Here is a 54,205-nt window from a genome sequence, read left to right as displayed (position 1 = left end):
CGTGATCGTCGATCACGATGTCACCGCCATCATGATGGCCGGCCAGGTGAAGTTCACCCACGCAGCCGGGCGGAATCTGCTCCAGCCAATTCAGGCAAGCGGCCAATGGGTCGGCCTCGTTGCCGGCAAGGCGAGCGTTGAGCGCATTGACATAGATATTGTTCACGTCGACCAGCAGGCCACAACCCGTGCGCGCCACCAGCTCACGAAGAAATGTGGTCTCCTCGCGATCCGAACTGTTGAAGTGCAGATAGGCCGACAGGTTTTCCACCAGCAGCGGCCGTTTCAGCCGGTCCTGCACGCGCTGCACGTTGGCGCAGATCACGTCCAGCGCCGCATTGTTGAAGGCAAGGGGCAGCAGGTCCGCGGCGTGGAGCTCGCGGCCCGCCGACGCGCCTCGCGCAAAACAGGCATGGTCGGAAACGCGGATTGGCTCGATGCGTGCCACCAGGCGGGCCAGCTGATCGAGATGCCAGGCATCGATGCCGCAGACCGAACCCAGGGCCAGCCCGACACCGTGCAGGCTGACAGGATAGTGTTCACGCGCCTGGCTCAGCACGGCCAGCGCGGCACCACCTTCCGCAAAAAAATTCTCGGAATGGACCTCGATGAAATCCACATCAGGCAAGGACTCCAGCAGCTCGCCGTAATGGGGGTGCCGCCAGCCGATCCCGCAGGTGGCAGTGCCCGTGTGATGTGAGGGGGACATGGTGAATGCTGTGCTGGTCTGGCGGAAGGGATCTAGAGGGGCTGCCGGCTACACGGCATGCCCGACTTTTTGCCTTGGCAAAGATGCGTGCTCAGCTCTTCTTTTCCATGGCCTTCATCTTGGCCTGCTCTGCGGTCATGCCCTTCATGCTGGCGCAAGTGCCCTTGGCAACATATTTCCATTCGTTGGCATCGGCGCCGACCTTGGACTGGCCGGCGCAGGAGTGCGTGCCGCTCAGGTTGGCGCAGTCGTTCTGCCCGGCGGTAGTGATGCCGTAGCACTTTTCTTTTTCCTGGGCGGCGGCGGGCGCTGCGACGAACATGGTGGACAGCAGGGAGGCTGCAGCGGCGGCAATCATGGCGCGTTGGTTCATGGTGAAAGCTCCTGTTAATTCGTGAAGTGTGAAAGTTGAATAAAACAACCACGGCAGAATTTTTTTGTTTTTCTGTGTGGTTGCGAATTAGTCTGACCCGCTCCGGTTTTCTTACGCGTGCCAAAAAATTTTTTTGCGCCGGACCGGATCGTTAGCCCACGCCTGCTTTTGCTACAGCAAATCGGCGATGCGATCCCAGGCTTCGGGAGGGATGCGGCCCACATAGCGCTCGACCACATTACCTGTCTTGTCGACGAGAAATGCGGCCGGCAGCTGCAGGGGCTTGCCGATGTTGTCTTTGTAGCCGCCGTCACCTGTCCACAGCTGCACAAACCGCTGCTTCACGGGAATGGTGCGGGAAATGATGCGTTCGTAATCGAGGAAATCCTGCATGCGCGAGTCGGTGTTGACGGCGACAAGTTCAAAAGGTTTGCCTGCCCAACCCTCGTAGTTGTTTCGCAGCTCAGGCATCTTGTCGCGGCACACAGCGCAGCCGGTTGACCAGAACATCACCAGCACCACCTTGCCCTTCAGCGAAACCAGCCTGAAGGGTGCGCCCTCAATCGTCTTGCCCTCGATCTGCGGCACGGCGGCGGGCACCATCGCGGGGGCAGGTGCGCTTGCGGCCCTGGCAGCTGCCGGGACTTGGGCGATGGCTGATGCAATTGACATCAGGGACGCAAGAGACAAGAGCAAGGCCCGCCCGTAAATTCCGTTGGGCTGGCGGCTGGCGGTTTGGGAAAACGTGTGTTCGGTCGGGCTCATGGCGATGTCCTTGGCGGTGGTGTATTGGGTAGTAGTCGCAGCCCAGCCACGGTCCTTACGCATTTCGTCCGATTTTTTCTGGCAAGGCGGCCGCGTGCGGCTAGACTTCCGGCCATGCCTACTTTTGAAGAGCAGCTGGTTGAACACCGCGTCTATCTCCTTCGTTTTGCGCGCCTGCAGCTGCGCAACGATGAATGGGCCGAGGACGCCGTGTCGGAAACGTTGCTGGCGGCTTTGTCCAAGCCGCAGTCTTTCGGCAACCGCTCCCAGCTCAAGACGTGGCTTGTCGGCATTCTCAAGCACAAGGTCATTGACCTGATCCGCAGCAATGCGCGCATGGTGGCCGTGCCGGACGCCCGCGGCGACGAAGAGGGTGACGAGCTCGACCGGCTCTCTTTCCAGGCTGACGGGCATTTCACCGAGCCGCCCAACGACTGGGGCAATCCGGACCAGACCCTGCAGCAGGTTCAGTTCTTCCAGGTACTGGACGCCTGCATGGAGCGCCTGCCACCTGCACTGGGGCGGCTGTTCCTGATGCGTGAGTGGCTGGAGCTTTCCTCGCAGGAAGTCTGTAAGGAACTCTCACTGACACCGACCAACCTGTATGTCCAGTTGCATCGGGCACGCCTGCGCCTGCAGGAGTGCCTGAATATCCACTGGTTTGGCAAACTCAGCACCTGATACGGCCGGCCCTTAACGTGAAACCCAACATTACCCTGTTAAGACGCACCTGCCGCGAGGCTGCGGCATTGCTGATCGCGCGGGAAGACCGCGCACTCCGTTTGCCCGACCACATTGCGCTCAAGCTGCATCTTCTGGCCTGCGATGCCTGCCCGAAGTTTGAGAACCAGATTCTGACCATGCGCGCCGCGATGACGCAGTGGCGCAACTATTCGGATCTTGCCGAGGCTGGCTCCACCGAATTGCCGCCCGATATTCGTCCCAAATAACGCGCCGCCGAACGGGCGAAGGCGGTCGCCATCTCATCGAATAAATATGGATTCGGATTGAATCATTGCAATTTTTTGTAACTATTTTCCTTCCGCGCGCGCGTCAACTGTCCTGCTTATGGCTTTTAACGGACACATCCTCGCTTCCAGCATCAGGGCTGTCCGGAGAGAACTTACGACTCTGATTTCTTCGCGCCGGTAGCCTCTATTCATTGGTAAATCCATAAACAGTAGGCGCTAACTTATTAAGCAGGGCCGTAAATTCGGGCCACTAATAGCGCTTTATTGTTAAGCACCCGCGTAGCTGGTGCGAAAACCTCATCCCGGGCTTTTTGTTGTGCCATCTTCAATAGAAGTGCTTTGGGTTACCCTCCGCGGCCTTCAAGTCAGCGGACAGGTCGATACAAAAATCGTAAACAAGCCCGGGAAGCCCCTGTTTATGCGGGCTTGCGAGGCCCAGGCAGTAACGCCAGCTGGTTGTCTTTTTGATAACTGACGCATAATATGCCGGTGCGAGTGTCACTATTCGCACACGTTAGGTGATCGGTCAGTTTCGCGCGCTACAGCGGTACGTATCAAGATTTGTTGTGCTTTCGGGACCCCATCGCTTTTGTTTTTGTGTTTTAGAGGAGTCCCTTCATGGGCAACAAACTTTACGTCGGCAACCTGCCGTACTCGGTCCGCGACGAAGACCTGCAACAATCTTTTGGCCAATTTGGCGCTGTCACCAGCGCTAAAGTCATGATGGAACGCGACACCGGTCGCTCCAAAGGCTTTGGCTTTGTCGAAATGGGCAGCGATGCAGAAGCCCAGGCAGCTATCAACGGCATGAACGGCCAGCCTCTGGGCGGCCGTAGCGTTGTCGTGAACGAAGCACGTCCCATGGAGGCACGTCCTCCACGTAGCGGCGGCTTCGGCGGCGGCGGTGGTGGCGGCTACGGTGGTGGCGGCGGCGACCGTTCCGGCGGTGGTGGCTACGGCGGTGGCGGCGGTGGTCGCTCCGGCGGCGGCGGTGGCGACGGCGGTTTCCGCAGCCCCTACGGCGGCGGCGGTAGCGGCGGTGGCCGTTCCGGTGGTGGCGGCGGTGGTGGACGCGGCGGCTACTAAGCCCTGCAGAACCCCCTCTTCAGCCTCTGGTTGAAGAGCGCTTAAAAGGCTTCAAGACTTCGGTTTTGAAGCCTTTTTGCTTTGTAGTGCCCAATAAATGGGCGCGAGCAGCTCCTGTTTTGATAGCGCAGCGCGCAAAAGCGCCCGGCTCTCAGCTCTCGCCCTGGCGATGCTTGCGTGCGCGGCCAGACAAAGCCTTGTCGAACACCGCATTGGGCAGCAGACGCAACAGCTTGGCCACCACACCCATTTGCCAGGGGATCACCCGGTAGCTGCACCCCGCCTGGATGGTGGCAAACGCTTTTTCGGCAAATACCTCGGCCTTCATCAGAAACGGCATGGCATAGCGGTTTTCGCGGGTCAGCGGCGTGTCGATGTAACCTGGGCAAATCGTCACCACCTTCACGCCACTGGGGCGCAGTTCCCCGCGCAGGCTTTCGCAATAGGCGATGACTGCAGCCTTGCTCGCGCAATAGGCGCCATGGCCGGGAAGGCCCCGTATGCCGGCCACGCTGCCAATACCAACCAGTGTTCCTGTGCCTCGCGAAACCATGCCGGCGATGAACGGGTGAAAGGTGGCTGCGACACCGATATTGTTGGTCGCAAAAGTCCGGGCCATGACCTCAAGGTCAGCACGCACCGCGGAGTCCATGCCGATGCTGATACCGGCATTGGCAATCACCACATCGGGCACGCCCTGCGCGGCGATGCAAGCCTCGCCGGCGGACACAATGCTGTCGATGTCGGATACGTCTGCGCCGTAGACCTGGTAGCGGCTCGCACTGATGGCATGGGTCTCGGCCCAGGCCTGGACCTCGGCGGTTCTGCGAGCAGCCAGCGCCAGCCGATAGCCTGCAGAATAAAAACGCAGTGCCAATGCCTGACCGATACCGCTGGAAGCGCCGGTGATAAATACGAGTCTGGACATGGTGGGCAGTCGTTGATTAGAGAGTGTCGCGTTAGCGGGTCGCTGGTGCGTTGCTTGCCGGATTGACGGGTGGTGCAGGCGTGAGAGTGGGCAAGGTACCAGCACCTGCAGCGCTGGCCGCGGAACGCGGGACGAGAATGCCGCGGACACGTCCCTTGAGATCGGCCACCTGGTCCAGGTTGTCGTAGGCAAAAGTGTCACCGGTGAACTGGTCGGTGCCGCGAATCAGCAGCACCGGTTTGTGCGACTTCACGCGCTCGTCATTCAGGAAGGCATGAAGAAACTCACCGCGAAATTCCATGCGCGGCGTTTCCTTCCCGTTCGCATCCTGGCTCGCCTCCCTGACCACTACCGCATTGCCCGTCAACTGCACTTCCGATCCATCACCGTTGGTGTAGGCCCGGTTGGCCGTAGCCGTCGTGATGCGCTTTTCCACATTAATGCTGCGGATGCGCACCTGGTCAATTTCCAGGATGTCGGTGTCGGCGAAATGCCGGGCCTCTGTCCCATAAATTTCGCTCTTGAGCTGGCCCCCGTCGTCAAACGTCTTGACGGTGAACTTGCGCATGAAATAGTCCACATCGTGGCTCGCCTCCCTGGCCACTTCCGGCGTGCTGAAGATCGGGGTGTTGCGCACAAGCCAGTAGGTACCCAGCGCCAGCACCCCCATCATCACCAGCGGCATGTAAATGGCCATGCTGTCCCAGACGCGCAGAAAGCGTCGCCACACATTTTTCAGGTGCAGCAGGGCGCCGCGGTTCTTCGCCGCGGTGCTCACTGGCTGTACTCCTGAAGGAGCCCGGCATAGCGTCCGCTGGCAACCAGCAGCACATCACAGAACTCGCGTGCGGCGCCATGGCCACCAGGTGCTTGTGTCACATGATGGACCATCGCACGAACCTCCGCGTGCGCGTTGATCGGCGCGCAGCTCAATGCCACACGGGACAGAACAGGCAGGTCGGGCCAGTCGTCACCCATGGCTGCGGCAGCGCTCCAGTCCAGCCCCAGGGCCTGCAGCGTGAGCTCGGCGGCCGGGCGTTTGTCCTCCGTACCGAAATGGGCATGGGTGATGCCGAGTGCCTGCAAACGTGCGCGCAGCACGTGGCTATCGCGCCCGGTGATGACGGCGGGAGTAATGCCGGCCCTCTGGAGCAACTTGAGGCCATGGCCGTCCAGCGTGTTGAACCGTTTGACGATCTCACCCGAAGCGCGATAACCACCTGACGCCACAGCCAGTTCATGGCCGTCGGGGTATTCGGAAAAATACAGGCCACCGTCCGTGAGTACGCCGTCAACGTCAAAAAATGCCACCTTGATGCCTTGCGCGCGCAGCAGCAGTTCAGGCGGAAAGCTCAGTGTTGGAGTAAGCATCTATCGTTTCACCGCAAGCCAAATAACGGGTGCAAGTGTCATATCACTTTTGCGCGCATCAGGTCGTTGGTATTCAGCGCCCCGCATAACACCCCTGCGTCGTCCACAACCAGCACGCTGGTGATGCGGTGCTGCTCCATCAATGCCACAGCCTCGACAGCCAGCGAATCCGGCTGTATCGTGCGCGGATTGGCGCGCATCACATCGCCCGCCTTGCTGCTGCGCAGGTCCACGCCTTTTTCGACCAGCCGGCGTAAATCGCCGTCGGTAAATATACCGAGCACCCGCCGGCTGCCGTCCACCACCGCAGAAGCCCCAAGTCCCTTGGCGCTCATTTCACGCATGAGATCGGTGAAGCTGGTGTCAGCCAGCACTTGCGGCACCGCATCGCCACTGCGCATCACGTCACTGACATGCGTGAGCAGCTTGCGGCCGAGCGCACCGCCCGGGTGGGAGCGGGCAAAGTCTTCTTCCTTGAAACCGCGCGCATCCAGCAGGGCGACGGCCAGCGCGTCACCCAGGGCGAGCTGCGCGGTCGTGCTGGCCGTCGGCGCCAGGTTGAGCGGACAGGCTTCCTGCGCCACGCTGCTGTCGAGCGTCACCCGTGCATGCCGGGCAAGCGTGGACTGTGCGCCCCCGGTAATTGCCACCATCGGTACGCCCTGACGGCTTAACACCGGCAGGATCATCGTCAACTCGGCACTCTCGCCGCTGTTGGAAATTGCGAGTACTACGTCGATGGCCTTGATCATGCCCAGGTCGCCGTGGCTGGCTTCAGCCGGATGCACAAACATGGCAGGTGTTCCGGTGGAGGCGAGTGTGGCGGCAATCTTGCGGCCTATATGGCCGCTTTTTCCCATGCCCATGACAACCACTCGGCCGCGGCACTGCAGCATCAACTCCACGGCCTGGGCAAACTCATCGCCCAGCCGTCCCACCAGGCCCAGCACAGCGGCGGCTTCTATTTCAAAAGTCTTCCTGGCTAGGCTCAGCACCTGTTCGGCATCAAAATTCACGGCGTCAAGGCTCATGGCTGCATTCTATAGAGGCGGGCAGGCCCCATCCTGCCGGCCTGCCGCCGCGTGAATGGGCCTTTGCCGCCTGCAAATCGTCAAGGCCATGCAATATCCTCGGCTACCATCAACGCATGAGCGCGCTTGAACTGACCCTGCTGTACCTGCTGGCTGCTGTGCTGGGTGTGGTGGCATGCCGTTCGCTCAAGCTGCCGCCCATGCTGGGTTACCTGGCGGTCGGCGTGGTCATCGGGCCCAACGCACTGGCGCTGGCGCAAAATTCCGACGGCGTCAGGCATTTGGGCGAGTTCGGCGTGGTGTTTCTGATGTTCGTGATCGGGCTTGAGTTCAACCTGCCCAAGCTGCGCTCCATGCGGCGTCACGTCTTTGGCCTGGGCCTGCTGCAAGTCACGCTGACCATCGTGCTGGCCACGGTGGGCTCGCTGTTCCTTGCCAGCATGGCCCCCGGTCTCTGGAAGATGGGCTGGCAGACCGCGCTGGCGCTGTCCGGTGCCATCGCCATGAGCAGCACCGCTATTGTGGTCAAACTGCTGTCGGAGCGACTTGAACTCGAATCCGAACACGGCAAGCGTGTCATGGGCGTGCTGTTGTTCCAGGACTTGGCCGTTGTGCCGTTGCTCGTGCTGATTCCGGCACTGGGCGCGCCCGCCGATGCGCTCCTGATGGCGCTGGCGATCGCGGGGCTGAAGGCGGCCGTGCTGGTGGGGCTGCTGCTCACCGGCGGGCAACGCATCATGCGCTGGTGGCTCACCATCGTGGCACGGCGCAAAAGCGAAGAACTGTTCGTGCTCAACCTGCTGCTGGTCACGCTGGCGCTGGCCTGGCTGACCGAGCGCGCCGGGCTGAGCCTGGCGCTGGGCGCCTTTATTGCCGGCATGCTGATCTCAGAGACGGAATACAAACACCAGGTCGAAACCGACATACGGCCCTTCCACGATGTTTTGCTGGGTCTTTTCTTCATCAGCATCGGCATGCTGCTGGACTGGCGGCTGGTGCTGGAACGATGGCCGCTGGTGCTGTTGCTGACGACGTTGCCTGTTCTCTTCAAGCTGGTGCTGGTTACCGCGCTGGCGCGTTCGCTGGGTGCAACAGCCGGCGTATCGCTGCGCACCGGCCTGTATCTTGCCCAGGCGGGGGAATTCGGCTTTGTGCTGCTTACGCTGGCCCAGCAAAGCAAGCTGGTGCCACCCGCACTGTTAAACCCCATTTTGGCCAGCATGGTGCTGTCCATGCTGGCGACGCCCTTCATCATCATGTACAGCAACCGCATTGTGATGAAGCTGGTTTCCAGCGAGTGGCTGCAGCAATCGCTGCAAATGACCACCATCGCGCGCAAGTCCATCAACGCCAACAAACACGTGATCATCTGCGGCTATGGCCGCTGCGGCCAGAACCTGGGCCACATGCTGGAGCGCGAAGGCATCCAGTACATGGCGCTCGACCTCGACCCTGACCGGGTACGGCAGGCCGCAGCCGCAGGCGATTCGGTGGTGTTCGGCGATGCGGTGCGGCTCCAGGCCCTGATGGCAGCCGGGCTGGCCCGGGCCAGCGCCGTGGTGGTAACTTATCTCGACACAGCCAGCGCCCTCAAGGTGCTGGCCAACACGCGCGCCCACGCGCCGACCGTGCCGGTGATTGTGCGGACGGTAGACGACCACGATCTGGAAAAACTCCAGGCAGCCGGCGCTACAGAGGTCGTGCCAGAGGCCATCGAAGGCAGCCTGATGCTGGCCAGCCATGCATTGGCGCTGGTGGGGGTGCCCATGCGCCGTGTGATCCGCGTCGTGCAGGATCAACGTGACGCCCGATACAACCTGCTGCGAGGCTACTTTCGCGGCGCCGACGACGACACCGTCAACGAGCTCGAGCAGGAGCGCCTGTCAAACGTCACATTGCCGCTGGGCACCAGGTCTGCCGGAAAACCCCTGGGTGCGGTGGCACTGGGCGCCGGCGGCGTGCGTGTGGTCAGCCTGCGCCGCAGCAATGGCAAGGCAGTGGCCGCGCATGACGAAACATTGCTGGAGGGCGGGGACACGCTCGTGCTGTCAGGCAAGCCCGAGGCATTGGCCATGGCCGAAGAGAAGCTCCTGCGCGGCCGTATCAACTGAGCAGCGGGCCGCCCGTCGCAAAGAGGGGCTTCCGGGGAAACATCTCACCGCTTTGTTCGCGCCTGCAGCAGGTCGTTGTTCGTTGGTACTGACGGCACAATATGGGCGCCACCCACCTTGGACACGCCATGCCTGATCTGCACAGCCTCACTCACCAGACCGTCGGCCAGTACCTGAAGAACCATATCCGCACCGTGCCCGATTGGCCGGCCCCCGGCGTACAGTTTCGCGACATCACACCGCTGCTGCAGAACCCCAAGGTCTTTCGCGTGCTGATCGACGCTTTTGTGCACCGCTACATGGACGGCAAGCTCCGCCCCGACATCGTGGCAGGGCTGGATGCGCGCGGGTTCATCCTCGGCGCCGTCATCGCCTATGAGTTGAATGTTGGCTTTGTGCCGATACGCAAAAAAGGCAAACTGCCCTTCACGACCGTGCAGGAAACCTATGAGCTCGAATATGGAAGCGCCACCGTGGAGCTGCACACCGATGCGGTCAAACCCGGCGACCGGGTGCTGCTGATCGACGACCTGATCGCCACAGGCGGCACCATGATGGCCGGCAAGAAACTGCTGGAGAAGTTGGGCGCCACTGTCACCGAAGGTGCGGCGATTGTTGACCTGCCGGAACTCGGTGGTTCAGAAAAACTGCGGGCAGCAGGGCTGCCGCTGTTCACCTTGATCGACTTTTCGGGGCATTGAGCCGCGGGATGCAGTTCTGGAAACTGCCCGGAGAGAGAACGGGTTCAGCTATAACTTTTTTAGCTGCTTGCGCCCACCGCTATTGGGTTTGAAGCCTATTTGTCTTAAATTTAAAGCCGGCTCGGCCTAATTCAAATCGCCATACTGCGTGCTGCTCAGCGCTGGTGACGTGCTGAATTCCGGCGGCATTTCGGTGTCTTCAAAGCCCGTCAGCAGCGTGTATGAACGTGAGCGCGGGCCGCTTTGCACTTTGACCCCTTTTTCCGGCGCGACTGCGGGGCCTTGTGCAGACGCAGCAACCAAAGCTTGTTTGAAGGCGGCAACCTCGTCGGCCTGGATAGGCTCATACCGTGGTGTTGCGGGTTTGACGGGCGCGGGCGCGCGGGTTTCTACATTGGCTTCAGCGTGTGCTACTACGGGTGCATGTACAACGGGTGCTGGTACAACAGGTGCTTGCACGGCCTGCGGTGGCGTCGGGGCCTGTTTGACCACGACCGCCATTTCCTCCAGGCGCCAGTACACAGCGGGTACCGTGATCTCAAAGCGCGCTTTGGCGTGCTGTGTGATCGATGCCTCAATTCCACTCAATTGCTCGGACGTGCCGCCAAATGCTTTTGCCAGGTCCATCATGACCAGGAATTCATTGCCGCTCTGGTCGAGCGAAAGAACTTTGAATTTGTAGCTGGCCGAGAGCACGCCGGAGCGGGTCATGGCCTCACGAATTGCTACGTACAGCTGCTCGCGGCGGGCGTGACGCTTGAGCTTGCCGGAATCCGCGGGAGCAGGGTGTTCGGGGGAGAGTCGCTGGGGTACGGACGTAGCAAATTTGTCGCGTCCGACGGACGCGCGTTTTTGTTCGTCATTCGCAGCCGCGCTGGCTTGCTGCGGTTTGTCGGAAAACCAGTTTAAGAAAGACATGGGCAATGTTCTCGTGATGAATGTTGATTTTCCGTCAATGCACGGAGTGAATCTGTAAGCAATATCGCAAACGGTTCAGCTGTTGTTTAGCAGCAAATCCTGTTGCCGACTTTATCGAATCACCCATGCAACTGTCTGGTAAAAAATCACGCCCGTCACGTTTTTGAGAACGCCTGTGACGCCCAAAAGTATTACGGCAGGGGATCAGTTGTCTGATCATGCCGGTGCCCGACAGCGGGGCGACGCTCAGGTCACGGCAACGCGCTTGGGACGGTTATAAAGTCGTTTGGCCATAACCGACCCCATTGCCATGGTCAGCTCCAATGCAATAGGGCTGTGGCGGTTTGCCAGCTCAAGGAACCGCATCGGCGTGAGGCACCAAAGCTTGCAAGGCGTCGACGCATGGACCGTGGCACTGCGCGGCATGTGCGAGAAGAAAGCACCTTCACCGAGCACGGTACCTGCACCTACCAGTGCCATTCGCACGCGGGCCTTTTCATCTTCGTAATGAACGCTCAGCGTGCCGCTTTCCACAAAATACAGCGTGCGATCCAGCGCGCCCTGTTCCATCAGCACCTGGCCACTGTTGAGGGCGAAAGGCTGCATGTAGCTGGCCAGGATGTCCCAATGCGGCTGGTTGAATTGACAGCGCAATGCGTCACTGGCGTGGCAGTGAAGAATGGCCTGGGCAAGGCCCTGAATGTCAAAACGGATGGCGGCAGGTAGTGGAGCGTTCATAGTGGGACGGAAGATACCTTCGCACTACATAGCCCGCAAGAGACGTTAACGGCCCCTTACACCTGATACAGGAAAGCCGGAGTTGTAATTTCCCCTCGACAGAGCCCCATTTTTGACTGTTTTGGGGCATTTTTCGCGGCATGGAACCGCTTGTCCCCAGACAAGGCCCGCCTGTCGCCGGTTTACTACTTTCCAATACAGAATCTGGAAAAAATTTCGCCCAACAAGTCATCCGGTGTGAACGCACCGGTGATCTCGCCGAGGTGCAGTTGCGCCTGGCGCAAATCCTCGGCAAGCAGGTCCAGGGCAGGGTGCCCCGCGCGAATCTGCGCATGGGCACGCCCGAGTTGTTCGGCGACCTGCTGCAGGGCATGCACGTGGCGTTCGCGGGCCATGAACACACCTTCAGGGGCGGCCTGCCAGCCCACGACGTGCAGCAGTTGCTTGCGCAGCGCCTGCAGGCCGTCGCCGGTTTTGGCGGAGATCAGAACACCGCCGCTGATTGTGCCCAGCACATCCGCGTCAGCCGCGTCCGACTTGTTCCAGACATCGATGATGGGCGTGTTGCGTGGCAGCTCGCGGCTCAGTACTTCTGCGATGTGTGCGTCAGCGGCCAGGTAATCGGCGGCACGCCGGGTCAGGTCATGCAGGAAGAGCACCGCGTCGGCGCTGGCGATTTCAGCCCACGCGCGTTCAACGCCGATTTTTTCCACTTCGTCGAGCGCGTCCCGCAGGCCGGCTGTGTCCACCACGTGCAGCGGCACGCCTTCAATCTGGATCAGCTGCGAAACCTTGTCGCGTGTGGTGCCGGCAATCGGCGTGACGATGGCGAGTTCGGCGCCGGCCAGCGCATTGAGCAGCGAACTTTTGCCGGCGTTCGGCTGGCCAGCGATCACCACCTTGATGCCTTCGCGCAGCAAGGCGCCCTGCACCGCGCGCTGCATCACGCCGGCCAGCGTCACCTGCAAGCGCTCAAGCTGGCCCTGTGCGTCTGCCTTCTGCAGGAAGTCGATATCTTCCTCCGGGAAGTCCAGCGTGGCTTCGACCAGCATGCGCAGATGGATCAGCTGCTCCAGCAGCGTGTTGACCGCCAGAGAGAATTCACCCGACATTGAACGCGCGGCTGATCGTGCCGCGGTTTCAGTGCTCGCGTCGATCAGGTCGGCAATCGCCTCGGCCTGCGCCAGGTCGATCTTGTCGTTGAGGAAGGCACGTTCGGTGAACTCGCCCGGTTGCGCCACGCGCAGCCCCGGCACGGCCGCTTGGCCGGTCACCGGGTCTGGCGCCGCACCGGCCTCGAGGCATCGCGCCAGCAACAGCTGCAGCACAACAGGGCCGCCGTGCGCTTGCAGCTCCAGCACGTCTTCGCCGGTATAGGAATGAGGCGCCGGGAAATGCAGGGCGAGCCCTTGGTCGATGGCTACGCCATGCGCATCGCTGAAGGGAAGGTAGGTCGCCTGGCGCGGTTGAAGCTGGCGGCCGCAAATCGCTTCCACGACGGGCGCGATGTGCTTGCCGGACACCCGCACAATGCCCACCGCACCGCGCCCGGGCGCGGTGGCGATAGCAACGATGGGGTCGTGGTGTCGGGCCAGCATGGTGGTAGATGTTAAGGGGCAAACCAGATCTTGGCGCCTGGGTAAGGAGCGCAGCCGCGAAAGTCGGTTTCCCAAGAAAAAGGGCCGCGAAGCGGCCCAATTTTTTATTCCGTGTCCGCCTTATTTGAATTTCGGCAGGTTGAACTGCGGCGGCACGCCCATGCGCGTGTTGATCACCCACTGCTGCGCGATGGACAGGATATTGTTGGTAATCCAGTACAGCACCAGGCCAGCCGGGAAGAAGAAGAACATCACGCTGAAGATCAGCGGCATGAACCACATCAGCTTGGCTTGCATCGGATCCGGCGGGGCGGGATTGAGCGCCGTTTGCAGCATGGTGGTCAGGGTCATCACCACCGGCAGGATGAAGAACGGATCCGGCGCCGAGAGGTCATGAATCCACAAAATCCAGGGCGCACCGCGCATTTCAACGCTGGACAGCAGCACCCAGTACAGCGCGATGAACACTGGGATCTGGATCATGATGGGGAAGCAGCCACCCATTGGGTTGACTTTTTCCTCACGGTAGATTTTCATCATCGCCTGCTGCATTTCCTGCGGCTTGTCTTTCAGGCGTTCACGCATTTCCATGATCTTGGGATTGATCGCCTTCATCTTGGCCATGCTGGCATACGCCTTGGCGTTGAGCCAGTAGAACGCAATCTTGAGCAGCAGCACGAGCGCCACGATGGACCAGCCCCAGTTCTGGATAAAACCGTGCAACTTGTCGAGTAGCCAATACAAGGGCTTGGCCAGGATCTTCAAGTAGCCATAGTCCTTGACCAGCTCCAGCCCGGGCGCCAAGGCTTCCAGCGACTTTTCTTCCTGCGGACCGATAAAAAAGATCGAGTCAACCGTCTTGGTTGCGCCAGGGGCAATGCTATCCAGTGGCGTAATCATGCCCACGGCATACAGATTGGTGTCCACCTTGCGGAAGAACAGGTCGCGCTTGATACCGTCACCCAGAATCCAGGCTGTGGCGAAATAGTGCTGCACCATGGCCACAAAACCGTTGGTCGCCTGTTTTTCAACATCAACCTTGCCTTTTTCGATGTCCTTGAATTCGACCTTCTGGAATTTCTGTGCTTCGGTGTAGACAGCCGGGCCGGTGAAGGTCGAGTAGAACGACGACTCGCCGGGTGGTGGGTTGCCATCACGCACGAGCTGCAGGTAAAGCTGCGGAGCGACCGCGGCTGTGCCGGTATTGACGATCTCGTGGCGCACGGCAATGTCGTAGACGCCGCGCTTGAGCGTGTAGGTCTTGACCAGCTTGACGCCGCCGACGTCGGCCGATTCGAACTTCACTTCCAACTCGTTCACGCCTTCCTTGAGCGAACGCTCACCAGGAACTGCCTTCATCGGGGTCTTGTGGGTCGGGAAGCTGCTGCCGCCCGTGGCGCCGGCGATAAGGCCGGTTTGCGCGACGTAAACACGTTTGGCGCTTTCATCCAGGAGTACAAAGCCCTCTTCCTTATTGGCCATGTCCTTGAGCTTACTGAAGGCCGAATGCACCAGGGTGCCGCCTTCGCTGTCAAAGGTCAGCGCGAGCACGTCGGTGTTCACCAGCACGCGCTCTTTGGTCGCCGAAGTTGCGGTGGATGGTGCGCCGCCAGGCACGGCGCCTGGGGTGGCTGTTGCACCGACGGCCTGAGGCGCCGGTACCGAAGAAGCTGCTGCGCCGGTAGCGGGTGCAGAAGCGGCAGACCCAGCGGCCGGCGCCTTGGCGCTTTGCGTTGCTGACGGGAAAAAGGTCGCCTTGTGGCCGTTATATACCTGCCATTGGTCCCACAAAAGGACCATGGAAAAACCAAAAATCACCCACAGGATGGTGCGGCGGATGTCGTTCATGACGGCGTCTTTTTAGAAGGGGTGGAGGCCACAGGCGTGGCCAGGCGGGAAAAGAGGGGAACAGGCGGCACCGGGTCGTGCCCGCCATCGCACCAGGGATGGCAGCGTACCAGCCGGCGCAAAGTGAGGTAGCTGCCGACTGTTGCGCCGTGCTGCTGCAGGGCCTGCAGTGAATAGGCGGAACAGGTCGGCTCAAACCGGCAGGCTGAGCCCAGCCATGGGCTGAGCAACAAACGGTAGCCTTTGACCAGACCGATCAGCAGGGTTTGCGGCAAACGGAAAAGAGGTGCCAGCGCGGCAAAAGCGGAACTCATGGCGCCTTGGCTCCTGCCTGCATCAGCGCCAGCACTTCGGTGCGTACCGCCAGCTTGAGCTGCTCGGACGTCGCGCTGATGAATTCCTTGCGCGAAAAATCACGCCGCAAGCGGACCACAAAAGCAGCCTGAGGATACTGATGCGAAAAATCAGCGCTCACGGTGTAGATCTGTCGTTTGATGGCGTTACGTGTGACGGCGCGTTTGGCCCAGCGTTTGGGAACCATGGCCCCAAGCCAGACATCCTGTACGGGAAACAGCGGCTTTGCCGCGAGCACGTCCGCCAGCTTGCCTGGCTCAGCTTGCACGGGCTTTGCGTCCAGCGCATTGCGGTGCAATGCGAAGTGCGTTGTCTTTGCAACAATGGCGCCGGCAAGAACTGCCTGGAACTGGGGTCGGGTTTGAAGCCGTTGCACGAGCGCCAGGCGTCAGTTTAAAAAACTGCGAATGGCCAGCAGAAAACAGGCTTATACGGCCAGGCGCTTGCGGCCTTTGGCGCGGCGTGCAGCAATCACTGCGCGGCCGCCACGCGTTTTCATGCGGGTCAGGAAGCCGTGCGTACGAGCGCGTTTGACTTTGGATGGTTGGTATGTGCGTTTCATGATTGAGTCCTACTAGCCGGTCAGCTACAAAGCTTTCCCCTTTGCCGTTACCGTGCCTTAGTTATAAGACACACTGCTTTGGGCGATTCGAATGATCTTGGTGGCCGTACAACACAACCATCTCTGCAAGTCTTCAAGGCAGGCAAAACCCGCCGCGAATCAGGGAAACCCATGATTATCGCAGATTTCCTAACGCTGGCAACAAGTTAGCCTGCCCATTTGGGGTAAAGGCTGAGATGCGGCGAACCGGGTCGCTACATACCCCAAACCAGTGCCGAAAATAGGTTGAAACCCGGATCAATTATTTTGTGGATAACTCCCCGTCCGGACTACAATTGCCGGTGCTCAAAATTAACAATATCCACAAGCAGCTCACCGCTGCCGGGCGCCTCTTGCCAGGCCAGCAACCCAGCCAAAACCAGCCATGAGTGAGGCATCCGTCCAAAACCTGAACCAGGACTTGTGGCAAAGCTGCGTCGACCACCTGGCCCAGGAATTACCTGAACAACAGTTCAATACCTGGATCCGACCCCTGCTTGTCGAGGTCGCTCCCGACCTCACCAAAGTCACCGTTTTAGTAGGCAACCGGTTCAAACTGGACTGGGTTCGCGCCCAATATGCCGGCCGTATTTCGGCCCTGCTTGAGAAGATTTCCGGGCAAAGCATCCCTCTTGAGTTAGCACTTGCTCCGCGCGAAGCGCCCGCCAAATCTTCATCTTTGGTTCGCAGCTTTGAAGGCTCCGGCGTTCCTGAGCCCGTCGGCCTGGGCGTTCCCGAAGAAGCCGCCGGCGCGCCGTTCAAGAATCGGCTCAACAGCGCGCTGACCTTCGACACCCTGATTGAAGGCACGGCCAACCGCATGGGCCGGGCCGCGGCGCTGCATGTTTCCAGCAGCCTGGGCCAGCTTTACAACCCGCTTTTTATCTACGGCGGCGTCGGTTTGGGCAAGACCCATTTAATGCACGCCATCGGCAATAAATTACTGTCGGACAACCCCGCCGCCAAAGTTCTCTACATCCATGCTGAACAATTTGTTTCAGATGTGGTTAAAGCTTACCAGCGCAAGACTTTTGATGAATTCAAGGAGCGTTATCACTCGCTCGATTTGCTGCTGATTGACGACGTCCAGTTCTTTGCCAACAAGGACCGCACCCAGGAAGAGTTTTTCAACGCTTTCGAGGCCTTGCTGACCAAAAAGTCGCACATCGTGATGACCAGCGACACTTATCCCAAGGGTTTGACGGATATCCACGAACGCCTGGTCTCGCGCTTTGATTCCGGCCTCACCGTCGCCATCGAGCCGCCCGAGCTCGAAATGCGTGTCGCCATCCTGATCCGCAAGGCCGAAGCCGAAGGCGCCTCCATGCCCGAAGAAGTAGCCTTCTTCGTCGCCAAGAACGTTCGCTCCAACGTGCGTGAGCTCGAAGGCGCCTTGCGCAAGATCCTGGCGTACTCACGCTTCAATCTCAAGGAAATCTCCATCCAGCTGGCCCGTGAGGCCCTGCGAGACCTGCTTTCCATCCAGAACCGGCAGATCAGCGTCGAGAACATCCAGAAGACCGTCGCTGACTATTACAAGATCAAAGTGGCCGACATGTATTCCAAGAAGCGGCCGGCCAGCATTGCGCGGCCGCGGCAGATTGCCATGTACCTGGCCAAGGAACTCACGCAAAAGAGCCTCCCCGAGATCGGTGAGCTCTTTGGCGGGCGTGACCACACCACCGTGTTGCACGCCGTCCGCAAGATGTCTGCCGAACGCCAGCAAATGACAGAGCTCAACCAGCAGCTGCATGTGCTTGAACAGACCCTGAAAGGCTGAGGAACAGCCTCCATGCGTCCCATGAACCCCACGAACCCTCTAGCGCCCGGTTTTCACGGTGTTTTACAGAGCCCAGCCACCCTCACAATAACTTTGGGGACAACTTTTGAACAACCCATGGCTTATCCACAGAAGCAGATGACAATCGAAAGTTGTTCATATTCAGCAGTGCAGTTCAGGGGCGTCTGAACACATGGTTAAACAAACGCCAAGTGGTTGATCAAAAAGGGGAAAATGGCACTATCCACAGATGGGCGCCACCCTTATCTACTACTACTAATTTGAATTAAAGAATTAAAGATATATACAGAGGAAGTCATGATCGTTCTGAAAGCAACCCAGGATAAAGTTTTGTCGGTACTGCAGTCGGTGGCCGGCATCGTTGAGCGCAGGCACACCTTGCCCATCCTTGCCAACGTGCTGATCCGCAAAACTGGCGCCCAGCTGCAGCTCACCACGAGCGATCTTGAAATCCAGATCCGCACCACTGCCGAGCTCGACGGCGATGCCGGCAACTTCACCACCACTGTGGGTGCCCGCAAGCTCATCGACATCCTGCGTTCCATGCCCAGCGACCAGACCGTCTCGCTCGAGTCGTCGCAGAACAAGCTGATCCTCAAGGGCGGCAAAAGCCGCTTCACCCTGCAAACCCTGCCCGCTGAAGACTTCCCCCTGGTGCAGGAAGCCGCCAATTTCGGCCCCAGCTTCTCCGTGCCGCAAAAGGTTTTGAAAGAGCTGCTCAACCAGGTCTCGTTCGCCATGGCGGTGCACGACATCCGCTACTACCTCAACGGCATCCTCTTCGTCGCCGAAGGCAAGCAGCTGAGCCTGGTCGCCACTGACGGCCACCGCCTGGCCTTCTCGTCGGCCACGCTCGATGTTGAAGTGCCCAAGCAGGAAGTGATCCTGCCGCGCAAGACCGTTCTGGAAATGCAGCGCCTGCTCAGCGACAAAGAAGGCGCCATCGAAATGCAGTTCGCCGGCAACCAGGCCAAGTTCAGCTTCGAAGGCATGGAATTTGTCACCAAGCTGGTCGAAGGCAAGTTCCCCGACTACAACCGCGTGATTCCCAAGAACCACAAAAACATCATCACCCTGGGCCGCGTGCCCCTGCTGGCCAGCCTGCAGCGCACCGCCATCCTGACCAGCGAAAAGTTCAAGGGCGTGCGCCTGAACATCGAACCCGGCACCCTGCGCGTGGCTTCCAACAATGCCGAGCAGGAAGAAGCCGTCGACGAGCTCGACATCGACTACGGCGGTGACGCCATCGAAATCGGCTTTAACGTCACCTACCTGATCGACGCGCTGGCCAACATGGACCAGGACATGGTGAAGATCGAACTGGCTGACTCCAACAGCTCCGCGCTGCTGACCATCCCCGACGACGCAGCCTTTAAATACGTGGTGATGCCGATGCGCATTTAACGCGCTGACCACACGCTAACCAACAACCAGACCCGCGACTCTCCGCGGGTTTGGTCATTCAAGAGATTGAAGAAATCGAAGCAATTCGAGAAAAGATCGGAAATAAAGCTGGCTATGACTGAAGAAAACACACCGAACGAAGCCGATCAGGTAAACGTCAACGACGGCGCTGCAGGCGAGGGAAGCTCCAATTTCCAGCCCAAGATCGACACCAACCAGGCCGGCGCGTCCGAAGCCTATGGCGAAGGCTCCATCCAGATCCTGGAAGGCCTGGAAGCCGTGCGCAAGCGCCCCGGCATGTACATCGGCGATACGTCTGACGGCACCGGCCTGCACCACCTGGTGTTTGAGGTGGTAGACAACTCCATCGACGAAGCACTGGCCGGCCATTGCGACGACATCGTGGTCACCATCCACACCGACAACTCCGTCAGCGTGACTGACAACGGCCGAGGCATCCCGACCGGCATCAAGATGGACGACAAGCACGAGCCCAAGCGCTCGGCCGCTGAAATCGCCCTGACCGAGCTACACGCCGGCGGCAAGTTCAACCAGAACAGCTACAAGGTTTCAGGCGGCCTGCACGGCGTGGGCGTGAGTTGCGTCAACGCACTCAGCAAGATGCTGCGCCTGACGATTCGCCGTGACGGCAAAGTGCACGTCATGGAGTTTTCACGCGGCTTTGTACAAAACCGCATCATTGAGCAAGTCAACGGTGTTGATGTGTCGCCGATGAAAGTCATGGACGACACCGACAAGCGCGGCACTGAAGTTCACTTCCTGCCCGACACCGACATCTTCAAAGAGAACAACGATTTCCACTACGAGATCTTGAGCAAGCGTCTGCGCGAGCTCAGCTTCTTGAACAACGGCGTGCGCATTCGCCTCAAAGACGAGCGCAGCGGCAAGGAAGACGACTTTGCCGGCGCCGGCGGCGTCAAGGGTTTTGTTGAGTTCATCAACAAAGGCAAGACGGTTCTGCACCCCAACGTGTTTAACGCCATGGGTGACCGCCAGAGCGACCAGGGCACCAACATCGGTGTTGAAGTTGCCATGCAGTGGAACAGCGGCTACAGCGAGCAAGTGCTGTGCTTCACCAACAACATTCCCCAACGCGACGGCGGTACCCATCTGACGGGCCTGCGCGCCGCCATGACCCGCGTCATCAACAAATACATCGACGACAGCGAGCTGGCCAAGAAAGCAAAAGTTGAAGTTACTGGTGACGACATGCGCGAAGGCCTGTGCTGCGTGCTGAGCGTGAAGGTGCCTGAGCCCAAGTTCTCCAGCCAGACCAAAGACAAACTCGTTTCCAGCGAAGTGCGCGGCCCGGTTGAAGACATCGTGAGCCGTCTGCTGCACGACTACCTGCAAGAGCGCCCCAACGACGCAAAAATCATCGTCGGCAAGATCATTGAAGCAGCCCGCGCCCGCGAAGCCGCTCGAAAAGCCCGTGACATGACGCGCCGCAAAGGTGTGCTCGACGGCATGGGCCTGCCCGGCAAGCTGGCCGACTGCCAGGAAAAAGACCCCGCCATGTGCGAGATCTACCTGGTCGAGGGTGACTCCGCCGGCGGCTCTGCCAAGCAGGGCCGAGACCGTAAATTCCAGGCCATCCTGCCCCTGCGCGGCAAGATCCTGAACGTTGAAAAAGCCCGCTACGAAAAGCTGTTGACCAGCAACGAAATCTTGACGCTGATCACCGCCCTGGGCACCGGCATCGGCAAGGCCGGCGGCATTGGCGGCACACCCGGTACCGACGACTTCAACGTCGCCAAGCTGCGCTACCACCGCATCATCATCATGACCGACGCCGACGTTGACGGCGCCCACATCCGTACACTGCTGCTCACCTTCTTCTATCGCCAGATGCCCGAGCTTGTTGAGCGCGGCCACATCTACATTGCGCAGCCACCGCTGTACAAGGTCAAGGCCGGCAAGGAAGAGCAGTACCTCAAAGACACTGCAGCGCTTGACGGCTTCCTGCTGCGCATTGCGCTCAAAGATGCGTCTGTGCAAACCGGCGCTGAAGGCAGCACGGTGCTCACGGGTGAGACGCTGGCCGAACTGGCCCGCAAGCACCAGCTGGCTGAATCCGTGATTGCCCGCCTGCGCGGCTTCATGGACGCAGAAGCCCTGCGCGCCATTGCCGACGGCGTGAGCCTGAACCTCGACACCGTGGCCGACGCTGAAGTGTCGGCCGTGACACTGCAGGCCAAGCTGCGCGAGCTCAACACCACCGGCGCCCCTGCCGAAGTGGCCGGCGAGTTTGACACCCGTACCGACAAGCCCATTTTGCGCATCAGCCGCCGCCACCACGGCAACGTCAAGAGCAGCGTGCTGACGCAAGACTTTGTGCACGGCGCCGACTACGCCACCCTGGCCGACGCAGCCGCCACCTTCCGTGGCTTGATAAGCGAAGGCGCAAAAGTCATGCGCGGCGAAGGCGAACGCCAGAAGGAAGAAAAGATCGGCGACTTCCGCCAGGCCATGGCCTGGTTGATTGGCCAGGCTGAAAACGCCACAGCACGCCAGCGCTACAAAGGCCTGGGTGAGATGAACCCCGCCCAGCTGTGGGAAACCACCATGGACCCGACCGTGCGCCGCCTGCTGCGCGTGCAGATCGACGACGCTATCGAAGCCGATCACGTGTTCACCATGCTGATGGGCGACGAAGTGGAGCCGCGCCGCGAGTTCATTGAACAGAACGCCCTGCGCGCCGCCAACATCGACGTCTAAGCGACTCACTCAGTTCCTACTTGACACCATGACCGAAGAAATCAAAACAGCAGAGCGCCCAGCGTTGCCCGACCACCTCTCGACCGACGAGCGAAGCCCGCACTTCGTCAGAGCGATCTTTGAGCACGACATTGGCATCCGCTTCAACGACAAAGAGCGCAACGACGTTGCCGAGTACTGCATCAGCGAAGGCTGGATCAAGGTGCCCGTGGGCAACAAGGTCGATCGCAAGGGCAATCCGCTGATGATCAAGCTCAAAGGCAAGGTAGAGTCGTTCTACAAGTAAGCAAGCCGCCCGGCCCAGGTCAATGCATTGACTAACCGGACATTGATCAACACCATGAAGTTTGAACCTCTGCAGGTCCATTTCATGGTGTTTTTATTTTGGTGATCACATTACCTGAGCCATGAGCCGCATCGCCGTCATCGACTTTGAAACCACAGGCCTCTCGCCCGCGATGGGCGACCGCGCGACGGAAGTGGCCATCGTGCTCGTCGAGCACGGCCAGGTGGTCGACAGGTTCCAGAGCCTCATGAACGCGGGGCGCTATATCCCGTCCTTCATCGAAAACCTGACGGGCATCAGCAACGCCATGGTTGCCGCCGCCCCTGCAGCGGAGAAAGTCATGGCCGAGGCCAATCGTTTTGTCGGCAACGCGCCCATGGTGGCCCACAACGCTTCGTTTGACCGCCGGTTCTGGGAGGCTGAATTAAGCCGCGCAGGGGAGTTGGCAACACAGCCTTTTGCTTGCACCATGCTCGTCGCCAGAAGGTTGTACCCGCAAGCACCCAGCCACAAGCTGGGCGTGTTGATCGATTACCACCGCCTGCCGAAAGCTGGGCGTGCGCACAGAGCTATGGCTGATGCGGAGATGGCTGCGTCCTTGCTGGGACAGATCCAGGATGATCTGCGTGTTCGTCACCGTGTGGCGAAAGCGGATCATGGGCTGCTGATGGCTTTACAGCGGTGTGCAAAGCCCGCTGTGCCGGCGTTGATGGCGCGATATTCGGATTAAAGCGGGCTAGTTGAGCGGAAGAGCTAGAGACATTTTAGATTGCCGGTATTGGCAAAAGCATAATCGGGACAGCGAGCTGAGGAAGCTCGTTGACGCCGAATGGGCGTCACTTGAAAAAAATGCATGACGGCTGGCGCTTCCTTCTAGCAATTAAATGCTCATGACATTTGGTTTTTAATAAGTGAGGAAATAATGGCTGGAGAAGACTGGACGCGAAGCGAAGTAGAGGCGGTCGTTGCTGACTACCTGGAGATGCTTGCAGCAGTCTTCTTAGGACAACCTCCTAACAAATCAGAGCGGCGTAGGAACTTGCTACAAGTCCTGGGTAATCGAAATGAATCCGCTGTAGAACGCAAGCGTGGCAATGTCAGTGCTGTGATGGTGTTACTTGGATACCACTATCTGCCTGGCTATAAGCCACTGCCTAACTACCAAAAGTTACTGGAAAGCGTGGTTCTTGCGCAGCTAGAAAAGACGCCCTGGCTGGACGAGGCCGCGATGGCTGCTGTTCAGTTGCCGGCAGTTTCTCAATCCATGACCGATTTTTCGAAAGTCAAAACATCTCCACCGAAATTGGCGTTGGGTACTAACGAACCGTCCCCAAGAAAGTTCTTGCCAATTAGACGAGACTATTTGGAGCGAGAGGCTCGGAACCGGTCGTTGGGTCGCGCCGGAGAAGAGTTTGTGGTCGAGTTCGAACGCTGGCGTCTTATGCAGATTGGTGAGGCAAGTCTGGCAAATCGGGTTGATTGGGTGTCGCAAACAGAGGGCGACGGCTTAGGCTACGACGTGCTTTCTTTTGACGCGTTTGGTGAAAAACGATTTATTGAGGTCAAAACTACGGCTTATGGGGTAGCTACTCCATTTTTCGTAACCGATAACGAATTGGCGTTCGCGGATAGCAAAACAGAGCAATTTCATCTGTACAGAGTTTTTGATTTCAGACAAGCACCGAAGTTATTTGACTTGCCTGGCAAGTTGGCGACGCATTGTCTTCTTGACCCTGTTACTTACAGAGCCAGCTTCTCTTAGTGCCTAAGGGTTAATTACGACACAAGTAATTGGATGATGTAATTCAGCCCAGGCAGATAGTCATTTAGCAATGAATCCGGAACTGCCGATCACGCAGTTCTTTTCTCGCGCGAGTAATTTCATCTTGAGTTTGCGCGCTTAACGGCTGCCTTGCCAGCGCATCAAGACGTTTGATTTCTGCGTCAATGAATACACATTCGCTTCTTTTGTCGGGGGTTGCGTTGACAGATGGAGCGATTGTGGACAGCGATGGTGCGGCCGGCGGAATGCGATCCGCCGCCGCCATCTGCGTAGGCGATAGGCCTGTCATCAGGTTGTGGTCGGCCTTGGTGACGACTTGCGCACCTGCCGCGCCTTGTGGACAGGCGTTGTCGCTGTAGATGGTTTTGCCATTGATCACGCACTTGGTGACGATGCGAGTGCCCGGTGCTGGAGTCGCGGGTGCAATTGGTTGCGGCTGCGCTGATGTTTGGGGCTGCGGTGAAGGTTGGTTGGTGGCTGGCGCTGCCTGCTTGGTCTTCACTGGTGATACCCGATCGCTCTGCGACTCCCACACCCGATAGCCGGCATAAATGAGCGCCAGAAGAACGAGCAGGAAGCCGATCCAGCGTAAAAGCGGTTGTTCTGGAGTCGGGCTGAATGGCCGCTCCCGGTCACCGCTCTTCATGAAATCTTGGTCCATCAGTTTTTCCCCCTACCTGTTTTGTTTGCAACAACGATACCGTATGAATATGCGTTGGTGGACTGGGGTCTTCGTTGCCAGGGACGATCTGGCCGGCTAAGCTTTTCCCTCTCAACCAACAAGACTACGCCCATGCCCAACACCCCCTCCCTCCCCGAAAGCATCATGTCCCACGTCTCCATCGGCACGAACGACTTCGAGCGTGCCAAGGCGTTCTATACCGCTGTGCTGGGTGCGATGGAGATCAAGGTGATCATGGAGCACCCCGGGGCCATCGCTTTTGGGCGGGCGTATCCGGAGTTCTGGGTGGGTGTGCCGCACGATGGCGGCAAGGCGCATGTGGGCAATGGGTCGCACCTTGGTTTTCTGGCCGTGTCTAAAGCGCAGGTGGATGCGTTTTATGCCAAGGCGCTGGAGATGGGTGGGCAGGGTGATGGTGCGCCGGGCCCGCGGCCTCTGTATGGGCCGCAGTATTACGGCTGCTTTGTGCGGGACCTGGATGGGCACAAGATTGAGGCGCAGTTTTCGGATACATCTGCGGGTTGATGTAACGCCGGCCTTAAGCGAAATGAGTCGTTGGGCCAAGCAGAACGAGCGCGAGCAGCTATTTAATTCATAGCAAGCCGGGTTGCTTGCGCTTCGCCTTGTCGCGCTTGGGTACGGGGCGCTGTCTGACATGGGTGGGCATTCGGGGTTTTCAGAATGGTTGTTACGCGGGCTGGTGTTGCCTTGTTTGCACGCTGGCCCTTGTTTAACCCCCTTTATCTGGAGACAGACCATGCCGAACAAACAGAACGCCAAAAACAAACAGAGCAAACAACTCGCGCCCGGGGACGCGCGCAACCAGGCCGGCGGCGCGATGGAGCAAGACGGCACACCCAAAGCATCGGGCCACGGCGGCAAGGTGGAAAACGACTTCAACCAGATGGGCGAGCAAAAGCCCACGCAGAAGAACGAAGGCCAGCGCACGGCCAACAGCCGCAGCGACCGGGAGTCGCATGTGGGCGGCAGCAACCAGCTGCAGTCGCGCCGCGGCACGACGGGGCGCTGACGTGGCTGCCGACACGTTCAGCCGCGCGGCGGGGGTGAAGGCCGGTGAATTTGATCACCACAGCGGCGACCACCTGACGCTGGACAGCGCGAAGATTTACTTTGAGGTTCACGGTGATAACGCCGACCCGCCGCTGCTGTTTCTGCACGGCGGGCTGGGCACGATGAAGGACTTCAACAGCGCCCTGCCGCTGCTGCAGAAGCGCTTCCGGGTGATCGGCATCGACAGCCGGGGCCACGGCAAGTCAACCCTGGGCACGGCGGGCGTGACCTACCAGCGGCTGGCGTTAGACGCGGCTGCTGTGCTGCAGCACCTGGGCGTTGAGCGCTGCAGCGTGGTGGGTTTCAGCGACGGCGGCATCACGGCGTTGCGCATGGCCGCGCAGACTGCGTCACTGAGCGACAAGCTGGTTGCCATTGGCACCGACAAAATGCTCAAGGCCGGCGACCCGGTGCGCAAGCTGCTGGGCGGCGTTACGGTGCAAAGCTGGACCCAAAAATTCCCTGAATCGGTGGCGCTGTACAACGCAGTCAACCCGCAGCCCGACTTTGCGGCGCTGATCGACGCCGTTGTGCCGATGTGGCTGGACGACGGCCCCAGCGGCTACCCGGGCGAATGCGTCAGGCAGATCCGTTGCCCCTTGCTGGCGATTCGCGGCGATGAAGACCACCTGGTGTCGCGTGCCAGCGTGTTTGAGCTGGCGGAGCAGGTGCCCGGCGCGAAGCTGCTGAACATTCCGTTTGCCGGCCATGAGGCGCACAAGGACCAGGCCGAAGGGGTGATGGCGTGCGTGAACCGGTTTCTGGAATGAAATAACGGCCATTTTCATCACGAAAAGTGGCTGCCGCCCAAGCGGTGCTTGCGCGAGAAGCTATCAATACCATAGCGCTTGGCGCTCTCAGCGCCGGCGCTGCGCGCGTCTTTACCTGCCGTTGAGGCATTTCCTTACAAACCGCAACGTGGCAGACGCATGGCCCTAAGTTTGGCGGCGCAGGATGAACGCTTGTTTTTTTCTGCGGGGCAACCACCTGCAGACATCGCCAAGAAAGGCCCGCCATGAAAAAGATCGCCGACTTCCTGTTTCACCCGCGCTATTTGCGGGCCATTCCTTCGCTGGTGGTGCTGACCACCGCCATGGCTTGGAGCGTGGCGCCGGACCCGGATGCGGTAGACACGGTGCAGAAGCGGGCGGGCGTGAGCTTGTCGCTCAACCACACCGCCGCGGGCAACAGCCCGAACGGCAAGCTGCTGGACAAGCCCGAACAGGCTTGAATGCGGCCCGGGCGGTCGTAGCGCCCTAGGGCTTGGCCGCGGCCATCCAGCGGCCGATCTTGCCGACCACCTCGGCCTCAATCCCGTTATAGCCGTGGTACGCCATGGCCTCACAGGGGTCGCCCCGGCTTTGGCCGCCGGTGAATGTCAGCAGCTCGGCCTTCGGCGTCTTGGCGAGCTTGTTCATCAGCTGCGGCATGTCACTGAAGGCGCAGAGTTTGCAGCCGTCTTGTTCGTGGTGAACCACCAGCACCGGAATCGTCAGTTTCTCCAGCGGCATTTTGGGCACGGCGCGGCCGCTGTTGTCGGTCAGCATGGTGGACGTGAGCACGAGGCCGTCGGGGCCGCCCTGCGCCGGTGCAACCTCGGTGGCGACGTAGGCGGCTGACTGCGTGCCGCGGCTGGTGCCCACCAGCCACACGGGCCTAGGCGCCTGCTGCTTGAGCCAGGCGATGACGGCCAGCACGTCGGCGGTGTGTTCGGGCGTTTGCCGGTTTCCCGACAGAAACGGCGGCGACTGCTTGTCTGACGGCGCATCAATCACTGCCACCGCAAAACCGGCGTCGGCAAACTGCTGGCGCGTGCGCACCAGGAAGTTGCCGCCCCGAGCGAAACCACCGCTGTCGTTGATCTGCAAACCACCATGGCCGCCGGCGAACAGGATGACGGAGGCCTTGGGCGTGGCGTTTGGGGTGGTGGACGCGGTGGGCGCGATGTAGACAAAGCGCTGGGTGACGCCGGGGCGGGTGGGAATGTCGACTACGCGCGGAGTGCTTTGCGCCTGCGCGTTCCCGGCCACGGCCATGCACACCAGCAGGAAAGCGGGCAGTGCCTGGCGCAGCCACAGGTACCGTGCGGGTGAATGCGGTGTCATGGTTGGGTTCCTGTAAGGACGTTCCGGGATTTGTTTAAAGAAAACAGGGCTGAAACCCAATCAGGTCGTGCGCGAGCAGCTATCAAAATAATAGCGTTGACGGTGGGCGCTGCTGGCGTGCCGGCGCTTCATGGTGCTGTCGCGGTTTTGATCCACTGCACCACGGCTTCGCTGGCCACGACCGGCGTGGTGAGGTGGTTGGCCTTGACTTCGAGGTACTGGCTTTTGGGATTGGCGGGCAGCTTGTCGGCAAAGTAGGTCTTGGCGAATTTGCTGATCCAGTCTTCGTCGCCCACCACCGTGAGCACCGGCGTGCCGGGCGGGATGCGGGGCGCGGTCACGCCCATTTCGGCGTCAGAGGCGGGGTCGAAGTAGCTCAAATAGTCTTTGGCGGTGGCCGCCACGGGCAGCTGCTTGCCCTGGTTGATGTCGGTAAAGCGTTCGCGCGAATCGCCCTTGCCGTCGGCCACCAGCTTGCGGGCTTCGTCGACGCTTTCGCGCACTGTGGTGTTTTGCAGGACGCGGTAGTAGCTCACGGGCACGTGGCCGGGCGCCAGCAGCACCAGGGCCTGCACGTCGCCGCCACGCGCGGCAAAGCTCATGGCGGCGGGCACGCCAATGCTGTGGCCGGCGATCACGATCTTCGTTGCGCCCTGGCTGCGCAGGGTTTTGACGTGGCCGGCCATTTCGGCCATGGCCTTGTCCCAGTTGCCGTCCAGGTAGCGGGTGCGCGACCAGGGCATGTCGGGGAAAAGCACAACCATGCCTGCGCCTTCCAGCACCGGCTTGATGCGGCTCATATTGGGGTCGTTGTTGCTGCCGGGGTTTTTGCCGTGCAGCATGAGCACGCCGATTTTGGGGTTGCCGTCTTGTGCGTGGACGGCGCCGGCCAGCAGGGCTGACGCAAAAAGAAGGCCGATGGCCATCAGGCGGTGGAACGGTCTGCGGTGCATAAAGCCTTTCGGGCGGTGGCGGGTGGGGCGGGTTGGATCGAGGTCGGGCCCAATATACCCGCGGCAAACCGTTGCGACAGCCGGGTTTGCACGCAGGGGCCGGGCTTCCTACAATGGCACGATGAACGCCGTCATGCCGCAAACCACCCCCAATGCCCCGGCAACACCCTTGCTGGCCAGTGAACCTGACCGCGCGGCTTACCGCGACTACGCGCAGCCCGGCCTGGACCGTGTACGCACGTTCTACCGCAACAACCACCAGAACCAGACCTACGATTTTGTGCAGCGCAAAAAAGCCGAGTGGCTGGCGTTTTCGCAGCGCGAGATGACGCCTTGGGCCGCGCTGGAGTTTCTCAACACACTGGTGGATGAGTCGGACCCGGACATCGAGCTGCCGCAAATCAGCCACCTGCTGCAAACCGCCGAGGCGATTCGCGCCGACGGCCACCCCGACTGGTTTGTGCTGACGGGTTTTATCCACGACCTGGGCAAGGTGCTGTGCCTGTTCGGCGAGCCGCAGTGGGCCGTGGTGGGCGACACCTTTCCGGTGGGTTGCAAATTTTCAGACCGCATCGTCTACCCCGAATACTTTGCGCTGAACCCCGACAGCACGGATGCGCGCTACAACAGCGAGTACGGCGTGTATGCCCCCGGCTGCGGGCTGGACGCGGTGCACATGTCTTGGGGGCATGACGAATACCTGTACCAGCTGTTGAAAACGCACCTGCCGATGCCGGCGCTGTACATGATTCGCTACCACTCGTTCTACGCCTGGCACCGCGAGGGTCAGTACGGCCACCTGACGGATGCGCAGGATGCGGCGCATATGGAATGGGTGCAGAAGTTCAACCCCTACGATCTCTATTCGAAGAACGACAGGCCGCCGGTGCTGGCCGAGCTCAAACCGTATTACGACGATTTGATGGCGAAGTACCTGCCGGCGCAGCTCAAGCTGTAGCTTCCCCGCGGGCGGCAAGGCGCGCTTTCTTGAGTAAAAAAGGCCTGTAAGCCTTTAGGAGTGTGCGCGAGCAGCTCCTGAAAAGATAGCGCTGCTCAGTTCTCGTCGTCGCTGTTGCGGCCGCGACTGCTGCGCCAGATGGCCCGCACCAGCCACAGGCCGCCGGCCATGGCGCCCATAAAACCGACAAACCCGAACGCCGGCAAACCAAACAGCGTGGGGCCGCCCTTGACGGTCATGACGATGGACGAGCCGATGATGAGCGCCGAAATCACCAGGGCCATGGCCAGCCGGTTGGCGGCGCGGTCGAGCTGGTCGCCCACGCGTTTGAGGTGGGCCAGTTCAATGCCTACCTGCACGCGGCCGCGGCGCGCGTTGCGCAGCAGGCGCGTCAAGTCGTGCGGCAGCTGGCCGGCCAGCGCCATCGCGCGGCTCAGTGTTTGCCAGCCGCGGCTGGCAAGTGCCGCGGGTTCGTAACGCGCGCGCACCATTTGCTGCAGCAGCGGTGTGGCTTCGGTGGCCATGTGAAAGCCCGGGTCCAGACCGCGACCCATGCCTTCGAGTGAGATAAAAGCCTTGATCAGAAGCGCCAGGTCGGGCGGCAGGCCCAGGTGGTGATCGCGCAGGATGGCGGTGACGTCGGACAGCATTTGCCCCAGGCTGAGCTGGGCCAGCGGGGTGCTGTGGTACTGGTCGACAAAGGCTTCAATCTCGCCCTCCAGCTGGGAGAGGTTGGTGCCATGCTCGTCACTCGTCCAGTCGAGCAGCACGTCGGCCACGGCCTGCGGCTGGCGTTCGACCAGGCCCAGCAGCAGTTGCAGCAGCTCTTCGCGCCGCCGCTCGGTCAGGTGGCCGATCATGCCGAAGTCGATAAAGGCGATGCCGTTGCCGGGCAGGTAAAACACGTTGCCGGGGTGCGGGTCTGCGTGGAAAAGGCCGTCTTCCACAATCATCTTCAGCACGGCGTGGGCGCCGCGGCGGGCAAGTTCGCTGCGGTCAAAGCCGGCTTCGGGCGTGAGCTGGTCCAGCGCACTGCCGGGCACGCCGTCGACCAGGTCCTGCACGTTGATGCGCAGGCCGGTGTGGGCCCAGTGCACGCGCGGGATCACGATGTAGGGCAGCGATGCCATGTTGAGGGCGATGCGCTCGGCATGGCGGCATTCGGCGGCTAAATCGAGCTCGCGGCGCAGCGACTTGGCGAGCTCGCGCACCAGCTGCCGCGGGTGGTAGGGCTTGAGCGCGGACAGCTCGGCTTCGGCCAGCGAGGCCAGCCGGTCCATCAGGCGCAGGTCGGCGTCGATGACTTCAGTGATGCCGGGGCGGCGGATCTTGACGATGACTTCAGTGCCGTCATGCAGCTGCGCACGGTGCACCTGCGCAATCGAGGCGGCGGCCAGCGGCGTGGTGTCAAAGCGGGCAAAGACAGCCTCAGGCTCGCCACCCAGGTCTTCGCGCAGCTGCGGCAGCAACAGCGCCAGCGGCACGGGCGGAACATGGCTGTGGAGTTTTTCGAACTCGGTGATCCACTCGGGGCCGAACAGGTCGGCGCGGCCGGCAAGCACCTGCCCGAGCTTGACGAAGGTGGGGCCCAGCTCTTCAAGCGCCAGGCGCACCTGTTCGGGCGGGCTGATGCGGGCAAGGTCTGCCACATGGCCCCAGTGCAGCGCATGGCCGGCACGCTCGAGCTTGTCGGCCAGGCCGAGCCGCCGCACGCTGTCGCCAAAGCCGTGGCGAATCAGCACACCGGCGATTTCCGCCAGGCGTGCCATGTCGCGCGCAGCACCGAAGGTCTCGATCAACATCGAATGATGATAGCCCTGAGTTGTGTTGCCGGGCTTGCCTTTTGTCAATTGCGGGGCAAGTGCGGCGGGTTTTCTGGCGGGTGCTATTTGCGGGCTGCTGCGGCGGAAGCGCCGGTTTTTTCCTTCTTGTCGGGCAGCTCGATCTTCACTTCCAGCACATCCAGGTTGTCCTGCCGCTCCAGGTGCAGCTTGATGTCGTGGGGGTCGATGCGGATGTATTTGGCGATCACGGCGATGAGGTCGCGCTGCAGCGCGGGCAGGTAGTCGGGCTCATGGCCGCGCCCTGTGCGCTCGTGCGCCAGGATGATCTGCAGCCGCTCCTTGGCGACGTTGGCAGTTTTTTTCTTTTCACCGAGAAAAAAGGACAGGAAGGACGCCATCGTTTTACTTCCCCCCGAACCAGCGCTTGAAGAGGCCGGGTTTTTGCGCGTCGATGAAACGCATGGGCTTGTCCTTGTCGCCGAGGAAACGGTCGACCACGTCCTTGTAGGCTTCGGACACATCGCTGCCGTTCATGTGCACGGCCGGCACGCCCTGGTTGGAGGCCTGCAGCACGGATTCGGATTCGGGGATGACGCCGATGAGCTTGATGCGCAGGATGTCCTGGATGTCTTCCAGCGAGAGCATCTGGCCCTGGTCGACGCGGCCGGGGTTGTAGCGGGTGATGAGCAGGTGTTCCTTGATGGCGTCGCCGCCGTCGATGGCGCGTTTGGTCTTGCTTGACAGCATGCCGAGGATGCGGTCGGAGTCGCGCACCGAGGAGACCTCGGGGTTGGTGACGATGAGGGCTTCGTCGGCAAAGTGCATGGCCATGAGCGCGCCGGTTTCAATGCCGGCGGGGGAGTCGCAGACGATGTACTCGAAGTCCATCTCGCCCAGGTCTTTGAGCACTTTCTCCACGCCGGCTTTTGTCAGGGCGTCTTTGTCGCGGGTTTGCGAGGCGGCCAGCACAAAGAGGTTGTGGCACTGCTTGTCTTTGATGAGCGCCTGGTTGAGCGTGGCTTCACCCTGGATGACGTTGATGAGGTCGTACACCACGCGGCGTTCGCAGCCCATGATGAGGTCGAGGTTGCGCAGGCCCACGTCGAAGTCGATGACCGCGGTTTTATGCCCGCGCAAGGCGAGGCCGGTTGCAAAGCTGGCACTGGTGGTGGTTTTGCCCACGCCGCCCTTGCCGGAGGTGACCACAATGATTTTTGCCATCAGATAAAAGTCCTTTTGAAAACGGGAACGGGTATGCCGGGTTTACACATGGGCGGCATGAAGGCGCAGGAACATACGTGGGTTGAAGGCTGCGTGCTCAAGCAGCCAGCACATTCATGACGAGCCGGTCGCCTTCCTGGCCTTCTTCGGCAGGCACCAGCCGCACTTGCGTGGGCTGGCCTGCCAGGCCTTCGGGCAGCGGGTGTTCGGCGGTGCGGTACACACCGGCAATCGAAATCAGCTCGGCTTCCAGCGCCAGCGAAAAAATGCGTGCCTCGGTGTTGCCGCGCGCGCCGGCCATGGCCTTGCCGCGCAGCGGCGCATACACATGGATGTGGCCGTCGGCAATGACTTCAGCGCCGGCGTTGACCATGGCCAGCACCACCAGGTCGCGGCCGCGTGCATACACCTGCTGGCCCGAGCGCAGAGGTTTGTCGACCACCAGGGCACCCAGCGGGGCGGCGGCGGGCGCGGCCACCACCACGGGCGGTGCTGGCTGTTGCGCCGGGGCTGCCGTAGCGGGGCGGTCAGGCAGCAGGTGGGCGTCGGGCACGGGCAGCAGCCCGGCCTGCAGCGCTGCCGCCATTTGCGCGGGGTTGCCGCCCTTCACGGAAAGCGGCACCAGCTGGTAGCTGCCCAGCAGGGTGATGAGGGCGGGGAAGTCGATGTCGCCCACCGCCCGTCCGCTGCGCGCGGCGGCGGACTGCAGGGGCGAGAGGTCGATCATCAGCGCGTCCTGGTCGAAAAAGTCGGGAATGTCGCCAAAGCGGGCCTGCAACTCTTGCGCGAGCGCGACAAGGTCGGTGGACTTGAGCAGCAAAGCCACCAGGGGCAGGTTGGCACTTTTGATTTCGAAGGTGGCGGGGGTGGTGGCCTGTATGGCAACAGTCATGGGTGGAAAGTCATGGGCAGAAGGACAACGGGCGACCGGTGCGAAAAATGAGGGCGAAGAAAGATGGCCGAGGGTAGCGTGCGAAGGGGCGGATTCGCACGCACGCTTTGTCGCACTTGTGAGCGTATGAAACGCTGGCCCGTGACTTGTGGCACGCTGGTGGTGGTGTTTGCGTGGCGCGGCAGCCCCGCTTTAAAGCAGCGCCGGCATTGAATGCGCGCGTCCCGTACCCATGTGCAGGGGTCATCAGCTCGTCATTACCCTGGACATTTCATGAACTTCCTGCCGCTGGCGCTTGTAACCGCGCTGCTCCATGTTTACATTGGTGCACGCCTTCTACCCGGGTTGGGGGCGTATCCCGCGGGGCAATGGCTGTTTGCCGCGGTCCTTGTGGTGTCGGCCTTTGTCATGCCGCTGGGGCTGATGGCCGGCCGTGTAGCCAAACAGCCTTTGGCCGATGTGCTGACCTGGGCGGGCCTGCTTTTCATGGGCCTGTTTTCGTCGCTGCTGGTGTTGACGGTGGCGCGTGATGCGGCACTGCTGGTGCTGTGGCTGGCCGATGCCGTGGCGCCCGGCCACCTGCCGCTGGCGTGGCTGCGCACGGTGTCGGCCGAGGCGGTGCCGCTGCTGGGCGGGCTGATCACCGTGCTGGGTTTTCTGAATGCGCGCCGCACAGCCGCCGTGGTGAAGGTGGATGTGCCCATCAAGGGCCTGCCCGCCGCACTGCAGGGGTTTACCGTGGCGCAGATCAGCGACATCCATGTGGGGCCGACCATCAAGCAGGCGTATTTGCGCCGCATTGTCGACAAGGTCAATGCGCTGGATGCCGATGTGGTAGCCATCACCGGCGACCTGGTGGACGGCAAGGTGAGCGAGCTGGCCTCGCACGTGGCGCCGCTGGCGGAGCTGCAGTCGCGCCACGGCACGTATTTTGTGACGGGCAACCATGAGTACTACTCGGGCGCGCATGCCTGGATTGACGAGCTGCGCCGGCTGGGCCTGACGGTGCTGCTGAACCAGCATGTGGTGATTCGACCGCCACTTCTTGCTGCGGGCCAGGACGCCACGCCGCTGGTGCTGGCGGGTGTGACGGACTACAGCGGCGGGCATTTTGACCCAACCCATCGCAGTGACCCGGAGGCGGCTCTGCGTGGTGCGCCGCTGGAGGCCGTGCGCGTGTTGCTGGCGCACCAGCCGCGCAGTGCGGCGGCGGCGGCCAAAGCCGGCTTTGACCTGCAGCTGTCGGGCCATACGCATGGCGGGCAGTTTTATCCGTGGAATTTGTTTGTGCGGTTTCAGCAGCCGTTTACGGCGGGCTTGCACAAGCTGCAGAACCTGTGGGTTTATACGAGCCGCGGGACGGGGTACTGGGGGCCGCCCAAACGGTTTGGGGCGCCTTCGGAGATTACTTTTTTGAGGTTGGTGGTGGGGTAAGGTTGTGTTGATTTGATGGTTGCGCTCTTTGCTGAGGGCGGCTGGCCGGGGGTTGCCCGGCATGCAAGTAACTTTCTTTTGCTTCGCCAAAAGAAAGTCACCAAAGAAAAGGCGACCCTGCTGTCTGCGACCCCTGCGCTGCGCTCCGGGGCAACCTGCGGTGCTCGGTTCAGGCGGGGTCTCGCTCGAACTCGCTACGTTGCACTTCGCTCAGACAATCGCGATCCCTGATCCGCCTGGACCTGCGCTCCTCGGCGCAGACAGAAGGGCAAATCGGGAACGGGGACAAAATGCCAAAGACAAATATCAACTCCAATACCAACAAGGACACGCCATGGCGTGTCCTTGTTTCTTCCGTATTCGGGTTCTTGTTTTTGGCTGTTGGTATTCCTTCCCCCACCCCTTGTGGATGCGCCGAGGAGCGCAGGTCCAGACGGATCAGGGCAAAAACTTGTTTGAGCGAAGCGAGTTGTTTTTGACCCCGGCTGGACCGAGCACCGCAGGTTGCCCGTAGCGAAGCGTAGGGACGCAGGAACCAGGGTCGCCTTTTCTTTGCTTACTTTCTTTTGGCGAAGCAAAAGAAAGTGAGTTGCATGCCGGGCAACCCCCGGCCAGCAGCCCTCAGCAAGAGCACACAGCTTGAACAACAACAGCAACATCGTCTACCCTCCACCCATGCCCCAAACCCAAACCCTCCGCCTGAACCCTGGCGACGACCTGCGAACAGCCCTGGATGCAGCATTCGCCCAGCTGCAGGCCGAGCAGAACACCCGCGCGGCTTGCGTCATCTCTGCGGTGGGAAGCCTGTCTCGCGCCGTGCTGCGCTACGCGGCCGAGCCGCAGGGAACGGTGTTGGTGGAGCCGCTGGAATTGATCACGCTGTCGGGCACGTTGAGCCCGGACGGTGCGCACCTGCATGCCAGCGTGGCCAATGCGCGGGGAGAGATGTGTGGCGGCCATGTGATGCCGGGTTGCATTGTGCGGACGACCGCTGAAATTGTGCTGGTGTCGTTGCAGGGTTGGGTGTTTGCGCGTGAGCATGACGCGCGGACCGGGTTCAAGGAACTGGTGGCGAAGCCGGCAACGCCCTGGTCGTGAAAGCAGGGGCCGCGTCTGTAGGCCGGCCCTGACAGCCGTGCTGGCGTCATGGCCATGGCGGGCGTGGAGGACAGGCGTAGAGTGGTGTTAGCGCATTACCACGCACGCAACCTACCAGCACCCAGTATCAAGGAGGCATGTTCATGTTGAAACAACCACCCTTTTCCGTCGCTTCCGTCGCCCTGCCGGGCGTTGTGTTGGCAATGGCCCTGACGCTTTTCACAGGACCACAGGCGGTAGCCCAGACATCGCAAACCACACAGCCGGCCGCGGCACCCGATACCGCAGTGCCGACGGCTCCCTTGAGGAATCCGATGAACCGCAACCCGGCGCGCCGGGCGTCTGAACCCGAAGCGCCGCCCCCGCCGCCGGATCCGCGTGACTCGACCATCCGTCCGGTGACGCCGCCCGGCAACGACGGTCGTGACGCGGTATCGCCCTCGCCGAATGCGACACCTGCGCCTGGTGTTGCGCCAACGCGGCCGCCTCTTGCCAAGCCCTGAGGCGGATTTGCTGCCTGTTTATAGCCCGTGAGCGGTATGGCGTGGCATCAAGGATGAATGCCAAATGACGCCCTGGCCCAACAGGGACAAGCGCAAGCAGCTATTAAATTGATAGTGGCTGACCGGCGGCAGCCTTCGGTGTGCGCGCCTTGCGGGCGCCGGCCGAGCTGCGGTTTTTCCGGTAGTAACGCTGCGGCGAATCTTTCTGCATCATCCGGCGGCGCAGGCGCGCGGGGTGAAAGACCTGTTCGTACTGCGTTAGCCAGCGCTGTTCGCTGGCGTCGGGTGAGGGGGCGGTCTGCCTGTCGGCGGCGGGGCCGAAGCGCAGTGAAGCCGGGGCGTCGGCCGGCTTGTGGCCTGGTCGTACTTCTTCCGGGGGCAGCACCGGCGCAGCGTGCCGGCCGTGGCCGGTAGCCTGCGGGCCCAGGTAGTCGGACTCGACGCTGCATTGGGGCGTGAGGATGGCCCAGCGCATGTGGGCAAAGCGGCGGGCAAACAGCGGCGCCACGGCTTCAACGATGTGGTGTTCCGGCTCGAACCAGGCCACGTGCAGCGGGCCGCCTTGCGGGCGGGTTTTGAAGGTGTCGTCCTGCACCGAGTGAAAGCGCAGCTGGGCCTTCATTTTCTGCATGTCGTGGCGCACTTCTTCGGCCATTTGCCGGGCCTGCGCCATGTCGGTGTCGAGCTGGTTGTGCCGCAGTTCGGGCTCATGCACCAGACGCCACAGCAGGCGGTAGAGCAGGCTGAAGCGCTGCGGGTTGTTGTGCAGGATGACGGCCTGGCACAGGGTGAGAAATTCGGGTGGGACAGTGACGGTGGGTGCGTCGCTGAGTGCGGGGCTCTGCGCCGTGCCGGTGGGCGGCACGCCTTCAGCGGGCGTGGTGCTGCAATGCCAGATGACTTGCCCAGGCAGGATGTTCTGTGCCAGCAGGCCGCGTGCGGCACGGCGAAAGCCCTCGAGGTCCGTCTGCCCCTGCAGCGTGACAGGCAGCATGGCTTGTGGAAAGAGGTCGTTCGTCAGCAGGTCATTCATCACGCCCATGGACACATCCTTTCTTCACGGTTCAAGCACCCATGGTGCGGCGGCGGCCACTGCGGCGGGTGTAGGCAAAAGAGCCGTCTTCCTGGGTGCGGGCGGCGCATTGCCAGGACAGAAAGCCCGAATTCACTGTATTAATATACAGTGTTTTGGTGATTCAGGTGCGAAAGTGAGGCAAAAATCCCGGGCCTTTTGTGGCTTTGTCGCCTAAATCAGCTGGAAACGACCCCAAAAGGGCGAGGCTGGCGGCAACGGCGCCAAACCTGCTGCGGCGCATGTTTTTTGACCCGGATGAAGTGCCGTCAACGCTGTTTGTGGGCCCGCCGCAGCTTTTTGGCGTGGGTTTCCATGGCGAGATACGCCACAACGGCCACGGTCAGCGGCACCAGGTAATAGATCACGCGGTAAGCCACCAGCGCGGCCAGCAGTTCGTACTGCGGCATCTCGTGCGACAGCAGGGCGACGAACACGGCCTCCAGCACGCCGAGGCCGGCCGGCACATGGGTGATCACGCCGGCAATGGCCGCCAGCAGCAGCACGCTGACGACGGCGGAAAACTCGATGCGGTGCTGCAGCAGGATGAAAATAATGCCCGACATGATGAGCCAGTTGCCGGCGCCCATCAGCAGCTGCAGGCCGGCCAGCCGCACGGAGGGCAACACCACCTCATGGCCGCGCAGCCGCAGCATGCGCCGGCGGGAAAACGCGCAAATGCCGAGATAACCCGCAACAACCGCCAGCAGCACCGCACCGATCAGACGCAGGGAGTTGGTGGTGACAGGCCAGTCCAGGGGCAGGGTGGGCGGCTGCAAGGCAAACACCGCGCCGGCGAGCAGCAGGTACCCCATCCAGTTGGTCAACATGCTCAGCGACATGATGCGGGTGATGGCGCCGTTGCCCAGGCCCAGGCGTGAATAGAGGCGGTAGCGAAAAGCCACGCCGCCCACGAGGGAGCCGAGGTTGAGGTTGAAGGCGTAGCTGACGAAGGTCACTGCCATCACGGTGGGGGCGCGCAACGGGTGGCGGGTGTAGTGGCGGCCCAGCAGGTCGAAGGTGCTGTAAAGCGTGAAGCTGGCCACGGCTAAAAGCACGGCGCCCCAGGCGGCGGTGAGGGGGTAGTCCTCCAGCGCGGTGAGGACCTGGGACCATTCAATCTTGCGAGCCTGCGAGAACAGCAGGCTGGCGATGAGCAGAAAAAATGCGGCGGTGGCGCCGTGCCTGAGCCATGGCCACCAGGCCTTTTTTTTCGGCGCGGCGGGCTGGGGCTTGCCGTGCCGCCGGGGCGGGCGGGGAGGATGGGGCGTGGGCAAGGTGCGGCTTTCGGCCATCACGCGCTCAAATGGGTCTGGCCTGGTGCTGTTGGGGCTCGCGCTGATCGGGCGTGGCCACTTCGGCGGGCGTGATGCGTGGCGCGTGCGCCGGCAGCCAGCCGGCCCAGGCGGGGTAGCGGCGCAGCAGGTGAAAGACAAAGTAGCTGCGCAGCGTGCGCCACCACGTGGGCTTCACCAGGTCCTGGCGGCCTATCTCTTTGCAGCTGTGCTGCATCAGGTGGTCCAGCCGCGTGCCCAGGTCGTTGTTGAAGGTGCGGTCGCGGATCATGACGTTGGCCTCGAGGTTGAGCGCCAGGCTCAGCGGGTCCAGGTTGCTGGAGCCCACGGTGGCCCATTCGTCGTCGATCACGGCCACCTTGCCGTGCAAGGGGCGGTCGCAGTATTCGTAAATGCGCACACCCGCGTCCAGCAGGTGGTGGTAGAGCATGCTGGCGGCGGTCTTGACGATCGCCATGTCGGGCTCGCCCTGCAGGATGAGGTGTACGTCCACACCGCGCCGCGCGGCGTGGCGCATTTCCCTGAGCAGCCGGTAACCGGGAAAGAAATACGCGTTGGCGATCACGACACGCTGGCGCGCCGTGCGGATGGCGGCGCGGTAGTGGCGCTCGATGTCGTTGGTGTGTTTGCGGTTGTCGCGCGTGACAAAAAGCGCCGCGGCGTCGCCCGCCGGCGCGGGCACGTCGTCCCTGCGCCAGGTGCCGGCCACGGAACGGGCGCGTTCGGAAAACCGTTCACGCAAGCCCGTGGGCGGCTCGGCGCCGGCATTGCGCTGCCCCGCCGCCAGGGCCCTGCGCACAAAGCTGTGGATGTCGGCGACAAGGGGGCCTTCAATCTCGACGGCATAGTCCTGCTTGGCCTGCGGGCCGAAGTCGGCCAGGTGGTCCGCCGAATAGTTGATGCCGCCGACGAAAGCACGTTCGCCATCGACGACCACAATCTTGCGGTGCATACGGCGAAACAGGTTGGTGCGCCAGCCCCACAGCCTGGGCCCCGGGTCAAACACATGCACGCGCACGCCGGCCCGCGTCAGGGTGGAAATGAATTCAGGTGACAGGTCCGGCGAGCCGTAGCCGTCGATCGTCAGGTCGATCTGCACGCCGCGCCGCGCCGCCTGGTGCAGGGCCGCGTGCAGCTCTTCACCGACCTTGTCTTCAAACAGGATGAAGGTTTCCACCACCACCTCGCGTTTGGCCGCGGCAATGCACTCAAAGACGCGCGGGAAAAACTCCTCGCCGTTTTCAAGCAGCTGAAACTGGTTGCCGCTTACCCACCTCGACATAAATTCTCCTTGGCCGCAGAAGAAGGTGCTTCCCGGGTTCCAGGCCAGCAGGGGCCGCGGAACCGGCTTAGCCGGGCCGCAGGCGCAGCGGCCCCCTCGCGGGGCAGCGCATTACGCGAAGCGAAAAGCGTGGGGGCCATATTTTTCGCCGGGCCGCCCCAAGGAAAATTAGCCCCCTCGGGGGGCAGCGAAGTACACGAAGTGACGAGCGTGGGGGCCATGTTTCTAGAGCTCGATTTCTGCCGCGAGAGGCGCGTGATCTGACAAATGTGACCAGGGCCGCAGCGGCAGTACCACCGGCGCATGGCCGATGGCGTTGCGCACATAGATGCGGTCCAGCCGCAGCAGGGGCAGGCGTGCGGGAAAGGTGCGCGCCGCCTTGCCGTTGGCCTGCACAAACACCTCATGCAGCTCGGCGCCTTTTTCCAGCCGGGCATGGGCGCGGTGCCGCCAGTCGTTGAAGTCCCCGGCCACCACGACGGGCGCGTGCGGCGGAATGTTGTTGCGCACCAGTTCGCACAGCATGTCCATTTGCTGCTCGCGGTGCGCTTCCATGAGGCCCAGGTGCACGCAGACGGCGTGCACGTTCACGCTGCGGCCGGGTATCTGCAGTTCGCAATGCAGCAGCCCGCGGCGCTCGGGCCCGCTGATGGACACGTCGAGGTTTTCAAAACGCACGATGGGGAACTTGGACAGCACGGCATTGCCGTGGTGCCCGTTGGTGTAGACCGCGTTGCGGCCGTAGGCGAACTGCGGCCAGATGGTGTCGGCCAGGAATTCGTAGTGCGGCGTTTCCGGGTAGTTGTCGAACTTGTCCTGGTGCTTGACGTGGTTGCCCGTTACTTCCTGCAAAAACACCACGTCCGCCCCGACGCCGCGAACGGCTTCGCGCAGCTCGGGCAGGATGAATTTGCGGTTGAAAAAGGTAAAGCCCTTGTGGATGTTGACCGTGAGTACCTTGAACGAGAACGAAGATTCGGGGCTGACCGCTGCAAGTGCAGTCTGCGTGTCGGCCTCGACGGCCTCCATGTCGATCAGCGTGGCGGCTTCAGGAGAGCGGGTGGGCACGGCGACAGACAGGGCATCCGGCCCGCGGCGCGAAGCTGAAGAAGGCGATGGCGAAGGGGATTCGGGTGTGGAAGTCGGCATAGGAAAGATAAGCGAGTAGGCCCAGACAGGCAGGCGGAAAGGGCGCAGGACAGGCCTTGGCACCCATTGTTATTCTGCGCCCGGGGAGTGACTGTAGGACAGTAACTTATTTGCGGCAGGGCGCGGCGTACGCAAGCGCCTGGGACGTGCCTTTGGCCACAGCCCGCGGGCGCAGTGTCCTACATGGCGCGGAGGGCCTCTCCGATAAGGCCGGCGGGCCCGGCCCGCTAGATTGAATTCAACGTTAGCCCCGATGAAGTGGCAGGCGTGTTTTTTCAACCCAGCCTACGAGCACAACCCAAGGAACTACTCCCATGTTCAAAACCCCCTCTTCCATGAAGACCCTTTCCCTTGCAGCTGCCATGACGGCCGCACTGATGTTTGGCGCAGCTGCACACGCGCAGACCGATCCTGCGGGCAAACCAGGCGACAGCTCGGGTTCGGTCTCCACCGGTGCAACGGCCAAGACGCCTGAGCAGCGTGACGCCGCCAAGTCCGAAAAACAGGCAGCGAAATCCGACAAGAAGCAGGTCAAGGCCGCCAAACGCGCTGCACGCAAGAGTAAAGCCGCCACTGCAGGCGCTGCCCCCACGGATTCGGGCGGTACCAGCAAGTAAGGCCAGGCGCTGCCTTGGCGCCATGACAGTTTCAGGTTGAAGGTGCGCTGACGCGTTGCCATCACCCTTTTTGAAGGAGTTTGATATGTCCAAGTACTTTATGCGTTCCATTCCTGCGGCCGCTGCGTTGACCGCAGTCACGTTGTTCGGCTCTGCCGGCGCCTTTGCACAGGGCCTCGGTGTGGGTGTCGGCACCGGTGTAGGGGTCGGCGTCTCGGCCGGCCAGAACACCAATATCGACGCCGGTGTTCGCGCGAATGCCGCGGCAGGCGCTACCTCGGACTCCAGCGGGCCCTCCTCGGGATCTTCCAGCGGCAGGCTCGGTGCCGGCGCCAATGTCTCCGGCTCAGCCCAGGGGGACACCTCCGCAGGCAGCAGGGCCGCGGCCGCGGTGGACAACACTGCCCGCAGCACCGGCCGGGCTGTAGCCCGCACCGGCAACGCCGTGAAGAGCGGCGCCAAGCGCACCTACAACAAGCTGGATAGCGCTGCGGGCAGTGCCCGTGTCCAGGGCAGTGTTCAGGGTGATGCGGCCGTCGGCGGCACTTCGAAGTAAGGGCAGGCAAGGTGCGGGTGTAATCGCCGCAAGGTAGTTGCACCGCCACAAAGCCGGGCACGGGGTTCTACCTGCCCGGCTTTTTTCGCGCCTGCGTTATTTGGGCCGGGGCTGCTGCAAGCCCTTGCCGGGCTGGGGTAGCTTCCCGGCCCGGAGTTCGGTGACAGCGGTGGCAACCGCCCTGGCCACGTTGCGGACTTCTTCCATCAGGGCTTTGTCTGCGTCCAGCGTGTCGTGGCTGGTGGCATAGGGTTCGTAGTAGCCGATGTAGCGGTCCAGGCGGGCCGGGCTGCCTGCGTCAATCAGACCCATCCAGTCCAGCCAGTCGCACAGGCTTCGGCGCGCGCCCTCGATCCCGGCCACGTCGCCATGCACCACGACACCGTACGCGCGGCCGGCCAGGTGCTTGGGATAGTCCCAGCCTTTCATCTCCAGCGCCTTGGCTTCCTCAGGCTTTTTGCCGTGGGTGGTGGTGGGGTCGGGGTTGCCGCCGTCGGCACACACCAGGCGGTCGATCATGAGCTTGAGCGGGCTGGGTGACTGGTACCAGTACACGGGCGTGAGGATGATGACGGCATGCGCAGCCGTCCAGCGTTCGTAGATCTCGGCCATCCAGTCGCTGGTTTGCCCCAATGCATGGTTGGGGTAGCAGCTGCAAGGCCAGTGGCACAGCGGCATGGCGGTCGACACGCAGCCTTTGCAGGGGTGGATGTTGAGGCGGTAGCTGGAGGTGAGCAGGCTGAGGTCCAGCACATCGGGATTCATGCCTGCCTCTTGGAGGGTGGTCTTCGCGCTGTTGAGCAGGCGCCAGGTCTTGGAGATTTCGCCGGGGCAGGTGCCGTCGTTGCGGGCGGAGCCGCACACCAGCAGCACGCGGGAAGGCGTGGCCGGGTCTTTCCAGGCCGCCTGCGCTTTGGCCAGGCGTTCGCGGGTTTCCAGCCATTCGACGGACAGGTCGTAGTCGGGGTCGGAAAATTCTTCCCCGGCCTTGCGCGTGTGGGGCGCCTTGCGGCCCTCCTGGTAGGCATCCCAGGCCACGCCTTCAAGCCGGGCCAGGGCTTCGTCTTCCTGCCGGAATGCCGGGTCGACAAAAGATTGCATGAAGCGTTCGTGGAACGCGTCGCGTGAAAGGACGGCCGGTGCCTGGCCTTTGCGTACCGTGGTCATCTGCCGAGTCTAGTGACCCTGCAGGGCTTGAACCGGGGGTTTCGATGCCGTCCTACGCGGGCTTTCGGCGCCGTCTGGCGAGCTGCGGTTTTTGGTAAAAATGGCCTGTAATCCTTATGTAAGCAGCGCAGACAGCTATCAAAATAATAGCTAATGAGAAATGTGAACTGGCCACAAAAAAGCCCGCACGCAGCCGTTGGGGCTGCCGTGCGGGCCTGACACCGCTTCAGTTCAGCGTGTCGCAGTTATGGCTCAACCTTTTTGTGGGGCCGGGCCGTGGCCGCGAGGACCGCCATGGCGCATGCCGTGCTTTTTGTGCTCGGCATCAAAGGTTTTTTGCTGCTCGGGTGTGAGCCCCGCGTAGAAGGTCTTGGTGGCTTCACCGCGCTTGTCCATCGCCGCGTTCATTTCGGCCATGCGCTGGGTGCGCATTTCCTTCATCTTGTCGATGCGCTGAGGCGTGGTCAGCTTGTCGAACTCGGCGCGTTGCTCCGGCGTGGGACGTGCTCCGTGTGCGGGCGGCTGCATGGAGGCGGTGTAGCTGGTCCATGCGCCTTCCTGGGCAGGCGTGAGCTTGAGCTTGGCCTTCAGTTCGGCCTGGTGCTTGGCGATCATGGCCTGCATCTTGGCGGGGTCGTGGCGGCCCATGCGGCCTTCGTGGGGGCCGGCAGGCTTGCCTGCGGCGGGCGGCGATCCGGCGGGTGGTGCAGGAGGCGTTTGTGCCATGGCACCGGCGCCAACGGTTGCCAGCAGGCCGGCCAGTACGAGGCTGTTGAGGGAAGCAGGGCGGTTGAATGCGAATTTCATGGGGAACTTCCTTTCAGGAGAAGATGCCTGAGTTCCATTGAGTCGTGACATACGGCTTTTGGCTTCAGGTTGAAAGCAAGTGTGCGGGCCGTCTGTTTCCCTGGCGTTGCCGGGCGATGACGGTATGTAAAGTTTGGTGAAAGCCTGGTGGTGGCCACGGGGCAAGGACGTAAATATTGCCGGAGGCCGTTTTGCGGACGGCCGTGCCTCACGGCCGGGGCTTGCGGGTATGCTGTGTGCCTCAACGTCTTACCCGTCCGCCGACCAAATGAGTTTTTTGTCTGAACTGAAGAAGCACGCCACGGAACTGCAAAGCCGGCAACTCGGTGTGCAGCAAGACCTGAGCACCAACACGCAAAACTGTGAATTCGCATGCAAGATGGCGCGCAAATACCTGCAGGAACTGTGCGCGCAGCTCAATGTGATCAGACCGCCGGCGCCCGGCGACTACAGCCTGAATGGGAAACAGCCGTTCCCGCCGCTTGCGCTGGCAAACCTTCGGTGCGACGCCCGTACCAAGATGCTGAGAAACGCAGAAGCGATTGACTACATCGGGATGGGATGGGATCTGCTTCCGGCCAAGGGAAGTGTGGCCGTCCATAGCGTGACAGTGAACTTCCCGCCGGATCTTGAACGGGTGACGAGCCGCCTGTCTGTCGGCAAGGTACCGCATGAGCGCAAGGAGCAGCGCCATCCGGAAACCAACAAACTGTTGGCCTATGTGTTCGAGTATGAAACGCAGACACGGGGTTTTATCACGGTCACGCCGGACCACGACCGCGGCGAAATTGCCTTCCGGATCAGCAATGTGGGCGGCTTTRGTGTGGAAAACACGACCTACCCCGCGGCACAGGTTACGCCGGGCCTGATGGACGAATTGGCCAAAAAACTGGTTGGGCAGGCGAGCCGCTTTGGGTAACTGGCCCCTGGTTTTTGTCTCCCTCGCCGGTTAAGGTGCTATTGACCACGGTCAATTGCCATTACCGTCCGGCCTGCCTACAATGGCCTCAGCTTGTCGGGGTGCCAAGGATGTTTCCGTGAGGAGGCTTTCGAGGCTGAGATCGCAGTTTGCGAGACCCGCTGAACCTGATCGGGATTATCCCCGCGTAGGGAACAACGCAATTGGCTCCGGAACTCCGCAGCGGCATCCCACATGCCACCGATGGACCCCCGGCTCCCCAGCAGGCACCCCACCTTCTGGAGAACCACATGGCCAAAACCCGACTCACCGTTGACACCCAAGACCTCACCAGTCGCATCACGCGCGCGCCTTTTCCGGGCTCCGCAAAAATCTATATTGAAGGCTCGCGCCCCGACATTCGCGTTCCGTTCCGTGAAGTCACGCTGACCGACACGCTGGTGCACGAAGGCGCCGGCGAGCCGCGCCGCGAGGCCAACCCGCCGCTGCGTTTGTATGACGCTTCGGGTGTCTACACCGACCCGGCCTCGCCCATCGACATTACGCGCGGCCTGCCGCCGCTGCGCGGCGCCTGGATCAACGAGCGCCAGGACACCGAAGCCCTGCCCGGCATCAGCAGCGCCTACGGCCGTGAGCGCCTGAACGATCCGGCCCTGGCCGCGCTACGCATGGCGCATGCGCCCGTGCCGCGACGCGCCAAGGCCGGCGCCAATGTGTCGCAGATGCATTACGCGCGCAAAGGCATCATCACCCCCGAGATGGAATACATCGCGGTGCGCGAAAACCTGGTGCGCGCGCAGCTGGCTGAGCGCCTGGCCACTGAACGCATGCCGAAAAAAGGGCACTCCTTCAACGCCGCGATTCCGGAGCAGATCACGGCCGAGTTTGTGCGCGACGAAGTGGCGCGCGGCCGCGCCGTCATTCCGAACAACATCAACCACCCTGAGAGCGAGCCGATGATCATCGGCCGCAACTTCCTGATCAAGGTGAATGCCAACATCGGCAACTCGGCGGTCACCTCGAGCATCGAAGAAGAAGTCGACAAGCTGGTCTGGTCGATCCGATGGGGCGCAGACACCGTGATGGATCTCTCGACGGGCGAGAACATCCATGAAACACGCGAATGGATCTTGCGCAACTCGCCGGTACCCATCGGCACGGTGCCGATTTACCAGGCGCTGGAAAAAGTCAACGGCAAGGCCGAAGACCTGACCTGGGAAATCTTCCGCGACACGCTGATCGAGCAGGCGGAGCAGGGCGTTGACTACTTCACCATCCACGCCGGTGTGCGCCTGGCCTATGTGCCGCTCACGGCCAACCGCCTGACGGGCATCGTCTCGCGCGGCGGCTCCATCATGGCCAAGTGGTGCCTGTCGCACCACAAGGAAAGCTTCTTGTACGAGCGCTTCGACGAGATCTGCGAGATCATGAAGGCGTATGACGTGTGCTTCTCGCTGGGCGACGGCCTGCGCCCCGGCTCGATTGCCGATGCGAACGACGAAGCGCAGTTTGCCGAGCTGCACACGCTGGGCGAGCTCACGCAGATCGCCTGGAAGCATGATGTGCAGGTGATGATCGAAGGCCCCGGCCACGTGCCGCTGCAGCTGGTGAAGGAAAACGTCGACAAGCAGCTCGAAGCCTGCTTTGAAGCGCCTTTCTACACGCTGGGCCCGCTGATCACCGACATCTCGCCGGGCTATGACCACATCTCTTCGGCCATGGGCGCGGCCAACATCGGCTGGTACGGCACGGCCATGCTCTGCTACGTGACGCCGAAAGAGCATTTGGGCCTGCCCAACCGCGACGATGTGAAGCAGGGCCTGATCGCCTACAAGATCGCCGCGCATGCGGGCGACCTGGCCAAGGGCTACCCTGGCGCGCAGATGTGGGACAACGCGGTGTCGAAAGCACGCTTTGAGTTCCGCTGGGAAGACCAGTTCCGCCTGGCGATCGACCCTGACACGGCGATGGCGTATCACGACGAAACGCTGCCCAAAGAGAACGCCAAGGTGGCGCATTTCTGCTCGATGTGCGGGCCGAAGTTCTGTTCGATGAAAATCTCGCAGGAGGTGCGCGAGTTTGCGCGGCTCAACCCGGCCACCACCACGCTGGCGTCGGCCACCACGACAATTCCCATCAAGCAGATCGCCACCGGCTTTGAGGAAAAGGCCAAGGAGTTCCGCGAAGGCGGGAGCGAGATTTATTCCTGAGTTGTTTCGGAGCCGTCCCTGACATGAGCACTTTGCACATCGGCATCGCGGGCGCAGGCCTGGCCGGACGCACGCTGGCCTGGCGCCTGCTGCGCGCCGGCTGCCGCGTCAGCCTGTTCGATGCGCGGGCGCGTGACGATCTGGCCACGGCCTCGATGACGGCGGCGGCGATGCTCTCGCCGCTGGCGGAGCTGGCGGTGGCTGACGAGGCCGTGTTTGCCCTGGGCCAGCGCTCGATGCAGCTATGGCCGCAATGGATTGCCGAGCTGGAGGTTGCAGGCTTGCCGGTGTATTTCCGGCGCGAAGGTACGCTGGTGGTGGCCCATGCACCCGACCAGAGTTCGCTGGAACATTTCACCCGCCTGCTGATGCACAAGCTGCCTGATGCGTCACGTGCGCAGGTGCAGGCGCTTGATGCCGCTGCGCTGGGCCGGGCCGAGCCCGCGCTTGCCGGGCGCTTTGGCGGCGGCCTGTTGCTGGAGGGCGAAGGCCAGCTGGCCAATGACCAGTGGATGGCCGCGCTGGCGGTGGAGATCGACAGGCTGGGCGGCACCTGGCTCGAAGGCCAGGCAGTCAACGCTGTGGAAGAGGGCCGCATTGTCTGCGCCGGACAAACCCATGGCGTGGATGTTGCGGTGGACGCACGCGGTGTGGGTGCGAAGGAAGGCTGGCCGCAGCTGCGCGGCGTGCGCGGCGAGGTGCTGACGGTGGAATGCGCCGGCGTGACGTTGCAGCGCCCGGTGCGCCTGATGCATCCGCGCTACCAGCTGTATGTGGCGCCGCGGCCCGGCCACCGTTTTGTGGTGGGCGCGACCGAGCTGGAATCGGAAGACAGCGGGCCGGTGACCTTGCGCTCCACACTCGAGCTCGCCAGCGCGCTGCACAGCCTGCACCCGGCTTTTGGCGAGGCCAGGGTGCTGCGCCTGGCGGCTGCACTGCGGCCTGCGCTGGACGACCACCGGCCGGCGATTGCGCTGCGCAACGGTGTCTGGCACATCAATGGCCTGTACCGTCATGGGTATCTGTGCGCGCCCGCGCTGGTGGATGGGCTTGTCCATAAACTCCTGGGTACGGAGAATGAATGACATGACGACGACAACATTGGAAATATCGTTGAACGGTGAACGCATGGAAACCGATGCGCCGACACTGCAGGCATTGCTGCAGGCGCGGGGCTACGACTTCAAGAGCGCCTTTGCCTGCGCCATCAACAATGGGTTTGTGCCGCGGCCGCAGTGGCCGGAGCGCGCGCTACAGGATGGTGATCGCATCGATGTGGTGACCCCGATTACAGGGGGATAGACATGACACACCCCTGTCGGATGCTCACTGCGTGTAGCACCTTCCCCCCTTGCAGGGGGCGACGCTGGCGGCCTGGCGGAGCCAGTTCCGCGGCGTCTGCTGGCATCGCGATACTTTTGCGGAACGCTTGATATGACAACACCTGCATTACCTTCTATCGCCCACGGCCAGCCCCTGAAGGTCGGTGGCAAGACTTTGTCCAGCCGCTTCTTCCTTGGCACCTCGCATTACCCCTCGCCGCAAGTCATGAGCGATGCGGTGCGTGCCAGCGGGTGCGAAGTGCTGACGGTGGGCCTGCGCCGCCTGCAGCCGGAAAGTGGCGGCGGCAACAGTTTCTGGCAACGTATCCAGGCGCTGGGCTGCCACATCCTGCCCAACACGGCGGGCTGCCACAGCGCGGAAGAGGCGATCACGCTGGCGCAGATGGCGCGCGAGATTTTCGGCACGACCTGGATCAAGCTGGAGGTGATCGGCGACGACTACACCTTGCAGCCCGACACACACGCCACCCTGCACGCCGCAACGGTGCTGGCCAAAGACGGGTTTGCCGTGTTTGCCTACACGACGGATGACCTGGTGATAGCCCAGCGCCTGCGTGATGCGGGCTGCGCGGCCGTGATGCCCTGGGCAGCGCCCATTGGCACGGGCCGCGGGCCGCTGAACCCTTATGCGCTGGAAACCATGCGCCGCCGCCTGCCCGATGCGGTGCTGGTGGTTGATGCCGGCATCGGCCGGCCTTCGCATGCGGCGGCGGTGATGGAGCTGGGCTTTGATGCGGTGCTGCTGAACACCGCGGTGGCGCAGGCCGGCGACCCGGTGCGCATGGCGCGCGCTTTTGCCGACGGCGTGGCCGCCGGCCGCGCCGCTTATGAGTCGACACCCATGCCGGAGCGGGCTGCCGCGCAGGCTTCCACGCCGACCGTTGGCGTACCCTTCTGGCACGCACCCTGACTGGACTTCCGATGAAAACCCCCGCCTTTGCCCCATTGACCGGCCCAATTGGTTTTTACCCCGTGGTGCCCGACGCAGCCTGGGTCAAACGCCTGCTGGGCTGGGGCGTGCGCACGATCCAGCTGCGCATCAAGGCGGCGGACCACACGTCTGCGGAGATTTCCGCCGAAGTACAGGCGGCGATTGAAGCAGGGCGCGGCATCAAGGGCGCGCAGGTTTTTATCAACGACCACTGGAAGCTGGCGCTGGATTTCGGCGCGTATGGGGTGCACCTGGGCCAGGAAGACCTGGACACGGCCAACCTGGATGCGCTGCGCAAGGGCGGTGTGCGGCTGGGCCTGAGCACCCACACGCCGGCTGAACTTGCGCGCGCGCATGCGGTGCAGCCGTCTTACCTGGCCATTGGCCCTGTTTACCCGACGACGCTCAAGGTCATGCCTTATGAGCCGGTGGGGCTGGAGCAGCTGCGCGACTGGGCCTTGCGGGCGTCGCCCTACCCGGTGGTGGCGATAGGCGGCATCTCGCTGGACCGCATCGCCGGCGTGATGGCGTGTGGCGTGGGCGGCGTGGCTGTGGTGAGCGCCGTGACGCTGGCAGTCGACCCGCAGGAAGCCGCGCTGCACGGCCTGCGCCTGGCGGCACCGAACCGGGCCTAGATCGGGTTCATGGATGAAAAGGCCCGCTCAGGCAATCTGAACGGGCGCAAGCAGCTATTAATTTGATAGCGTCGGGTAGTCTGTGTAGCCCTTTTCGCGGCCGCCGTAGAAGGTGGCCTTGTCCGGCGTGTTGAGCGGCGCGCCAGCGCGCAGCCGCTCCACCAGGTCCGGGTTGGCGATATAGGGCTTGCCGAAGGCGACCAGGTCGGCGCCGTTGGCGACCGCTTTTTCAGCCAGCACCTGGTCGTAGCCGTTGTTGACCATCCATGCGCCCTTGCCGCCGGCCTGACGGTAGGCGGCCTTGAGTGCCTTGTAGTCGAACGGACGGTCGTCGATTTCGCGCGGGCCGCCGGTGGCGCCTTCGATGATGTGGATGTAGGCGAGATTGAGTGTGGCAAGCTGCTTGACCACGCAGTCAAACAAGGGCTGTGGGTCGGTGTCGTGCACATCGTTGGCGGGCGTGACGGGTGACAGGCGAATGCCGGTGCGGCCGCCGCCCACGGCATCCGTCACGGCCCGGGTGATTTCCAGCAGCAGGCGGGCGCGGTTTTCGATGCTGCCGCCGTAGTCGTCGGTGCGCTTGTTGCTGCCGTCTTTGAGGAACTGGTCGAGCAGGTAGCCGTTGGCGCCGTGGATTTCGACGCCGTCAAAACCGGCCGTCTCGACGGCGTTACGCGCCGCTGCCGCAAAGGTGTGCACGATGCCAGGGATTTCAGCTGCCGTGAGCGCGCGCGGTTCAGAGGTTTCAACAAAGGTCGGCACGCCGTCCTCGATCAGCACGGTCTTGGTCTTGGCGGTGATGGCCGAAGGCGCGACCGGCTTGCCACCGTCAGGTTGGAGTTTGGTGTGTGAAACCCGGCCGACATGCCAGAGTTGCACGACGATCTTGCCGCCCTTGGCATGTACAGCACGGGTCACTTCCTTCCAGGCGTCGAGCTGCTCGCTGCCGTACAACCCTGGGACGTCGGCATAGCCCTGGCCCTGATGGCTGACGGCGGTGGCCTCGGTGATCAGCAGCCCGGCGCTGGCACGCTGGCCGTAATAAATCTGCGCGATGTCGGTCGGGATGGCGTTGGGTGAGCGGTTGCGCGTGAGCGGCGCCATCACGATGCGGTTGGCAAGGGCCAGGTCACCGGCTTTGTTGGAGTCGAATAGGGTGGGCATGAAGAGATCCTGAATGGGGCTTGAATGAAAACAGGGCCAGTTTGGCCCGGTTTCGATTGGCTTGCCCAACACGGGTTGCTTGAATCGTGCTATTGCAGCAACTTGTCCCCACACCCGATTCCGCTCGCCCCTTGTGGATGCGCCGAGGAGCGGAGGACCAGACGGATCAGGGCAAAAACTTGTTTGAGCGAAGCGAGTTGTTTTTGACCCCGGCTGGACCGAGCACCGCAGGTTGCCCGCAGCGAAGCGGAGGGACGCAGGAACCAGGGTCGCCTTTTCTTTGCTTACTTTCTTTTGGCGAAGCAAAAGAAAGTGAGTTGCCGCCGGCAACCCCGGCCCCGGAACGCAAACTGCGATCAGCGTCCGGGAGGCATCACTTATTTCAGCAATCCCTCATGCTTCATCGCTGCCTGCACAGCTGGCCGAGCCGCAACACGCTCCCGAAACGCAGCAATGTTCGCAAACCCCGAAATATCCACCCCGACCCGCGGCGCCCAGTTGGTCACAGTGAAGAGGTAGGGGTCGGCCACGCTGAAGGCATCGCCCATCAGGTACTGCTTGCCGGCGAGCTGGCTGTCCACCCACTTGAGGCGCGACAGCAGCTTGTCGATGACGATGGTCTTGTAGTCGGCCGGTGTGGCGGCATTGAACAGCGGGCTGAAGCCCTTGTGCAGTTCGGTGCCGACAAAAGTCAGCCAGGACTGCAGCTTGTAGCGCTCCAGCGTGCCGTTGGCGGGTGCGAGTTTCTTCTCCGGCACCTGGTCGGCAATGTACTGCACGATGGCCGGGCCTTCGGCGATGCGCGTGCCGTCGTCCAGCTCCAGCAGCGGGACATAACCCAGCGGGTTGATGGTGTAGTAGTCGGTGCCGTCTTCCAGCTGGTGGGTTTTGGTGGGCGCCAGCACATGCTCGAACTTCAGGCCCGACTCGTGCAGCGTGATGTGGGGTGACAGGGAGCAGGCGCCGGGGGAGTAGTAAAGTTTCATGGTGTCTTGTCCTTTGTGGGGTAGCGAAGTGCGGCGGGAGTGTGGCGGGAATGTCGCACAGCCCCTCATGCTAGCCGGAACAGCGGATTATTGCTGGCCGGGCGCGCCACAATAGCCGCATGGCAAAACTTTTCAAATGGCTGGTGTTCCTGGCCCTCGGCTTGATGGTGCTTCTGGCCGTGGTGGCCTACACCTTGCACCGCTGGGTCAGCACGGACGACTTCCGCCAGCGCGTTGAGCGGGAGGCGTCGGCCGCGCTGGGCGTTCCCCTGAGCCTGGACAGGGTGGCGGTGGACATCTGGCCTTTGCCCGCTGTGGCGCTGAGCGGTATTTCCGTGCAAAGCAAGCCGCCGCTGACGCTGGAGCGCGTGGAAGTGCGGCCCGAATGGCGCCCGCTGTTGCAGGGGCGCCTGGAAGTGGCCACCCTGCGGGTGCGCCGGGCGGTGTTGCCGCAGCAGGGCATTGACGCGCTGCTCCTGCTGCTGCAAAAGAAGAAGCAGGCGGTGCCTGTCAAACCGGGCGCACCGGCGTCTGCAGCCAACACGGGCCCGGAAATGAACCGGCTTGACTGGTTGCCGCGCCGCACGGTGCTGGACGAGGTTACCTGGGTGAACACCACCGGCGCACGCACCACGGTCAAGGGCGAGGCCAGCCTGGGGGCCGATGGCCTGCCGGAGAACGCTTCGATCAAATTGACAGAAGGCAACCTCCAGGGTCTGGAGGCAACGCTGCAACGCGTGGAAGCGCAAGCCGGCGAGGCCGGCGGTGCCGCACAGTGGGACTTGCTTGTGAAGGTGGGCGGCGGCAAGCTGGAAGGCCGCCTGGGCCTGCAGCGCGGTTTTGTGGCGGCCGCAGCAGCAACGGCCGCCGCCAAGCCGGGCGCCAAGGCGCCGCCGGTGGCGCGTTCGGCGGAAGAACTGGTGCTGCAGGGCCAGCTGAAAACCAGCGGTGTCGAGGTGTCCGCACTGACGGCGCCCGCCAAGGCCCTGACCGGCCAGCTTGACGCCACGACCACGCTCAATGCGCGCGCCGCCACCACGGCTGCGCTGGTGGATGCGCTGCAGAGCCACACCACCTTCACGGTGCGCGATGCAGTGGTGAACGGGCTGGACCTGGCCAAGGCGGTCAAAACGGTGGGGCTGAGCCGTGGTGGCCAGACCCGGCTGGATACCTTGGCCGGGCAGGTCAGCACCCTGGGGCGGTCGGCGCAGCTGACCAATCTGGTGGCGAGCTCCGGAGCATTGAGCGCCACCGG

57 protein-coding genes and 1 riboswitch (2 of these 58 cut by a window edge) are annotated in these 54,205 nt (G+C 62.0%); of the genes, 28 read left to right on the top strand and 29 right to left on the bottom strand.

The genetic code is table 11. The features are described from left to right. The 3 genes from bufB to ACXJKE_RS17720 form a co-directional block, all read right to left on the bottom strand. Positions 1-709 carry the 5' portion of an MNIO family bufferin maturase gene (bufB, locus tag ACXJKE_RS17730; protein ID WP_457281909.1) on the bottom strand. Its footprint begins 176 nt before the window's first position, so the window shows 709 of its 885 coding nt (coding positions 1-709); the start codon lies at positions 707-709; its stop codon lies off the left edge, out of view. 91 nt (positions 710-800) lie between these two features. After that, positions 801-1,082, bottom strand: coding sequence for a BufA1 family periplasmic bufferin-type metallophore (locus ACXJKE_RS17725; RefSeq protein ID WP_457281908.1), 282 nt, complete (start codon positions 1,080-1,082; stop codon positions 801-803). 171 nt (positions 1,083-1,253) lie between these two features. Next, positions 1,254-1,910: a TlpA family protein disulfide reductase gene (locus ACXJKE_RS17720; RefSeq protein ID WP_457281907.1), complete on the bottom strand. Its 657-nt coding sequence runs from the start codon at positions 1,908-1,910 to the stop codon at positions 1,254-1,256. A 51-nt stretch (positions 1,911-1,961) separates the two neighbouring features. Here ACXJKE_RS17720 and ACXJKE_RS17715 point away from each other — a divergent pair, with 51 nt between their 5' ends. The 3 genes from ACXJKE_RS17715 (at position 1,962) to ACXJKE_RS17705 (ending at position 3,904) form a co-directional block, all read left to right on the top strand. Further along, entirely contained in the window at positions 1,962-2,528 is a 567-nt protein-coding gene (locus ACXJKE_RS17715) for a sigma-70 family RNA polymerase sigma factor (RefSeq protein ID WP_457281906.1), read from the top strand. A 17-nt stretch (positions 2,529-2,545) separates the two neighbouring features. Further along, positions 2,546-2,797 carry a zf-HC2 domain-containing protein gene (locus tag ACXJKE_RS17710; protein WP_457281905.1) on the top strand — a complete coding sequence of 84 codons (252 nt, stop codon included), beginning with the start codon at positions 2,546-2,548 and terminating at the stop codon, positions 2,795-2,797. Positions 2,798-3,436: 639 nt separating this feature from the next. Beyond that, positions 3,437-3,904 carry an RNA recognition motif domain-containing protein gene (locus tag ACXJKE_RS17705; protein WP_457281904.1) on the top strand — a complete coding sequence of 156 codons (468 nt, stop codon included), beginning with the start codon at positions 3,437-3,439 and terminating at the stop codon, positions 3,902-3,904. Positions 3,905-4,055: 151 nt separating this feature from the next. On the opposite strand, the gene ACXJKE_RS17700 is transcribed toward ACXJKE_RS17705, so the two are convergent. The 4 genes from ACXJKE_RS17700 to ACXJKE_RS17685 form a co-directional block, all read right to left on the bottom strand. Next, positions 4,056-4,832, bottom strand: a complete 777-nt coding sequence (locus ACXJKE_RS17700) for an SDR family oxidoreductase (RefSeq protein ID WP_457281903.1) — start codon at positions 4,830-4,832, stop codon at positions 4,056-4,058. 31 nt (positions 4,833-4,863) lie between these two features. Further along, complete coding sequence (lptC, locus tag ACXJKE_RS17695; RefSeq protein WP_457282087.1) at positions 4,864-5,529, bottom strand: LPS export ABC transporter periplasmic protein LptC; 666 nt, start codon at positions 5,527-5,529, stop codon at positions 4,864-4,866. Between the two features lie 77 nt (positions 5,530-5,606). Then, positions 5,607-6,203, bottom strand: a complete 597-nt coding sequence (locus ACXJKE_RS17690; RefSeq protein ID WP_457281902.1) for a KdsC family phosphatase — start codon at positions 6,201-6,203, stop codon at positions 5,607-5,609. Positions 6,204-6,241: 38 nt separating this feature from the next. After that, complete coding sequence (locus tag ACXJKE_RS17685; protein WP_457281901.1) at positions 6,242-7,234, bottom strand: KpsF/GutQ family sugar-phosphate isomerase; 993 nt, start codon at positions 7,232-7,234, stop codon at positions 6,242-6,244. A gap of 116 nt (positions 7,235-7,350) precedes the next feature. On the opposite strand from ACXJKE_RS17685, the gene ACXJKE_RS17680 reads away from it, so the two are divergent. After that, on the top strand, positions 7,351-9,345 hold the full coding sequence (locus ACXJKE_RS17680) for a cation:proton antiporter domain-containing protein (protein ID WP_457281900.1): 1,995 nt from the start codon (positions 7,351-7,353) through the stop codon (positions 9,343-9,345). 128 nt (positions 9,346-9,473) lie between these two features. After that, positions 9,474-10,046, top strand: a complete 573-nt coding sequence (locus ACXJKE_RS17675) for an adenine phosphoribosyltransferase (protein WP_457281899.1) — start codon at positions 9,474-9,476, stop codon at positions 10,044-10,046. Between the two features lie 126 nt (positions 10,047-10,172). On the opposite strand, the gene ACXJKE_RS17670 is transcribed toward ACXJKE_RS17675, so the two are convergent. The 7 genes from ACXJKE_RS17670 to rpmH form a co-directional block, all read right to left on the bottom strand. Then, positions 10,173-10,964 (bottom strand): hypothetical protein, encoded by a 792-nt coding sequence (locus ACXJKE_RS17670; protein WP_457281898.1) that lies wholly within the window; start codon positions 10,962-10,964, stop codon positions 10,173-10,175. Positions 10,965-11,210: 246 nt separating this feature from the next. After that, the gene (locus tag ACXJKE_RS17665) at positions 11,211-11,702 is read right to left on the bottom strand and encodes a Crp/Fnr family transcriptional regulator (RefSeq protein ID WP_122954706.1); all 492 of its coding nucleotides are present in this window, start codon (positions 11,700-11,702) and stop codon (positions 11,211-11,213) included. Between the two features lie 185 nt (positions 11,703-11,887). Beyond that, on the bottom strand, positions 11,888-13,300 hold the full coding sequence (mnmE, locus tag ACXJKE_RS17660; RefSeq protein WP_457281897.1) for a tRNA uridine-5-carboxymethylaminomethyl(34) synthesis GTPase MnmE: 1,413 nt from the start codon (positions 13,298-13,300) through the stop codon (positions 11,888-11,890). Between the two features lie 120 nt (positions 13,301-13,420). Further along, positions 13,421-15,148: a membrane protein insertase YidC gene (yidC, locus tag ACXJKE_RS17655; protein ID WP_457281896.1), complete on the bottom strand. Its 1,728-nt coding sequence runs from the start codon at positions 15,146-15,148 to the stop codon at positions 13,421-13,423. Then, positions 15,145-15,462 (bottom strand): membrane protein insertion efficiency factor YidD, encoded by a 318-nt coding sequence (gene yidD / locus ACXJKE_RS17650; protein WP_457281895.1) that lies wholly within the window; start codon positions 15,460-15,462, stop codon positions 15,145-15,147. The genes yidC and yidD overlap by 4 nt, the downstream gene beginning before the upstream one ends. After that, on the bottom strand, positions 15,459-15,878 hold the full coding sequence (locus ACXJKE_RS17645; protein ID WP_457281894.1) for a ribonuclease P protein component: 420 nt from the start codon (positions 15,876-15,878) through the stop codon (positions 15,459-15,461). The genes yidD and ACXJKE_RS17645 overlap by 4 nt, the downstream gene beginning before the upstream one ends. Positions 15,879-15,929: 51 nt before the next feature. Continuing rightward, the gene (gene rpmH / locus ACXJKE_RS17640; protein WP_007862708.1) at positions 15,930-16,064 is read right to left on the bottom strand and encodes a 50S ribosomal protein L34; all 135 of its coding nucleotides are present in this window, start codon (positions 16,062-16,064) and stop codon (positions 15,930-15,932) included. Positions 16,065-16,488: 424 nt separating this feature from the next. Between rpmH and dnaA the strand changes: the two genes are divergently transcribed. The 6 genes from dnaA to ACXJKE_RS17610 all read left to right on the top strand — a co-directional run bounded on the left by dnaA (position 16,489) and on the right by ACXJKE_RS17610 (position 24,095). Then, positions 16,489-17,883 carry a chromosomal replication initiator protein DnaA gene (gene dnaA / locus ACXJKE_RS17635; RefSeq protein WP_457281893.1) on the top strand — a complete coding sequence of 465 codons (1,395 nt, stop codon included), beginning with the start codon at positions 16,489-16,491 and terminating at the stop codon, positions 17,881-17,883. A 318-nt stretch (positions 17,884-18,201) separates the two neighbouring features. Next, complete coding sequence (dnaN, locus tag ACXJKE_RS17630) at positions 18,202-19,308, top strand: DNA polymerase III subunit beta (protein WP_457281892.1); 1,107 nt, start codon at positions 18,202-18,204, stop codon at positions 19,306-19,308. 114 nt (positions 19,309-19,422) lie between these two features. Then, positions 19,423-22,047 (top strand): DNA topoisomerase (ATP-hydrolyzing) subunit B, encoded by a 2,625-nt coding sequence (gyrB, locus tag ACXJKE_RS17625; RefSeq protein ID WP_457281891.1) that lies wholly within the window; start codon positions 19,423-19,425, stop codon positions 22,045-22,047. Positions 22,048-22,075: 28 nt separating this feature from the next. Continuing rightward, on the top strand, positions 22,076-22,333 hold the full coding sequence (locus ACXJKE_RS17620; protein WP_457281890.1) for a DUF3297 family protein: 258 nt from the start codon (positions 22,076-22,078) through the stop codon (positions 22,331-22,333). 121 nt (positions 22,334-22,454) lie between these two features. Continuing rightward, positions 22,455-23,063 (top strand): 3'-5' exonuclease, encoded by a 609-nt coding sequence (locus ACXJKE_RS17615; protein ID WP_457281889.1) that lies wholly within the window; start codon positions 22,455-22,457, stop codon positions 23,061-23,063. 192 nt (positions 23,064-23,255) lie between these two features. Further along, on the top strand, positions 23,256-24,095 hold the full coding sequence (locus ACXJKE_RS17610) for a DUF3883 domain-containing protein (protein ID WP_457281888.1): 840 nt from the start codon (positions 23,256-23,258) through the stop codon (positions 24,093-24,095). Between the two features lie 64 nt (positions 24,096-24,159). On the opposite strand, the gene ACXJKE_RS17605 is transcribed toward ACXJKE_RS17610, so the two are convergent. Further along, positions 24,160-24,777, bottom strand: coding sequence for a hypothetical protein (locus tag ACXJKE_RS17605; RefSeq protein WP_457281887.1), 618 nt, complete (start codon positions 24,775-24,777; stop codon positions 24,160-24,162). A gap of 132 nt (positions 24,778-24,909) precedes the next feature. On the opposite strand from ACXJKE_RS17605, the gene ACXJKE_RS17600 reads away from it, so the two are divergent. From ACXJKE_RS17600 to ACXJKE_RS17585, 4 genes are all read left to right on the top strand, one after another. Beyond that, positions 24,910-25,323, top strand: a complete 414-nt coding sequence (locus tag ACXJKE_RS17600; RefSeq protein WP_457281886.1) for a VOC family protein — start codon at positions 24,910-24,912, stop codon at positions 25,321-25,323. 313 nt (positions 25,324-25,636) lie between these two features. Further along, positions 25,637-25,828 carry a hypothetical protein gene (locus tag ACXJKE_RS17595; protein WP_457282086.1) on the top strand — a complete coding sequence of 64 codons (192 nt, stop codon included), beginning with the start codon at positions 25,637-25,639 and terminating at the stop codon, positions 25,826-25,828. 1 nt (position 25,829) lies between these two features. Next, on the top strand, positions 25,830-26,639 hold the full coding sequence (locus ACXJKE_RS17590) for an alpha/beta fold hydrolase (protein WP_457281885.1): 810 nt from the start codon (positions 25,830-25,832) through the stop codon (positions 26,637-26,639). Between the two features lie 245 nt (positions 26,640-26,884). Beyond that, positions 26,885-27,100 (top strand): hypothetical protein, encoded by a 216-nt coding sequence (locus ACXJKE_RS17585; RefSeq protein WP_457281884.1) that lies wholly within the window; start codon positions 26,885-26,887, stop codon positions 27,098-27,100. Between the two features lie 25 nt (positions 27,101-27,125). On the opposite strand, the gene ACXJKE_RS17580 is transcribed toward ACXJKE_RS17585, so the two are convergent. Both ACXJKE_RS17580 and ACXJKE_RS17575 read right to left on the bottom strand, forming a co-directional pair. Continuing rightward, positions 27,126-27,974, bottom strand: a complete 849-nt coding sequence (locus ACXJKE_RS17580) for an alpha/beta hydrolase (protein WP_457281883.1) — start codon at positions 27,972-27,974, stop codon at positions 27,126-27,128. 128 nt (positions 27,975-28,102) lie between these two features. Continuing rightward, on the bottom strand, positions 28,103-28,927 hold the full coding sequence (locus tag ACXJKE_RS17575; RefSeq protein WP_457281882.1) for an alpha/beta hydrolase: 825 nt from the start codon (positions 28,925-28,927) through the stop codon (positions 28,103-28,105). 121 nt (positions 28,928-29,048) lie between these two features. Between ACXJKE_RS17575 and ACXJKE_RS17570 the strand changes: the two genes are divergently transcribed. Beyond that, entirely contained in the window at positions 29,049-29,885 is an 837-nt protein-coding gene (locus ACXJKE_RS17570) for an inositol oxygenase family protein (protein ID WP_457281881.1), read from the top strand. Between the two features lie 95 nt (positions 29,886-29,980). Here ACXJKE_RS17570 and ACXJKE_RS17565 read toward each other — a convergent pair whose 3' ends face one another. The 4 genes from ACXJKE_RS17565 to minC form a co-directional block, all read right to left on the bottom strand. After that, a complete protein-coding gene (locus ACXJKE_RS17565; RefSeq protein ID WP_457281880.1) occupies positions 29,981-31,687 on the bottom strand; it encodes an ABC1 kinase family protein in 1,707 nt (568 codons plus the stop codon). Positions 31,688-31,770: 83 nt separating this feature from the next. Beyond that, positions 31,771-32,067: a cell division topological specificity factor MinE gene (minE, locus tag ACXJKE_RS17560; protein ID WP_457281879.1), complete on the bottom strand. Its 297-nt coding sequence runs from the start codon at positions 32,065-32,067 to the stop codon at positions 31,771-31,773. 4 nt (positions 32,068-32,071) lie between these two features. Beyond that, positions 32,072-32,890 (bottom strand): septum site-determining protein MinD, encoded by an 819-nt coding sequence (minD, locus tag ACXJKE_RS17555; protein WP_348046637.1) that lies wholly within the window; start codon positions 32,888-32,890, stop codon positions 32,072-32,074. A gap of 97 nt (positions 32,891-32,987) precedes the next feature. Beyond that, a complete protein-coding gene (minC, locus tag ACXJKE_RS17550) occupies positions 32,988-33,782 on the bottom strand; it encodes a septum site-determining protein MinC (protein WP_457281878.1) in 795 nt (264 codons plus the stop codon). 273 nt (positions 33,783-34,055) lie between these two features. On the opposite strand from minC, the gene ACXJKE_RS17545 reads away from it, so the two are divergent. From ACXJKE_RS17545 to ACXJKE_RS17535, 3 genes are all read left to right on the top strand, one after another. After that, on the top strand, positions 34,056-35,216 hold the full coding sequence (locus ACXJKE_RS17545) for a metallophosphoesterase (RefSeq protein WP_457281877.1): 1,161 nt from the start codon (positions 34,056-34,058) through the stop codon (positions 35,214-35,216). 675 nt (positions 35,217-35,891) lie between these two features. Beyond that, positions 35,892-36,314, top strand: a complete 423-nt coding sequence (locus ACXJKE_RS17540) for a PPC domain-containing DNA-binding protein (protein WP_457282085.1) — start codon at positions 35,892-35,894, stop codon at positions 36,312-36,314. A gap of 143 nt (positions 36,315-36,457) precedes the next feature. Further along, positions 36,458-36,817, top strand: coding sequence for a hypothetical protein (locus ACXJKE_RS17535; protein WP_457281876.1), 360 nt, complete (start codon positions 36,458-36,460; stop codon positions 36,815-36,817). A 103-nt stretch (positions 36,818-36,920) separates the two neighbouring features. On the opposite strand, the gene ACXJKE_RS17530 is transcribed toward ACXJKE_RS17535, so the two are convergent. The 4 genes from ACXJKE_RS17530 to ACXJKE_RS17515 form a co-directional block, all read right to left on the bottom strand. After that, positions 36,921-37,859: a TIGR03915 family putative DNA repair protein gene (locus tag ACXJKE_RS17530; protein ID WP_457281875.1), complete on the bottom strand. Its 939-nt coding sequence runs from the start codon at positions 37,857-37,859 to the stop codon at positions 36,921-36,923. Positions 37,860-38,158: 299 nt separating this feature from the next. Further along, positions 38,159-39,184: a lysylphosphatidylglycerol synthase domain-containing protein gene (locus tag ACXJKE_RS17525; RefSeq protein ID WP_457281874.1), complete on the bottom strand. Its 1,026-nt coding sequence runs from the start codon at positions 39,182-39,184 to the stop codon at positions 38,159-38,161. Positions 39,185-39,191: 7 nt separating this feature from the next. Beyond that, entirely contained in the window at positions 39,192-40,466 is a 1,275-nt protein-coding gene (clsB, locus tag ACXJKE_RS17520; protein ID WP_457281873.1) for a cardiolipin synthase ClsB, read from the bottom strand. A gap of 225 nt (positions 40,467-40,691) precedes the next feature. Beyond that, a complete protein-coding gene (locus ACXJKE_RS17515) occupies positions 40,692-41,495 on the bottom strand; it encodes an endonuclease/exonuclease/phosphatase family protein (protein WP_457282084.1) in 804 nt (267 codons plus the stop codon). 434 nt (positions 41,496-41,929) lie between these two features. Between ACXJKE_RS17515 and ACXJKE_RS17510 the strand changes: the two genes are divergently transcribed. Together ACXJKE_RS17510 and ACXJKE_RS17505 are read left to right on the top strand one after the other, a co-directional pair. Further along, positions 41,930-42,232, top strand: a complete 303-nt coding sequence (locus ACXJKE_RS17510; RefSeq protein WP_457281872.1) for a hypothetical protein — start codon at positions 41,930-41,932, stop codon at positions 42,230-42,232. An 85-nt stretch (positions 42,233-42,317) separates the two neighbouring features. Further along, positions 42,318-42,788, top strand: coding sequence for a hypothetical protein (locus ACXJKE_RS17505; protein ID WP_457281871.1), 471 nt, complete (start codon positions 42,318-42,320; stop codon positions 42,786-42,788). A gap of 96 nt (positions 42,789-42,884) precedes the next feature. On the opposite strand, the gene ACXJKE_RS17500 is transcribed toward ACXJKE_RS17505, so the two are convergent. Continuing rightward, positions 42,885-43,955 (bottom strand): flavodoxin family protein, encoded by a 1,071-nt coding sequence (locus ACXJKE_RS17500; RefSeq protein WP_457281870.1) that lies wholly within the window; start codon positions 43,953-43,955, stop codon positions 42,885-42,887. A gap of 252 nt (positions 43,956-44,207) precedes the next feature. Beyond that, the gene (locus tag ACXJKE_RS17495; protein WP_457281869.1) at positions 44,208-44,762 is read right to left on the bottom strand and encodes a Spy/CpxP family protein refolding chaperone; all 555 of its coding nucleotides are present in this window, start codon (positions 44,760-44,762) and stop codon (positions 44,208-44,210) included. A gap of 268 nt (positions 44,763-45,030) precedes the next feature. Between ACXJKE_RS17495 and ACXJKE_RS17490 the strand changes: the two genes are divergently transcribed. From ACXJKE_RS17490 to thiE, 6 genes are all read left to right on the top strand, one after another. Beyond that, entirely contained in the window at positions 45,031-45,681 is a 651-nt protein-coding gene (locus tag ACXJKE_RS17490) for a hypothetical protein (protein WP_457281868.1), read from the top strand. A gap of 87 nt (positions 45,682-45,768) precedes the next feature. Further along, positions 45,769-45,892, top strand: a riboswitch (TPP riboswitch). Positions 45,893-45,971: 79 nt separating this feature from the next. Further along, the gene (gene thiC / locus ACXJKE_RS17485) at positions 45,972-47,891 is read left to right on the top strand and encodes a phosphomethylpyrimidine synthase ThiC (RefSeq protein ID WP_457281867.1); all 1,920 of its coding nucleotides are present in this window, start codon (positions 45,972-45,974) and stop codon (positions 47,889-47,891) included. Positions 47,892-47,914: 23 nt separating this feature from the next. Beyond that, positions 47,915-48,976 carry a glycine oxidase ThiO gene (gene thiO / locus ACXJKE_RS17480; protein ID WP_457281866.1) on the top strand — a complete coding sequence of 354 codons (1,062 nt, stop codon included), beginning with the start codon at positions 47,915-47,917 and terminating at the stop codon, positions 48,974-48,976. 1 nt (position 48,977) lies between these two features. Next, positions 48,978-49,193, top strand: coding sequence for a sulfur carrier protein ThiS (gene thiS, locus ACXJKE_RS17475; protein ID WP_457281865.1), 216 nt, complete (start codon positions 48,978-48,980; stop codon positions 49,191-49,193). Positions 49,194-49,325: 132 nt separating this feature from the next. Next, positions 49,326-50,144, top strand: a complete 819-nt coding sequence (locus ACXJKE_RS17470; RefSeq protein WP_457281864.1) for a thiazole synthase — start codon at positions 49,326-49,328, stop codon at positions 50,142-50,144. A gap of 11 nt (positions 50,145-50,155) precedes the next feature. Further along, positions 50,156-50,800 (top strand): thiamine phosphate synthase, encoded by a 645-nt coding sequence (gene thiE, locus ACXJKE_RS17465; protein ID WP_457281863.1) that lies wholly within the window; start codon positions 50,156-50,158, stop codon positions 50,798-50,800. 57 nt (positions 50,801-50,857) lie between these two features. Here thiE and ACXJKE_RS17460 read toward each other — a convergent pair whose 3' ends face one another. Next, positions 50,858-51,964: an alkene reductase gene (locus ACXJKE_RS17460; RefSeq protein WP_457281862.1), complete on the bottom strand. Its 1,107-nt coding sequence runs from the start codon at positions 51,962-51,964 to the stop codon at positions 50,858-50,860. 377 nt (positions 51,965-52,341) lie between these two features. Then, positions 52,342-52,950 (bottom strand): glutathione transferase GstA, encoded by a 609-nt coding sequence (gene gstA / locus ACXJKE_RS17455; RefSeq protein WP_457281861.1) that lies wholly within the window; start codon positions 52,948-52,950, stop codon positions 52,342-52,344. Between the two features lie 119 nt (positions 52,951-53,069). Between gstA and ACXJKE_RS17450 the strand changes: the two genes are divergently transcribed. Further along, on the top strand, positions 53,070-54,205 hold the 5' portion of the coding sequence (locus tag ACXJKE_RS17450; RefSeq protein WP_457281860.1) for an AsmA family protein. It continues 271 nt past the right edge of the window; only the first 1,136 of its 1,407 coding nucleotides appear in the window; the start codon lies at positions 53,070-53,072; the stop codon falls past the right edge of the window.

The organism is Polaromonas sp. P5_D5, from assembly GCF_054049435.1.
Note: the sequence above shows the minus strand (reverse complement) of the source record. Positions and strands in the feature narration are given on the sequence as shown.

Excerpts from the sequence above, each read along its gene's own strand:
- ACXJKE_RS17685 (WP_457281901.1), bottom strand. The coding sequence starts at position 7,234 with ATGAGCCTTGACGCCGTGAATTTTGATGCCGAACAGGTGCTGAGCCTA.
- ACXJKE_RS17670 (WP_457281898.1), bottom strand. The coding sequence starts at position 10,964 with ATGTCTTTCTTAAACTGGTTTTCCGACAAACCGCAGCAAGCCAGCGCG.
- ACXJKE_RS17505 (WP_457281871.1), top strand. The coding sequence starts at position 42,318 with ATGTCCAAGTACTTTATGCGTTCCATTCCTGCGGCCGCTGCGTTGACC.
- ACXJKE_RS17540 (WP_457282085.1), top strand. The coding sequence starts at position 35,892 with ATGCCCCAAACCCAAACCCTCCGCCTGAACCCTGGCGACGACCTGCGA.
- minD (WP_348046637.1), bottom strand. The coding sequence starts at position 32,890 with ATGGCAAAAATCATTGTGGTCACCTCCGGCAAGGGCGGCGTGGGCAAA.
- ACXJKE_RS17460 (WP_457281862.1), bottom strand. The coding sequence starts at position 51,964 with ATGCCCACCCTATTCGACTCCAACAAAGCCGGTGACCTGGCCCTTGCC.
- ACXJKE_RS17565 (WP_457281880.1), bottom strand. The coding sequence starts at position 31,687 with ATGTTGATCGAGACCTTCGGTGCTGCGCGCGACATGGCACGCCTGGCG.
- ACXJKE_RS17585 (WP_457281884.1), top strand. The coding sequence starts at position 26,885 with ATGAAAAAGATCGCCGACTTCCTGTTTCACCCGCGCTATTTGCGGGCC.
- thiE (WP_457281863.1), top strand. The coding sequence starts at position 50,156 with ATGAAAACCCCCGCCTTTGCCCCATTGACCGGCCCAATTGGTTTTTAC.
- clsB (WP_457281873.1), bottom strand. The coding sequence starts at position 40,466 with ATGTCGAGGTGGGTAAGCGGCAACCAGTTTCAGCTGCTTGAAAACGGC.
- ACXJKE_RS17495 (WP_457281869.1), bottom strand. The coding sequence starts at position 44,762 with ATGAAATTCGCATTCAACCGCCCTGCTTCCCTCAACAGCCTCGTACTG.
- ACXJKE_RS17680 (WP_457281900.1), top strand. The coding sequence starts at position 7,351 with ATGAGCGCGCTTGAACTGACCCTGCTGTACCTGCTGGCTGCTGTGCTG.
- ACXJKE_RS17690 (WP_457281902.1), bottom strand. The coding sequence starts at position 6,203 with ATGCTTACTCCAACACTGAGCTTTCCGCCTGAACTGCTGCTGCGCGCG.
- dnaN (WP_457281892.1), top strand. The coding sequence starts at position 18,202 with ATGATCGTTCTGAAAGCAACCCAGGATAAAGTTTTGTCGGTACTGCAG.
- ACXJKE_RS17715 (WP_457281906.1), top strand. The coding sequence starts at position 1,962 with ATGCCTACTTTTGAAGAGCAGCTGGTTGAACACCGCGTCTATCTCCTT.
- ACXJKE_RS17600 (WP_457281886.1), top strand. The coding sequence starts at position 24,910 with ATGCCCAACACCCCCTCCCTCCCCGAAAGCATCATGTCCCACGTCTCC.
- ACXJKE_RS17595 (WP_457282086.1), top strand. The coding sequence starts at position 25,637 with ATGGAGCAAGACGGCACACCCAAAGCATCGGGCCACGGCGGCAAGGTG.
- ACXJKE_RS17535 (WP_457281876.1), top strand. The coding sequence starts at position 36,458 with ATGTTGAAACAACCACCCTTTTCCGTCGCTTCCGTCGCCCTGCCGGGC.
- thiO (WP_457281866.1), top strand. The coding sequence starts at position 47,915 with ATGAGCACTTTGCACATCGGCATCGCGGGCGCAGGCCTGGCCGGACGC.
- ACXJKE_RS17510 (WP_457281872.1), top strand. The coding sequence starts at position 41,930 with ATGTTCAAAACCCCCTCTTCCATGAAGACCCTTTCCCTTGCAGCTGCC.
- ACXJKE_RS17515 (WP_457282084.1), bottom strand. The coding sequence starts at position 41,495 with ATGGAGGCCGTCGAGGCCGACACGCAGACTGCACTTGCAGCGGTCAGC.
- rpmH (WP_007862708.1), bottom strand. The coding sequence starts at position 16,064 with ATGAAACGCACATACCAACCATCCAAAGTCAAACGCGCTCGTACGCAC.
- ACXJKE_RS17610 (WP_457281888.1), top strand. The coding sequence starts at position 23,256 with ATGGCTGGAGAAGACTGGACGCGAAGCGAAGTAGAGGCGGTCGTTGCT.
- ACXJKE_RS17605 (WP_457281887.1), bottom strand. The coding sequence starts at position 24,777 with ATGGACCAAGATTTCATGAAGAGCGGTGACCGGGAGCGGCCATTCAGC.
- thiC (WP_457281867.1), top strand. The coding sequence starts at position 45,972 with ATGGCCAAAACCCGACTCACCGTTGACACCCAAGACCTCACCAGTCGC.
- yidD (WP_457281895.1), bottom strand. The coding sequence starts at position 15,462 with ATGAGTTCCGCTTTTGCCGCGCTGGCACCTCTTTTCCGTTTGCCGCAA.
- yidC (WP_457281896.1), bottom strand. The coding sequence starts at position 15,148 with ATGAACGACATCCGCCGCACCATCCTGTGGGTGATTTTTGGTTTTTCC.
- ACXJKE_RS17545 (WP_457281877.1), top strand. The coding sequence starts at position 34,056 with ATGAACTTCCTGCCGCTGGCGCTTGTAACCGCGCTGCTCCATGTTTAC.
- ACXJKE_RS17700 (WP_457281903.1), bottom strand. The coding sequence starts at position 4,832 with ATGTCCAGACTCGTATTTATCACCGGCGCTTCCAGCGGTATCGGTCAG.
- ACXJKE_RS17725 (WP_457281908.1), bottom strand. The coding sequence starts at position 1,082 with ATGAACCAACGCGCCATGATTGCCGCCGCTGCAGCCTCCCTGCTGTCC.
- minC (WP_457281878.1), bottom strand. The coding sequence starts at position 33,782 with ATGACTGTTGCCATACAGGCCACCACCCCCGCCACCTTCGAAATCAAA.
- dnaA (WP_457281893.1), top strand. The coding sequence starts at position 16,489 with ATGAGTGAGGCATCCGTCCAAAACCTGAACCAGGACTTGTGGCAAAGC.
- ACXJKE_RS17705 (WP_457281904.1), top strand. The coding sequence starts at position 3,437 with ATGGGCAACAAACTTTACGTCGGCAACCTGCCGTACTCGGTCCGCGAC.
- ACXJKE_RS17615 (WP_457281889.1), top strand. The coding sequence starts at position 22,455 with ATGAGCCGCATCGCCGTCATCGACTTTGAAACCACAGGCCTCTCGCCC.
- ACXJKE_RS17675 (WP_457281899.1), top strand. The coding sequence starts at position 9,474 with ATGCCTGATCTGCACAGCCTCACTCACCAGACCGTCGGCCAGTACCTG.
- thiS (WP_457281865.1), top strand. The coding sequence starts at position 48,978 with ATGACGACGACAACATTGGAAATATCGTTGAACGGTGAACGCATGGAA.
- lptC (WP_457282087.1), bottom strand. The coding sequence starts at position 5,529 with ATGGCCATTTACATGCCGCTGGTGATGATGGGGGTGCTGGCGCTGGGT.
- ACXJKE_RS17500 (WP_457281870.1), bottom strand. The coding sequence starts at position 43,955 with ATGACCACGGTACGCAAAGGCCAGGCACCGGCCGTCCTTTCACGCGAC.
- ACXJKE_RS17665 (WP_122954706.1), bottom strand. The coding sequence starts at position 11,702 with ATGAACGCTCCACTACCTGCCGCCATCCGTTTTGACATTCAGGGCCTT.
- ACXJKE_RS17525 (WP_457281874.1), bottom strand. The coding sequence starts at position 39,184 with ATGGCCGAAAGCCGCACCTTGCCCACGCCCCATCCTCCCCGCCCGCCC.
- mnmE (WP_457281897.1), bottom strand. The coding sequence starts at position 13,300 with ATGCTGGCCCGACACCACGACCCCATCGTTGCTATCGCCACCGCGCCC.
- minE (WP_457281879.1), bottom strand. The coding sequence starts at position 32,067 with ATGGCGTCCTTCCTGTCCTTTTTTCTCGGTGAAAAGAAAAAAACTGCC.
- gyrB (WP_457281891.1), top strand. The coding sequence starts at position 19,423 with ATGACTGAAGAAAACACACCGAACGAAGCCGATCAGGTAAACGTCAAC.
- ACXJKE_RS17620 (WP_457281890.1), top strand. The coding sequence starts at position 22,076 with ATGACCGAAGAAATCAAAACAGCAGAGCGCCCAGCGTTGCCCGACCAC.
- ACXJKE_RS17570 (WP_457281881.1), top strand. The coding sequence starts at position 29,049 with ATGAACGCCGTCATGCCGCAAACCACCCCCAATGCCCCGGCAACACCC.
- ACXJKE_RS17720 (WP_457281907.1), bottom strand. The coding sequence starts at position 1,910 with ATGCGTAAGGACCGTGGCTGGGCTGCGACTACTACCCAATACACCACC.
- ACXJKE_RS17580 (WP_457281883.1), bottom strand. The coding sequence starts at position 27,974 with ATGACACCGCATTCACCCGCACGGTACCTGTGGCTGCGCCAGGCACTG.
- ACXJKE_RS17530 (WP_457281875.1), bottom strand. The coding sequence starts at position 37,859 with ATGGGCGTGATGAATGACCTGCTGACGAACGACCTCTTTCCACAAGCC.
- gstA (WP_457281861.1), bottom strand. The coding sequence starts at position 52,950 with ATGAAACTTTACTACTCCCCCGGCGCCTGCTCCCTGTCACCCCACATC.
- ACXJKE_RS17575 (WP_457281882.1), bottom strand. The coding sequence starts at position 28,927 with ATGCACCGCAGACCGTTCCACCGCCTGATGGCCATCGGCCTTCTTTTT.
- ACXJKE_RS17470 (WP_457281864.1), top strand. The coding sequence starts at position 49,326 with ATGACAACACCTGCATTACCTTCTATCGCCCACGGCCAGCCCCTGAAG.